Origin of the sequence: Tengunoibacter tsumagoiensis (genome assembly GCF_003967535.1) — a bacterium.
Taxonomy (GTDB): domain Bacteria; phylum Chloroflexota; class Ktedonobacteria; order Ktedonobacterales; family Ktedonobacteraceae; genus Tengunoibacter; species Tengunoibacter tsumagoiensis.
The window spans coordinates 4,480,118-4,537,788 of sequence record NZ_BIFR01000001.1 but is presented as its reverse complement, the minus strand read 5'-3'; the positions used below and the strand labels follow the sequence as shown (position 1 = coordinate 4,537,788).

The following is a 57,671-nucleotide window of genomic DNA, read 5'->3' as shown; positions in this document are numbered from 1 at the left end:
TAACCAGTTGCGAGCAACAAGCCATTGAGCAGCTTTCAGAGATTGTAGCAGAGCAGGCTGGCGATACCATTTTTGCCCTGGATCGTATCTCAGAAGAAGTTTTGATTGAGTATTTTACCCAGCTTGGAACTGAGCGCTCCTTTGTCTTGATTGCCGAAGGATTGGGTGAGGATGGTATGCGGGTGTTTCCTGAAGGAGCTGTTGCGAACGAAGTTGAGCTGCGCATTATCATCGATCCAATCGATGGGACACGTGGCATACTGTATCAAAAGAGGCCTGCCTGGATTCTGACAGGGGTTGCGCCTAATCGTGGCACTGAGACATCGCTTCAAGATATTGAGCTAGCCCTTCAGACAGAGATTCCTCTGATCAAACAGCATCTCAGCGATAGCTTCTGGTCGATTGCAGGCTATGGCGTGGAGGGAGAGCGCTACAATCGGATAACAGGTGAGCGACAGCCACTGCATGCCCAGCCTTCGCAAGCGACAACCATTGCCAATGGATATGGCAGCATCGCTCGCTTTTTTGCTGGAGGAAGAGCTGAACTAGCGGCCATTGAAGATGAGATGATTGATCAGATCTTAGGGCCGGGTCAGGCAGGGAAAGTGCGTACATTTGAGGATCAATATATCTGTTCTGGTGGACAGTTCTATGAACTGCTCATGGGGCATGATCGTTGGCTGGCCGATCTCCGTCCTCTGGTTGATCGTGTCATGCAACAAAAGGGGCAGATGTTAGGACTGAGCTGTCATCCCTATGATCTCTGTACAGCGCTTATCTGTCGCGAGGCTGGTCTGATGATGACAGATGCTACCGGTCAACCGCTCGATGGCCCTCTGGATGTTGAAACTCCATTGGCCTGGATTGGTTATGCGAACGAAGCCATTCAGACACAAGTGGCAGCTATTCTGCGTGAAACGCTCGAGCGACGAGGCCTATTGACTGCACATTCAGTCATAGAGCCACGCAATCAGGCATAGTGAAAGGGAGCAGATGAGATGTGGCGTTTTGCTGAGTTGTCTGTGGCGGAGCAGCAGCCCGATCAGGAGCGTTTTTTGGAGTCGCTCAACGCTCAGAGCTCCTATTTTACCGCATCCATGCCTCTCTGGGTCGCACGAGCACCTGGGCGGTTGGACCTCATGGGAGGGATTGCCGATTATTCGGGGTCATTGGTGCTCGAACTTCCTCTGGCCGCAGCGACCTGGGTGGCGGTACAGACGGATAATCGACCGGTTGTAACTATACGTAGCAGCGACATGGATGAGAGCCTTGGGAATGCAGAGGTGAGTCTTCCTCTGGAGCTATTGCCAGCTGATCTGGACTATACTACCGCTCATCAGGTGTTGACGGCTGATCCACAGAGCGCCTGGGCCGCCTATGTAGCTGGTGCTCTTATCGTATTGCAAAGGGAGCGTGGCCTACAATTGACCCGGGGACTCCGCATCTTTATCTATTCTGAGGTTCCTGCTGGAAAGGGAGTCAGTTCTTCAGCAGCCTTGGAGGTTGCGAGTATGCAAGCGATGAGTGATCTCTATGAGCTTGAGATTGCCGGGCATGAGCTGGCTCTTCTGTGCCAGCGTGTAGAGAACTACATTGTGGGGGCCCCATGTGGCATTATGGATCAGATGACCTCGGCCTGTGGGCAACAGGACAGCTTATTGGCATTGTTCTGTCAGCCAGCGCAATTGCAGACGGCAGTAACGCTGCCTGAAGAGCTTGAAGTCTGGGGTCTGGATTCAGGTATTCGTCACGCCGTCTCCGGGGCAGACTATGGCTCAGTGCGGGTGGGGGCCTTTATGGGATATCGCATTATTGCAGATCTGGCAGGGCTTCCCATTGAACAGCGACAAGAAGGATTAGTGAGTATCAAAGATTCCATCTGGCAGGGCTATCTGGCGAACATGGCACCTTCGGTCTGGGAGAGCCATTATCGGGATCGCCTGCCCATACAGATAGCAGGGAGAGCTTTTCTCGAGCAGTATGGAGGCTCAACTGATCCCGTCACAAAGATTGCCCCTGACCGCCTCTATGCTGTACGTCAGCCAGCGGCCCACCCCATCTACGAAAATCATCGCGTCCACCTCTTCCAGGCTCTACTGACACAGGCTCACACCAACGAGCATTTTGACCTCCTGGGAGAGTTGATGTATCAATCGCATGCCAGTTATAACGCCTGCGGCCTGGGTTCCAGTGGAACAGATCGAATCGTCGAAATGGTGCGCCAGGCAGGCTCACGGGCAGGTTTCTATGGTGCCAAAATTACTGGTGGTGGCAGTGGTGGTACAGTTGCTGTGCTTGCTCGTAAGGGATCGCGTAAACAGATCGAAGGCATTGCCGAACAATATAGTCGTGAGAGTGGTCATCCTGTAGCGATCCTGGGAGGTTCTTCAGCTGGCGCGGTAGCATGGGGCAAGCATCTTCTGATAGAATAGACAGAAGAAAGTGTATTATGGATATTGTGTCTGTGTTCGCAGTACAGAGCATCTTCCGAGAACGCGCATGAGCATGTTGAGCAATTCAGATGAAGCTCTCTCCTGATGTTTTGCGCTTGTAAGTCTGGCAAAAGGCACCAGATGGTACGAATATGGCTCCAATTGCGACCTTCCAACCGTATATAAGGAGAGCCTTTGTCTACGAGCTCTCCTGATAGAGCTTGTTTGCAGTATCCAAAAGGCTTAGTGAAGAGGTTATTTGAGCTCAAATGCTTGCGTCTGATGATACACTGTGTGTGAGCCCTACCAATGATTCTGATCGGTCATGACGAGAGAAGCCACATTTTTAGAGGAGCACCAGACTTTTAACAGAGGTGCAATACTTTCGTTACAAGAAAGAACCGTATTAATGACAGAGAGCATTAATGCCATAAACAATAGAGATGCGTAGGACAGGGAGGACGGACGGTCATGGGGATGTGTTTGGATTTCGAGGGGTGCGGATTTGACAATCGAGAGAACGCTCGTTTTTGTGCCCACTGCGGTATTCCGGTCCGAGGAGCCTTGTTAAAGGGCCGTTATGAGATCCAAAGTCTCCAGGGGAAGGATCGTGGAACGGTAACCTTGCAGGCCCGAGATCTACAATTCGCACAGTCGGTGATAATACGCGCTTTAATTCCGAAAGAGACGAGTCCGCTAGAGCGAGAAAGTTTTTTACAGGATGCGGAGCTAGCAGCCTCGCTCTCTGCCAATGTTTACGATCCTGGCAGTATTCGGGTAATTGATTATGGTCAGGATGGTCCAATGACCTTTCTGGTGAAAGCAGAGGTAAAAGCTCCCCAGGAGGCACAACCTTTGTTTGTGCAGAGGCAGGGTGCTCGTTTAAGAGATGATATATTTTTAGCATTGCCAGATGAGGAAGAGGAAGCGACCCAGATGCGGCTGGCTGTGCCGTCTGTTGCCACCGTACCTCCTCAGCCCCTGCCAACGGCGGAGCCTCCAGACTGGTTAGAGCAGGGGAATCAGGCGTACGAATATGGTCGGTATGAAAATGCTTTAGAAGCATATGAACTGGCGACCCAATATAATGTTGTCTCCATTGATGCCTGGAGTGGGAAAGGGGCAACCTTGTTACACCTTGGCCGGGCAGAGGAGGCATTGATTGCTTATGACCACGCGATCTCACTGAACCCCCATGATCCCGAGCTCTGGACCTCGCGCGCCAATGTGTTGCATGAACTCCATCAATACAATGAAGAGATGAAATGTTACGATCAAGCCTTATCGTTTGATCCAGATTATGTCTATGCCTGGAGTGGGCGTGGCATGGCTCTGGCCGAGCAGAATCAGCCCGAGGAGGCTCTGCTTGCGTTCGATAAAGCTCTTTTACTTGACCCCCGGCAGAGTACGGTCTGGCAGGCTATGGGTGACACCCTGTATAATCTAACGCGCTATGAAGAGGCTTTAATTGCCATCGATCGAGCCCTTGAGATAGATGATACCCATGCCTCACTCTGGGATACCAAAGGAAATATTTTACGTCGTCTAAAAAAGCCCGAGCAGGCCGTTCCTTATCATGAACGAGCTCTTCAGCTTGAGCCAGAGAACCCGACCCCCTGGTTCGATAAAGCCAATGACCTGCGAGATCTCCGTCGTTATGCGGAGGCCCTATCCGGGTATGATCATGCACTGGCATTAGATCCAACTCTAGCAGGGGCGTGGTATAATCGAGGGAATGTGCTGGCAGCACTGCGTATGTATGAAGATGCCCTTGAATCCTACAATCATGCTTTGAAGTACGATGACGGATTACTCTCTGCCTGGTATAATAGGGGCAGTTTATTGCATGAATTGAAACGACATCAAGAGGCGCTGGTGGCTTTTGATCGGGCTCTGGCACTCGATATTCATTATATTGCAGCCTGGAACAATAAAGGGTTGGCGCTATTCGCATTGGGGCGCTTAGATGAAGCCCTGGCTGCACTTGATCAGGCGACCTCATTTGCTCCAGAAGAGCCTGATGCCTGGTATAATAAAGCCGTCGTGCTTGAAAAACTGGGTCGTAAGCAGGAGGCCATCACCTGCCAGGAATGGGCACATTCGCTTGATCAGCAAGCGAGCCAGGCTGAAGCGTAATGTACAAGAACATAGACGTCATTTTATCATCATTGATGGGGAACCTCGGGTGAGGCTCCCCTTTATTCACCGGTACCCGTAAGGGAGCTTTCTATGCACTGATGTGTATAGGGGTCGATCTACCATTCGGAGGAGGCAATGCGACGCTGCGCCGACCAGACTGATTGTGGCTATGAAAACCGGGACAGCGATTTATTTTGTAGAGCATGTGCACTGCCGTTATTAAACACTGCGTTGGCTGGTCGATATGTAGTAGAGGCGTTGCTGAGTAAGGGGGGCTATGCGGCTGTATTTCGCGGTATTGATCGGAACCTTTCGCGACCGATCGCGATTAAAGTGCTTCTACCTAGCAAGACAACGCCTGCGGAACGAGATAATTTCTTGCGCGAGGCGCGAATTGCGGCTGCCCTGGATCATCCTAATATTGCACCAATTCTTGATTATGGCAAAGATGGACCCAGTGTTTTTCTGGTGATGCCATTGTATACCGTGGGCTCTTTGCGCACCCGGTTGGCTGAAGCCAATGGGCCGCTTCCAACTGCTGAAGCGGTGAAAAATTTTCACCAATTGGCTTCGGCTCTCTCCTATGCCCATACTCGTCCTCGTCCTGTGATTCATCGCGATATCAAGCCAGAGAATATCCTCCTGCACCAGGAAGATTATCGTCTGGTGATTACTGATTTTGGGATTGCACGCTCTTTGGAACCGGGTGCACGTGTGGGCAAAACGATTACCGTACGCGGCACCGTTGGGTATATGGCTCCTGAGCAGACGGCAGGTATCGTTGATCCACGTAGCGATGAATATGGCTGTGCTGTGGTCCTCTATGAGATGTTAACGGGGTATCATCCCCTTGATCCCTTTGGAGATGTGGTTCCTCCTGTCTCAAAGCTAAACCCTGATCTTCCCATTGCGCTGGATGGTGTTATGCAGAAAGCTCTGGCGAAGCAGCCACAGGATCGTTATGAGGATATGCTGGCATTCCAGCATGCCTTTGATCTTGCGCTACGGCCAGCGACACGCCAGCGGCCATTGGTGAATAATGATACCTTCTCATCTCATGCTTCAGAGGCTATGCGACCTGCATTACAGGCTACCAGCACGAAGAATCAAGGAAACCGCTCACAATCTGCTGCTTATACAGGAACAGGCCAGGCGGCGGCGCAGCCCTCTGTGCCAGTGAATACCACAAGTGTCCGTGAGAAATGTCGTGAGGGCGACCTGCATCTGCGGCAGCAGCACTATGCGCAGGCTTTGCAAGCGTATGAAGAGGCTTTGCAGATGGACCCTCTGAACTTTTATGCCTGGAATGGAAAAGGAACGGCCCTGTATAGTCAGGGCAATTATCGCAAAGCTTTAGAGTCGTATCAAAGAGCTACAGAGATTGATCCCTCAAATGCAGTTGTCTGGGTCAGTGCTGGACTGGCTCTTAATCGCTTGCAGAGACATCAGCAGGCCCTGGTCCATTTCGAGCGTGCTCTGTCGTTGGACCCTCGCTATGTGGCGGCCTGGAACGGCAAAGCCGATGCTCAGATGGATATGAATGCTCATGAAGCTGCGCTGCGTTCCTATGAACAGGCTCTCGTCATTGATCAGAGGAGCTTCTCCGCCTGGAACGGCCTTGGGAATGCACGCTCTTGTTTGAATGATTTTGCGAATGCAGTTGAAGCGTATAAGCAGGCTCTTCTCTTAAATCCGCGCAGCGCCGTAGCATGGTGTAATAAAGCAGAGGCTTTGATCCGTCTAGGACATAACAAGGCTGCGCTGGATGCTCTCAACGAGGCTACAGAGATGGATCGTAATTATGCTCGTGCCTGGAATCTCAAGGCCGAGGTTTATGAATCCCTGGGACATCCTCAAGACGCACAAAAAGCCAGGCGACGTGTACGGCCATGGGGCATAAAGAATTAGCCGGGCTTATTATACTGTCGGGCCATTTGTGCTATATAATAGAAGACAAAGCTAGCTGTTTGGAACTGTGTAGGTCTGACATGCGCACTGTAGGTGCGATCTCCCGTCCCCTACCAATAAACTAACGCCTAAAGGACATATTATGGCTACGTACACAGATGTATTTGGTGCGCGCGCTACTCTGGATGGTCTTCAGACTGGTGGCACTATTGCTTATTATCGCTTAGGTGCTCTGGCTGAACGTGGCGTTCAGGGTCTGGAGCGGCTCCCTTTTACGGTTAAAATCATTTTAGAGAATCTCTTGCGCCATGCAGGTGGTGAGCTTGTGAGTGAGGAAGATGTCCTCTCACTGGCTCGGTGGAAACCTGGTACAGCAGCTTCAAGTGAGGCTGAGTACCCATATATGCCGGCTCGTGTCTTGTTGCAGGATTTCACAGGAGTGCCTGCTGTCGCTGATCTCGCAGCAATGCGTTCAGCGGTTGCACGTATGCAAGGAGATCCACAAAAAATTAACCCATTGGTTCCAGCGGATCTGGTGATTGATCATTCTGTACAGGTGGACTCATTTGGTTCAACCCTTTCCGTAGGCAGGAACGTGGAGCGCGAATATGAGCGCAATAGCGAGCGTTATGCGCTTCTGCGCTGGGGGCAGCAGGCGTTTAGTAACTTCCGCGTGGTGCCACCAGGAACCGGTATTGTGCATCAGGTGAATCTGGAGTACCTGGCCTCAGTGGTCATGAGCAAACAAGATGGTGGAGAGACCGTTGTTTTCCCCGATACACTGGTTGGCACTGATTCGCACACAACCATGGTGAATGGCCTGGGGGTTCTGGGCTGGGGCGTGGGTGGAATCGAGGCGGAGGCTGTTCTTCTGGGTCAACCTCTTTATCTGCTTACTCCAGAGGTTATTGGCGTACGTTTGAGTGGAGCTCTACCTGAGGGCGCAACAGCGACTGATCTGGTCTTGACCGTGACGCAATTACTGCGTAAACGTGGCGTTGTTGGAAAATTTGTCGAATTTACTGGATCGGGTCTTAGTCAGTTGCCTTTAGCTGACCGGGCAACCATCTCGAATATGTCGCCTGAATTTGGGGCCACAGCCACGATCTTCCCGATTGATGCCGAGACAGTGCGCTATCTGCGCGATACTGGTCGTGATGAGCAACTGGTTGAACTGGTTGAGCAGTATAGTAAGGCGCAGGGCCTTTTCCGGACCGATGATCAGGTCGAGCCACTTTTTGATGATCTCTTAGATCTGGATCTGAGCACCATTGAGCCAAGTCTGGCAGGACCACGTCGCCCGCAGGATCGCGTCCCTTTGCAGAAAGTGAGAGAGACCTTCCGCACCGTTTATGCGGATCGTTTTGCATCCAATGGGAATGGGAACAGTGAAAATGCGCTGATCCGCCTGGGCTCTGAGAGCAATAATACCAATCCTGATCCAGTAGAGCAGCAGGAGACCAATGTACTGGTGGAGATTGGTGACACCCAGGTCAAGATGGCACATGGCTCAGTCGCCATTGCTGCCATTACCAGTTGTACCAATACTTCGAATCCATCGGTGATGGTTGCCGCTGGCCTTGTGGCGAAGCATGCTGTTGAGCGAGGCCTCTCTGTAAGACCATCAGTGAAGACAAGTCTGGCACCTGGTTCACGCGCTGTGACAGAGTATCTGCAAAATGCTGAACTGCTCCCCTATCTGGAGGCCCTACGCTTCCATCTAGTGGGCTATGGGTGTACGACCTGTATCGGCAATAGCGGCCCCCTGGCCGAGCCAGTTGCAGAGGCTGTGCAGCAGAATGATCTGGTTGTAGCAGCGGTCTTGAGTGGCAATCGCAATTTTGAGGGCCGCATTCACCCACAAGTGCGAGCCAGTTTTCTGGCCTCCCCTCCTCTAGTGGTTGCTTATGCTCTCGCAGGCACGGTAGATATCGATCTTGTCAACGATCCCATCGGTACAGACAGTAATGGGGAAGCTGTCTATCTCCGCGACCTCTGGCCTACTCAGGAAGAGGTGCGTACAGTAGTTGCCCAATCGGTGACGCCAGAGATCTTTGCCCGGAACTATGCCCACGTCTTTGACGGAGATGAGCATTGGCAGGCGCTCTCCAACTCGACCGGTCCACTGTTTGATTGGGACCCCACTTCAACCTATATTCAAGAGCCTCCCTTCTTCAAAGATATGTCTTCTGACCCGGCACCTATCAAAGACATCAAAGGAGCGCGGGTGCTGGTAATGGTCGATGACTCCATTACAACTGACCATATCTCGCCCGCAGGGAGCTTCTCAGATAAAAGTCCAGCGGGCCGCTATCTGTTGGAGCATGGTGTGCAGAAGCGAGACTTCAACACCTATGGAGCGCGTCGTGGCAACCATGAGGTTATGGTGCGTGGAACGTTTGGTAATATCCGCCTGCGCAATCATCTGGTTGGCGGCAAAGAGGGTTTCTATACCACGCATCTGCCAGATGGAGTCGAGACGACGATCTATGAGGCATCCGAGAGCTATCAGCGAGAAGGTGTCCCTCTGCTGGTGATTGCGGGAAAAGAGTATGGCTCGGGAAGTTCACGCGACTGGGCTGCAAAGGGTCCATTATTGTTGGGGATCCGCGCCGCTATCGCCGAGAGCTTTGAACGTATTCATCGCAGCAATCTGGTTGGAATGGGCATCCTTCCTTTACAATTCCAGCATGGTGAGAGCAAAGAGTCATTGGGGCTGACGGGCCGCGAGACGTATGATATTCTTGGGCTGGAGGAAGGCCTCAAGCCTCGCCAGGAAGTCAACGTCAAAGTGACACGCGAAGATGGCTCAACCTTTACCATTCAGACACTGGCACGATTAGACAGCAGCATAGACGTTACCTATTATGAGAATGGTGGCATCTTGCCAACCGTCTTGCGCCGTCTGATAAAAGAATAAGAGCCTGGGTCCTTGAGAGGAGGATATCGATAATCCTCTCAAGGACCCGGATGGATCAAGACCGAGAGATTGCCTGCGTAGCCCCCTGTTCGGTCACAGGAATGGGGAGCGCAACAAAAAAGATCGTCCCACCTCCCTCACGGGCCTCTAACCAGATTCTTCCACCATGGGCCTCCACCAGACCTTTGCAGACAGCCAACCCCAGCCCTGAACCGGTGCGACTACCAATGTTGGGGCGTGTATTGGTAACGCGAAAGAACTTATCGAATACGCGTTCGCGATCGGCGGGTGGAATACCCGGGCCACGGTCTGCCACTTGAATCAGCGCCTCATGGCCCACCTGTTCTGCGCGGATATCGATAGGCGAGCCAGGGGGTGTATAACGTACAGCATTCTCAATAAGATTGGTGAGCACCTGATCCATTTGAAGGTAATCTAGCTCAACGGGTGGTAGATCTTCCGCATAGTTTTTGTTAATGGTGCGACCTTGCAACAGCGTGTGCAGACGTTCCAGCACATCATCGAGCAGATCAGGAAGAGGATACAACTCTTTCTCTGGCTTGAGAGCCCCCTCTTCAATCCGAGACATATCCAGCAGGTTCCCCACCAGACGATTTAAGCGATCGGCCTCTCGTTCAATAGTGCGAGCAAAGCTCCGTTTGGTCTCTTCATCCCACTGGATATCCTCTTGTTGTAGCGAGCTGGCCGCAGCCTTAATAGAAGAGAGCGGTGTGCGTAGATCATGAGAGACCGAGGAGAGCAAAGCCGAGCGTAGAGCATCGGTGCGCTGTAAGATCTCGATGCGAAGATTTTCGCGCTGGAGTCGGACGCGTTCAATCACAGACGTTGCCTGATCGATAAAGGTCCAGAAGAATGCAGTGCGTGTACTGGGAACATGCTCCTCTTCAGGACGGGTCTCCCCTGGAAAACGATGCAGGCCACCTTGAATACGGAGGCGCATCACACCTAGCACATGGTGACCGGTGCTCAGCGGCAAGAGAAGAAGGCGTGAATGGGAACTGGTTGTTGCATTATGAATGATCACACGTTGAGCCGAGCGCCAGGTTTCTTGCGGAACCAGAGCCGTATCGTGTATCCCTTGAATCTCTCCACGGCGCATCACATCGGAGGCAAGGGCATATTCATCGGACGAGAGAGCCAGAGAATCAAGGGTATGGGGAGCATTTGCCTGAATGGTGAGCTTACCTTGAGCATCAGGTAAGAGAATCGCACATTCTCGTACACCCCAGGAGGAGAAGACCATGACAACCGATTGAGCAATCGTTGCAAGCATCTGCTCTGCATTCTCAACATTGTTTGTCGCCTGGACTAATTCATAAAGAATCCGTGTCTCGCGTTCGCGGCGACGGGCCTCTTGCACGCGGAGGCGTAAAGCAGCCGCTAATTGACCCGTCAGGAGAGCATCGACCAGGAAGACCACAAGAGCAATCCATTCCTCAGTTCGATAGATAGTAAGCACAAAGAGAGGAGGAACCAGAAAAAAATCAAAGGTCAAGAAAGCAATAATTGAGGCCATCACCGCAGCATAGCGGCCTCGTGTGCTGGCCAGAGGAAGAACCACCAGGAGATAGATAATAGAGATATTTGGGATGCGTGGATAGAGTTGGAAGGCATAAATCAACACCGTAACCAGCGAGGTACCAGCCACCGCTAGAAGCGTATCGATGAGATAATGATGCCAGAAAGACTCAATATTCGTCTCAACAGTTGGCTGGTTGATCTGTTTGGATGGCCTTAAGACGGACATGGATACGTTTCTCTCTTTTTCATCTAAATCTCGTGGCGCGGGTACCCCTGCATGGGAAGGAAGCGCCACCCCTCCCTTTCTTTGTAATCGGCGACCAGAGAGTGAGACACATAAGTGCAATTCACTGTCTCATACTGTAAAGGGAAAGATGTCAAAAACTTCTCAAGAAAAGTTTAAAAGGGCTCAAAAAGCCCCGGGTGATCTGTGGACGGCTCACAACGTTTCCATTATTGGTGAACCATCGTTATGCAGCGTTCACGGCTTTAATGAAACGCATTTGTCTCTGAGCGCCGCAATCCGAAGGCAAGAGACACGCGATATTAAGTGTTTGAATGGCAGCGTTATCGCCTGTATCCAGGCGTGAGAGTGGTGGGAAGAAATCTCAGAACATGATACAATAGTTAGATAACAGGCATTGGTCAGACCGATGGCAATAAGATCAGGAAGCGTAGTGTAGCATGTATATTTCTCCCCAGTCAATACGGCGTTTACAGCAGGTGCATGGAGTGCTAAGCCGGCTCAACCCGGAGGCGGAGCCAGAGGCTCGTACGCTTCCAGGGAGAATGCAGCCGCAGGCTAACGTCATTGTGTTAACGGGCTCATTTAATCCACCCACTACAGCCCATATTGCGCTTTTAAAAGAAGCCCAATTGTATGCACGTGCACATCAGCCAATGTATCTCTATGCAGCAATCAGTAAGAAGATAGTCAATAAAGAGCATGTAGAACGCCCTTTATTAATAGATCGTATCATCTTACTGGAAGACGTATTGAGGAGACGTATTCCCCATGCAGGCTTGCTTCTCTTCAATCGTGGATTATATGTAGAGCAGGCGCAGGCGTTGAGGAGGTCATTTCCTCATGTACAGAAGATCTATTTTCTGATGGGCTTTGATAAGATCCTGCAAATCTTAGATCCCAGATACTATGAAGATCGGAATGAAGCATTGCAGGCGCTGTTTCAGCAAGCTGAGTTGCTGGTAGCGCCGCGTGGGAGTGCGAGCCACAATGACCTGACGGCCTTGCTTCAGCAGACAGAGAATCAGCCCTATGCCCGTTATATTCATGCGCTTCCGTTTGGGCCACAATATCGAGAAGTCTCCTCGACCCATGTGCGTAAAGATGAGTACCTTTATGGGGACAATACGCTTCAGGAGGTGCGTGCTTTTATGCGGCATACTCGAGCGTACAAGCCGCCCCTCCTTTTGCCCGATGGAACAGAATTAAATGAATATGAAAATCGCGTCAAGTATCTTACGCAGCTTTTTGCTCCTAAGAACGAGATGAGCGAAACGTAAACTCATTCACTCCGATCTGAACGACATCACCCTCTTGTAATTGAGCGCGTTTAATCGGTTTTCCATTAATGAAGGTGCCAGTAGCGGAGCGGTTATCGATGATCTCGAATGAGCCATGGTAGATCTCCGCAATTGTTGCATGATGGCGGCTAACAGTAACATCTTCCAGAAAGATATCGCACTCGCGGCTGCGGCCAATCGTCATTTGTGGGAGGAGCTCGATGCTTTGGACAGAGCTACTCGGATTAGCAAGATGGAGTCGAGCGATCACTGTTGCTTGAGGATCGAGCGTTTTTCCAATATGGAGCTCTTTCCCTCGTGAAGAGGCTAATTGAAATGGTCGCGTCCCTTCATTGGCATAGAAGGTCATCTGGGTATTGCCGAAGAGGATCTGATCCCCGCTGTTGAGCACTTGTTCAGTGATGGAATGACCATTTACAAAGCTATCATTGCTTCCATGGTCATCATGAAGAAGATAGCCAGCGTGTGTTAAGAGAATGCGAGCTTGTTTGCGATGGACAGAAATATCCTCTAAAAAGATATCGCTATCGCGGCTGCGGCCAATGGTGGTACATTCTTTCCATAACTCGATGCGCTTACCAACCAGAGAGCCTTTCTGGATGACAAGATACGCGGTTGAATTCTGTTCCTGTGTCATAGGGCTCCCACTCTATCTGCTACCCAAACAATTGTGATGGATGAGGAGGAATTAGCGGAGGTATTTAATCCATCTCGCCTGAAAGAGTATAACGAATTAGATAGAGATGTGTCAAGGTTTTAAGAGGCTTGTGGGCGAGAGTCTTTGATCTTTCTGGTTCAGCGTGTGACCTGACGGATCGAAGCCTGGATAATCCAGATTATCACATCTATTCCTGATAAGAACAGCGTGGAGAATACCTGTTCGTGGCTCTACTGCGGTTGAATTGAGTATTCTCCAACAATGCACAATTTCCTCAATTAGTGTCCAAACCAGAGAATCAGGAGGACCGCTACAATCCCAATTGCCAGGAGCAAAAGGATAACCAGTCCCACCAGGAGAATAGCCATAGTTGGTGAGAGCCGAAGAAACTGCTGATAGATACTCTTATACAGTGGAAGAGCAGGAGGAACCCGGTCAACCTGATGCTCTTGAAAGAAGATATGTTCGGTTGTAACTTTCCCTTTCGCTGGTTGTTGTGGTTTAACCTCAACAGGGCGCTCGCGCGTCGCAACCTGGACAGCTGCTGCATAAGCGGTACTCTGTCGTGCGCCACGAGCCACTGCCTTTTCCGTTGGTGCCAACGGCAGCGTCGTGGCCTCGCGTGGCCTGTTAATTGAAAAAGTGCGCGTCTCTCGGTTTAACGTCGTGCGCGTCTGTTCACTACTGGCGGGCCGTGAACGTTGAGCGTTCAGGAGAGCCGACTCATAGGATTGGGCAAACGTGAGAATGCTGGGATAACGCTGTTCAGGTTTCTTGGCAAGTGCCCTCAAAAAGACTTCGTCCAATTCGTGAGGAATGGTAGGATTATAAAAGCTGGGGGGCTCAGGGGGAGTATGGTGATGATGATGGAGCAGTTGAGCTGCCGTTCCTTCAAAGACCGCCCGGCCCGTCATCAATTGATAGATCATGACAGCCAATGCATACTGATCGGCTGATGGTCCAACATGGACAGAAGTAGAGAGGGACGGGTCATCAAACTGTTCTGGTGCCATATAGAGTGGGGTGCCAACCGAGCGATGGAGTGAGCGCCCCATGCGATAAAAAGCGGCCAGTCCAAAATCGGCCAGGAGCAGATGAGGGCGACCATGAGGAAAAATATGTGCCAGAGCGGCATAGGGCCCATTCCTCAAAGGGCCTCGCTCCACACGGATAAGGAAGTTTGTGGGCTTGATATCGCGGTGAATAATGCCATGATCATGGGCATGCTGAAGAGCAGTAGCGGCTTGCATGAGATAGTATCCGGCCTCCTCAGCCGAGATAGGCCAGCCAAAGCCAAATTGTTGTGTGCGCCGCTGGAGCCAGTTCCAGAGCGATCCTTCAGAGATATAAGGCATCACCAGATAGGTAATGGGACCACTTGTGGCATCGAGCGTCTCTTCTCCAAAATGATAGAGCGGAAGAATATGTTCATGCTCTAACTCAGCAACTGCTTTAGCCTCACGCTCAAAGCGGTCTGCGGCCTGCTTTCCTTCGGGGGTATTGGGAACGGCTCGTAAATCACCACAGATGACCTTAATAGCGACTTTGCGCCCGATTCGTGCATGTTGAGCTAAATAAATATCACCCATACCACCACTCTCGACAAGACGTGCAAGACGATACCCGCCGAGCATTTTCCCCACCAACATATTCATCAAAACTTCCCTCAAGTTTAAAAGCGGGAGGATAGCTGTAAGAAAGCCCCTCTTCCCCTTCAACACTCTTCTCTAATAATAGTATACCTGCACTCACGAAAGATGCTGGCAGAACATAAGACAAAAGTGCTATATAAGATGATTTTATGATATTAACGTACATAAAAATGCATATAGAGATAATTTGATAATATGCTTAAATATTTTCAGACAAAAATAAGGGGGTGGAGAGCTACCCCCTTGTTCTTGCGCATCTTGCCGCATGTTTTAGTTACCCCTCTAAAAGGCGCAGGGCTTCACAGGCTGGTGTATAGAGCTCTGGCCTGGTCTCCATCAGTGTACGGAGATCGGTGCTGGCAGCATGCAGACGATAGTCGACAACAAGTTGACAGGCAAAACGGACAATGGAAGCGCGTGGGTCATTGAGTGCTTCGCGCGCAATCTGCTGACTCTGCTCCGATCGGCCCTGCGGGTCCATGCGACGCAATGCCTCTAACGCCTGTGCGCGCACATACGGATCGAGATCGTTAGCGGCCTGTTGAATGGTCGGTAAGGCGATTGGATTGCCAATCTGACCACAGGTTCGGACGATGGCTGCATAGGCAATACTTTCAGGAATAGCAGGATGGCCAGATGGCAGATTTTCTGGTTGTTTCGCCTGCTTTAAGCGTTCAGTGAGATGAATCGTGCGTTGAAGAAACTGGAGAAGAGGTTCAATCGCAGCAGGGTCTCTTAGATTTCCCAGGGTATGGCACAGGCTCTCTACGGCAAGCGCCTGTTGTAGATCATTGACATCAGTGATCTGCGAGAGGAGCGTAAGGAGAGAGGGCAATGCGCGCACCTCACGAAGTTCTCCTAGCGCTCTACTAATCGCAAGGCTCTGCCTCCAATCAGTAGTGGATAGAGCAGCAATCAGCGTGTCCCGGCCAGTATTCCCCATCCACCGCTCCAGCTCTCTCATCAGTGGTAGACAGGGAGAGACTACATCAACTATACGTGGCTCATTCATCTCTCCACGTGAGATCTCGCCCCAATAGCGCCCAAGGAGCATGCCCAGGCGATGGAGCGCGAGCGCTTGCTGCCAGGAGATATGGATGCGCACACTTTCAATTAATGCTCGGGCGCGATCTGGAAATGACCGTTCAAACAGAAGTGGCAGGGGGCGCTCAGGCCCTGGCGAGGGATGTGTCAGCGTATCGAGAAGTACCTGATGAAAGATCAGGGCTGCATTTTCCAGCAGAAGGGGATGCTCAGCAGGCTCTTGAGCCTGAACTGGTCCCTGGAGATAGAGCTCCAATGGTAAGGCGTAGTAGAGCGCACTTGCCAGATAGCTTTCTAAGCCTGGAGCATTGTCAAGGCCACTGGCGATTAAGAGAGGTGCAAAGCGCTCTTGTTTGAGTTCCAGGCATCGTTCGACCACATCAACTTTTGCCCACCCTCTGGCCATGCGTAGAGCATTCATCAATGCCTCCATCGCTGGAAGGGTTCCCTGCCTTGCCAGGGCTTGTGTCGCGTAATAAGAGGTTGTTGGATCGATGGCTAATTGTTGAAGTTTTGTGGGGATATCACTGGCCGTAGCTGTGTTTCCCGCCCCTGTAATCCCAAGCATACGATAGTAGCCCAACATCAGAATGGCAAAACGGCGAGCCCTTCCAGGCAGAGTCTCACCCGGATTTGCGTCAGCCGGGAGATCAGGTGGATCTCCTCGATCAATAATCTGGAGCCAGACTGGCAGTAGCGTTCCAGCTCGATCGATCTCATAGAGGAGTGGCATAAGGGTAGATTGCCATTGTGGTACGGAACCAACATTCAAGAGAGGGATAAGCTGATCCGCAGTCTCAACGATCGAGCGTTCCTTCCAGCGCAGAGCCGTAAGAAGCCTCGTTACAGCCGTACGTAAAGAGCTCAAGCGCTGTTTTATGTCTGGATTGTCAGTATTGAGGGGAGGGATCGGACGGCGAACCGCAAGGTGTTCAACCGTTCCCAGGCGTTCAAACATCTGAGTGTCAGGAATGATGGATGTGGACGAAAGGAGAGGCGGAACTGGCCGGGCAGACTCAGCTTGTGTATCTGTCTCTTCGATAACGAGGAAGCCAGATTCGTGAAGTTCAGATGGAGCCGGGGATGTCGCTTCTAGTTGTTTGTTATCTTTCTCACTCATAGACTAGCACGCCCTTTCATTTCAACCATCGTAACCGACCAGCCAGCGGTAAGCTCTTGAGAGAGCATGACCCTCTTTCTATGATAGCATCCCGGCCTAATAGCGGCTTCCTTTTGATAGGTCTTGTTTATAGGCCTTGCGAAATATAGAGCAGTTTGTTATAGTGAGCGTGTCTATTTACAAAGCCTACTAACAGTTAAAGGGAAGAGACATGCGCGTTGGCCTACTCGAAGATGATATTGCAATACAAGAAATGCTTCGTCTCGTCCTACAGGATGAAGGCTACACCGTAATTAATTTTGCGGATGCTACAGCCTGTCTCGAGGCTTTTCATATCAACCAGCCTGTGGAGGAGCCGATACCAGTTGACCTGATGATTGTGGATTGGCGTCTGAGTGATACCACCACAGGAACAGAAGTTATTCAGCAATTGCGCCAGGACCCGCGCCTTCGCACATTACCTATCATCCTAACGACCGCAGCCACCTTTAGTAATTTTGAACAGATCGAGCATTTACAGATCTCCTTCCTCGAGAAACCATTTTCAGTTGATGAAATGACAGACCTGATTAAAGAGATCACCACCAATGGGCAGGGCGAATAAGGCCCTTATTTTCTGAGTCCGGTTGCCCACAGCAGACCTGTACAAGCCAAAAGTCCTACCTTTTCTTCTGAGATAGCAGCAGCAAACCCACCATTCCTGAGAAAAAAGCCCATAAATTTTTTTTAAGTATGCTCACAAGAAGCGTCAGACTCATCCATTCCTTAGAAATTGCTGAGTATGCCTTAGAGAATCCTGAAAGTTTTTCTGTTCCTCTTGTCCCTGATAGACTCTTCCTGTTATTCTGTCTTTAGCGAGAGTCTCATACCCGATCATGAAAAAGCCGTAAGAGATTTGTAAGGGCCAGGCAACGACAAAAAGCTTTAGCTCCTTAAGTGCCGACTGAAAGAGAGTTCAGAGTGAAAAAGATTTGCATAGAGTACAGCAGGCATTCTGGAATCTGGAAAAAGAATGAGCTTGAAAAAGCACAGTAGCTCTGAAATCCGAAGAAAAACTGGTGCTCTCATGTCTAGTAAGCTGTATCTAAATTACCACATGAGTCGTGTTGTAGGTAGAGAGACAACAATATCCTCTCTATCTCAAAGCGAGTACCAGGAAGAAAGCACGCGTAAGGAGTAGAAGCAGGCAAACATCCGATGCGACCTGTGCTTGGATGTTCTGAATGGAACAAAGGTGTGCCGTCAAGCACTCTTTTTAGAAGGAGAATGATAATGCAATCACAAAAAGGACGTGGCCGCGGTTTTGCTTCAATGAGCCAGGAGAAGAAGCGAGAGATCGCTAGCAAAGGTGGAAAAGCTGCTCACGCTCAGGGTACTGCTCATAAGTGGACCAGTGAAGAGGCCCAGGCAGCCGGGCGCAAAGGTGGATCGATCAGCCGCCGGCGCTCAAAGTATAATGTCCAGGCATAATCAAGAATATACAAGAAGAAGAGGTTGATGTAAAAGCCGCCTCTTCTTCTTGTATTATGTTTGTCAGAAATTTTGCCCTGCTAGAGGGTCGTAACTGGTTCAAAATAGTGAAGATGCAAAACAGAGGGCCGGATGGCCCTTTTTTCTATGCCCCTGACAGGACTATTTGCATAGCTGGCTCTGAACAGCGGTACAGATTGGTATAATAATAGCAATAGATTTTTGAGACTCAATTTCGTTCCCTAAGTAGACGTTCATAAAAGGGTTTTACCACCTGGTATGAAACCTTTATGTTCAGAAGAGATATATGCTGAAGAATTGATGCTGTAGAGTCAGGTGTGAACAGCTTTTTGGGAGATAGACGTCATGAAAAACATAGAGCTTAAGGTCGATGGCAACAAATTGGTGATTGAGGTAGATTTGGACCAGGAGTTTGGCCTCTCTTCTAGTGGAAAGTCGATTACAGTAGCCAGCACTGAAGGGAATATCGCAGTGCCAGGGCGTGAAGAGATCAAGATTGGTTTAAATATTTATAAGCCGCGACCTAAGAATTAGCTAGCGTCGATAGCATGTATTGTTGCGTGTACAGGTGGGCACCTCCTTAAAAGAAAGTGTCCACCTGTATTTCAGTTTGGGACTTTTTGACAGAGAAACACGTGCCAAAACTCTCTATAGGTGATCAGGAAACTTGGTTATGCTTTTGTTGGGTGATGAGAGTATGCCGGGAGTGAGGCTGTGGTGGGTGGAAATGGAATGGTTTGGATTGTAGTTATTGGTTGGTGGTGAGGGAACCCGACCACTGCTCTCTTCATTCAGTGTTCTGAGGAGGATCGGAGCCATACAAGTAGCAAAACAAGAGGCAGGAGGCAAGCGATGATGAAAATACAAAAAATAGAGAGGCAGCGCCAGATGATCCAGACACCCCAACAGCCCTCTCTTGAGCAGAGCGTTGAAGCAGTGCCAAATGAGGCCCCCTTGAACGCGCAGATCCTGGCTCGTACAGATAGTGCGGAGCGGATTGCGCGGATTGAACTACTGAAACAGCAGGTCGAGGCTGGTGCCTATCTGATTGATAGCCAGACGCTTGCACAGACTCTGCAAGCGTCCTGGAATGCACATGATCTTCTAGGAATAGGAGATCGCGACCTGTTAACCGAGGCAGGATCAGAAGAACCATCCTAGGAGCGGTCGGGAGTAAAGATCTGGTGGTGCACACTCTGTGTAGGTTGGCTATATGGATAAGAGCCAACTGGCTGGAGTGTGCCTTCTTGCTGTAAGCGTACCAGTTGGAGAGCAGTCTGTGGTGCCTGTTCGGGTGCTACAGAGAGTTGAGCTGCTAAACGAACGAGCTCTGAGACCTCATCGATATCAAAGAGGGGATCGAGCGTCTCTATGTTGAGTCCTTGTTGTTTGGCCAGTATTATTGTTTGTTCAAGAACAACCTCGGTACTCATTGGGATGCCGCTAAAGACATCAAAAGGTTTCTTCATAGCAATGAGATAATACCCCCCATCTTCAGCAGGACCCAGGACTATATCTGCCTCCTGCAGTTTTTTGTGTGCAGTAATAATGCAATCCAGACTGATCTGTGGAGAGTCGGACCCAATCAGGATAATCTGCTTATAGCCCTGTGAGTGGAGCCATTGAAATGCATGAAGTAAGCGAGCGGCAAAATCAGCGCCTTCTTGTGGAAAGCAGCGTGCCACGATCCCAGGCACTAGAGTCTGGAGGAAGGCTGCATAATCGACTTCAGCAGGAGTATAAGCCCAATGGAGATCCAATGCAGGTATCTGAGCAAAGCGTTGTGCGAGATCCTGAAGAAAGGCCTGATAGAGTGTAAGAGTAGCGGTCTCTCCAATGGATCGAGCCAGACGTGTTTTGGTCTGACCAGATTGTGGATACCTTGCCATAATCACAAGAGCAGTATCTGACATTTCTACCTCTTTATCAGAAAGCTATCGAAGAGCTCTTTTGTGACTTCAGATAGCGGAGTATTTTTACTATATCACGTCTGTGTATCAATCTATTTGCATACGAAAGCTACTTTTATTACGATCATTCAATCGTGTATAATCTGGAATGAAGAACCAGGCAGCGTCGTAAAGAGAGCCTCAAGCCAACGAAGGCAATAAGAAAGAGGGGCTCTTATTCATTTTTGAGATGAAAAGGTAACAACTGGTTTCAACTATTGCAAGAGAAAGAACAAGAGAAGAGATAATAAGGGAGTGTATGGATTTGGAACCTGATGAGATGTCTATGCAGGGGTCTTCCCAATCATTGGGCTCGAGCTCGAATGAGAGTGACATTATTCCAGTTGAAAATGATATAGTTATCCGCACAGAGAAGCTGAATAAGTCCTTTGGCGATAAGCAAGTGTTAAAAAACATCGATTTTAAGGTTCGTCGACGCGAAGTAGTAGCCTTAATTGGACCAAGTGGTTCTGGCAAGAGCACGCTTATTCGCTGCTTAAACGCCTTAGAGAAGGCCGATAGCGGAGAGATTTATATCCAGGGAGAGAGACTCGACCCCAACCTTCCCGTGAAGCAGCTCAGTCCTATGCGACGTGAATTAGGCATGGTTTTTCAAAATTTCAACCTTTTCCCCCACATGTCCGTGTTACAAAATGTAATCGAAGCGCCTTTACTTGTGCGAAAGATGTCCAGAGACCAGGCCGTTGCTCTTGGTGAGAGCCTGCTCAAAAAAGTAGGGCTATTAGAGAAACGAGATGCCTTCCCCAATCGTCTATCAGGAGGACAGAAACAACGGGTCGCGATAGCACGTGCCCTGGCGATGCAGCCTCGTGCCTTATTATTTGATGAGCCAACGTCGGCTTTAGATCCCGAGCTTGTCGGGGAAGTCCTGAAAGTCATGAAGGATCTTGCTTATGAAGGAAGCACAATGGTTGTAGTTACGCACGAGATGCAATTTGCTCGTGATGTCTCTGATCGTGTGGTCTTTATGTCAGATGGATCAATCGTGGAAGAGGGAGATCCCGAGGAACTTTTCCGAGCTCCAAAAGAGCGGCGTACGCAACTCTTTTTAGAGCGTGTGCTCTCAGTGTTGCCATAAAGCTCGATTGCCAACACTCTCTTATGTTAAAAGCGGGGTGCCCCATAGTGTGAGCAAGTGGGAGCAACCACAAAAGAATGAACGGAAGTGGCTGTATCATGACAAACGAATTGAATCGACGATCTTTTTTGAAGCGTACTGGACAAACAGGCAGTCTGGTACTGGCAGGAAGCCTGCTACCAACAGTATTGGCGGCCTGTGGAGGGAATATCTCTAACGCACCTGCGGCAGGAGCAAAAATTGAAAGTAAAGGGCTCAAGACTGCTGGCGTCTTGCAGTGGGGAGCGACAGCAGAGAATGGAGCCCCCTATGTGTACCAGAATCCAGACGGTTCGGGGCTTATTGGCTTTGAGCAAGAGATCGCTGATGCTATCGCAAAGTTAATGGGAATCAGCCAGAAGCATGTCGAGACAGATTACGCCCAGATGGAGCAGGCGTTGCAGGCTGGTAACTTTGATGTGGTTATTAATGGTTGGGAGGCAACCGAGGATCGACAGAAGACCGAGATCTTTACCCAGTCCTATTACCATTATGGTCAGCAGATTGTTGTGCGGACCAATGACCCTCGTTTTGCCAACAAAACACAGGATGATACCCTTTCACTTACCGATCTTCATGGCTATAAAGTTGGAACAGGTGCAGGGTTTAAGGCCGAGACGCTCCTGGCCGACGATAAAGCGATCACCTTACAATCGTATGACCCTGACCTCCCCTTTAATGATCTGGCGCTGGGCCGTATCGATGCGGTTCTGATCGACCTGCCAACGGTAGCCTATTTTGTGCAGGGGGCAGGACCTGGCGGTCAAAAGAACAAAGATTTGAAATTAATTGGCAAACCCTTTGCCCTGGGTGATTATGTGATCGGTTTAAACAAGAGCAACCCTAACGCGGAGACCCTGCGTAAAGAGCTTGATCAGGCGCTTACCGAGCTAAAAAGCAATGGGACGTTACGCCAGATCTATCAGAAATGGAACCTCTGGAACGATCAGCAGGCTGCAATTGGCATCAAGTAACCATGGAGTGTGATATATGGGTCTAGCCTTGCAGGCATTGCCAGCTTTTCTTGTAGGAGCCAGGAATACAATTATCTACTGTGTGCTCTCATTTATTCTGGCCCTTCTGTTTGGTCTTATCCTGGCTTTAATGCAGAGCTCGCGTTTTCATTGGTTGAGTGGTCCTGCGCGAATCTTTGTAGAGATTGTTCGTGGAACGCCGATTATTGCCCAGATCTTTATTGTGTATTATGGGCTAGGAGCGCTTCTGGTACAGGCTTTTCCGATTCCTGTGGATCATCCTGGTGCCTGGAGCATTGCCAACCTGATCAATCCCTGGACTGCTGGCATTGGGACACTGGCCTTCAACTATGCTGCCTACGAGGCTGAGATCTATCGAGCGGGATTTCTTTCCGTAGAGAGAGGGCAGACAGAAGCTGCCCTTTCCCTCGGTCTGACGCCGAGGCAGAACTTTGTTCACATTGTTCTGCCGCAGTCGATCCCTTTGATGATTCCGCCTTTTGTCAATGATTTTATCTATCTGTTAAAAGATTCCGCCATCGTCAGTGTGATCTCTGGGACGGATCTGACCTCTGTCCTGAATTTCTGGGTTGTACGTAATGGTAGCAATACCCTGCCGTTCTATCTATTGGCAATCGTTTTCTACCTTGTCCTGAGCCTTCCAGTCTCCTATGTGGCAAGAGTATGTGAGCGTCGTGTTCGGGCAGCGCTCTAGATGCAATCCTCTGAGAGCTGTTGCAGGGCAACAGCTATGAAGAGAAGGGGCATTGTATTGTGAAGGAGAATCATGTCGCAATCTCAACTCCATGAAGAGCTCGATAAGGTGTTAGCAAACAGAAAAAGGACATTGCAGCCTCGCGATGCGCTTGTGGGTCTAAACTATCTCTTCTATCTTGGATTAGCCGCCGCTATTGGTGGAGGACTCTTTTATTTTTATGCCTATCGGCAGCTAGCATTGATGGTTCTGCCAACATTGCTCATGGGAGCGCTGGCAACCATGATCATCTCCGTTGCCAGTATTGTCTTTGCGGTCTGTCTGGGAGTTCTCGGTGCCTTAGGACGCCTGTCGAAGTTTGCGCCGCTGCGCTGGCTGGCGAGTCTCTATGTTGAAGTTGTTCGGGGCACGCCATTGCTGGTCCAACTATTGTTATGGTATTTTGGAATCGGGACGCTGCTGTCGAATCTGGGATTTGATCCCTATAATCTTGTTTTTCAGCTCATGACGGCTCTCCAAAGCAATAGCCTGGTTCCCAATGCTTTTAATGGGTATTTTTATGGTATTCTTGGTCTGAGTGTTAACTATGGGGCCTATCTGACAGAGGTATTTCGAACAGGGATTCTGTCAGTTGATAAGGGCCAGACAGAAGCGGCGTTGAGCCTGGGCCTGGACTCCCGGCAATTGTTGCGTCATATCATTTTGCCACAGGCCTTTCGGCTGACTATTCCGCCTCTGACCAATAACTTTATTACCTTGATTCAAGATAGTGCCTTCCTCTCAGTGTTGTCGGTACTGGAGCTAGAATATCGAACCTTAGGATTGGCTCTGCCACAGCTTCAACCTGGCAACAAGATGTTTATCTTTATCCTGGGTGCGTTGCTCTATCTACTCATCTGCTATCCTCTGTCCATCTACGCACGCTATCTGGAGCGAAAATTAATTCTGCCAGTAAAATAGCCTCTTTTCCAGCAGTGAAAACGAAGGAACTGGTTCAGTCTGCAAACGTTTACAGACTGAACCAGTTCCTTCATCATCGTGATCATCATCGTGATCATCCTGATGATATCTTCCAGATGTGCTATTTGATAATGATAACGATGGGTAGAGGTGTATAGGGATCGATCGTCACCTTGTGGTTTCCACTATTTACATAAAGACTGGTTGATGATCCACCATCCAGATTCAGCGCTGTCTGGATAGAAAGGTCTGAGTTCAGGAGAAGATCGGCCATCTCGTCTAACGAGAAGGCCATGGCCGGACTGACAATCAAGAGGAGCCGCCCCTGTTTATCTATCGCAATCACACTGCGCCGTTGAGAAGCAGCGTTAGCATTGAATTGGAAGCGCTGTCCGTTTGTAATAAACATGGGAGCGCCTTCCGTTGCCTGTTGAAGTTGCTCAGTATCGGGATCATAGCCCTGGCCCTTCAGTGCACGTAAGATCACATTCCCAGCTTGATCGACAGCTAGAAGCCCACCATCGCCGGTGGAAGAGTAGGAGGACCCCACATAGGTCTGTCCATCGGCAATCAAGAGCGCGGTGGCTGTCTGTTTCTCATCGAAGTAGCCGCCATTGATAATCGCCGTTGCGCCAGTCTGTTTCATCCAATCGCTGGTGGAAAGAGGTTTATCTGGCTGATAGCCAACGCTAAGATGGACCTGTTTGAGATCAAAGCGGGCAATAGTGACGATATCCTCGTTATTGCCGGGGCTTTTCCAATGTTCCTGACGGATCTCAACACCTGTTTTTGCTTTGATCCAGGTATTGAGAGGGATGCCATTGCCACTTTGATCTCCAACCGTTGCCTGACTGGTAGCGGTGGCGCTATTGCTATCCAGGCTGGGGAGGAGATCACAGGAGGCCAGCAAAAAACTGACCAAAAGACAAAGAACAAACACAGGTTTCAGGTCTAATTTTGCTGGCATTGCAGTGATTTCCTTGCTAGCTAGGCGTGATTTAACGGCTCCAGGGTGTTGCCTCAATGGCAGACATTGTGCCCTTAAATTCCATCGCCAGTTTGAGGGCGGCATCATGAGCTGCATTTTCCGTCGTATCATCCAGGGGAAGCAGATCAAATTTGCCGTAGCGGCGCTCGAGAGCGCGCTGAATCAAGAGATCGGTTAGCCAGGGATTTTTGGGTAGGACAGGGCCATGGATATAGGTGCCAAAGACATTTTTGTAGATGGCGCCCTCACCGCTATCCTTGCCATTATTACCCCAGCCGGCCAGGACCTTGCCCAGGGGCTGTGCTTTGGGACCAAGGAAGGTTCGGCCACTATGATTCTCATACCCAACCAGAACTTTTGTTCCGATATCAGGGAACGTGCACTCTAAAGCCACATGGGTCATAAAGCGCTGGCTTCCCCCTTCAGTATACAAATCAAGGATACTGGCTCCCTTGAACTCAGGTCCCTGATACGGTTTATAATAGTGTCCCAGGAGCTGATAGCCCGCACAGACGCTTAAGAACGTCACATTCGCCTCAGCGGCTTCCCGAAGAGACTCTGCCTTGAATTGAAGATCCTTTGAAGCGATCTCCATCTCGCGATCGGCAGCGCCATGAATGAGAATCAGATCATATTTTGTGAAATCGGGCGTCTGTTTTACATAAATGGGATCGACCTCAGTACTGATGCCACGCCATTTGCAGCGCTTCTCAATAGAAAACAGATTTCCACGGTCAGCCGCTACGCTCATCAGCGTAGGGTAGAGATGACCGATTTTCAGGACCATACCTGTATCTTTGATATCCTTGCTCATTGCTTGCCTACTCCTCCCAGAAGTGTTTGACCCAACCACGTTTCTGCATGATTTTGCGGAGCTCCTGGGTTGGGGTATAGCCACTCATGATATATAATGTGCCACCGGGTTCGACCTGCTTGAGCGCGGCATCCAGGGCTTCTTCACGATCAGTGATAATTTTAATTTTATCGATGGGAATCTCAGCATATTTGAGACGCATCGCCAGCTCTTCGGGTTTATTGCCGCTACAGATCGCATCCAGAATCTCATCAGCGACCTCTTCCAGATCGACATCCCAGAGCCAGGCGAAATCTTCGCCATCGACCACCGTATGGCTCATTGCCAGCAACAGATGTTTCTTGCCGGCATGTTGATTAATCAGGCGCAGCATCAGGTTAAACGAAGTTGGGTTTTTGACAAACGAGAGATAGATCGTTTTATCGCCAGCCTGAATCTTCTCCAGGCGACCAAAGGCGGTTTTCAGATTATTAAAGCCATTCTGGGCCTTCTCCATCGGGAAACCAGCGGCCATTGCGGCACCAATAGCAGCGGTGGCATTGTAGACATTATGGAGACCAGGCAGCGAAAGCTCTAGCTTCATCTCGCCCTGTGGGGTACGAATCTTCATATGGGAGGGGCCCTCGCCATCGGTGGCCAGAGCGACAGAAGTCACAGCAATATCCAGCTTGGGAAGAGTGTAGCCACACTCTGGGCAGCGATAGAGTCCCAGATGGGAAAGGTAGGCCACCTCGTACACAAAATCGCTATTGCAATGAATGCAGCGAATAATATCGGCAGATTGTTCTGGTACTGGCGTGCCGACTTCCGTAGTCTCGAGCCCAAAGTAGAGCCGTCTGGCCTTGGAGTTCAGACCAAAGTTGGCAACCTGTGGATCATTGCCATTGAGCAGGATCGTGGCCGTCTCAGGCAGGTCTTCCAGCATCTTATTGAGCGCGCGGCCAACCGAATAGAGCTCGCCATAGCGATCTAACTGGTCGCGGAAGATATTTGTAATCACAACGACATCAGGCTGGATTTCTGGCACAGCCAGAGGAATCGTCCCCTCATCGATCTCAAAGAGCAGAACATCGCTATCCAGACGGCCAAAGACGTCCGCAAAATTGACGGCGACCGATGTTACGCCTTGAAGGAGATTCGAGCCGGTGCGGTTCTGTGAGACGCGATGGCCATTGGCGTCAGCGATAGCAGCGGTCATGCGTGCAGTCGTTGTCTTTCCATTGCTGCCAGTAATGACAATTTTTTTCGCTTTACTACTGCCAACGACCGATTTAAGGACATTGGGATCAATGCGGCGAGCAATCATCCCGGGCAGACTGGTGCCGCCTCCAATGTGAAATAAGCGGCCTGAAGCGCCAACTAGTTTGCCAGCCGAAATTGCAAAGGCCAGGCGAGCTTTATGTAATCCTGTTGGTGCTGTGCTGTCATTGTTTGAATTCTCTGTTTGCATAGAAACCCATACCCTGACTAAAAATTGTGCAAGGCGTCCCTGGAGGCCTTGCCTCTATGGTTTAACGCCACAAACAAACGAAAAGAAGCACTCTGTCACGTGGTGCATCTGCTTTCTAGCTCGTTGGGCAACTGTGTCGGTGGCATCAAAGAAATGCCAGCTGTACAGGTACGCCGTTTGCAGTATAACAAAACATGATGAGAGCGGGCAAGTGAATTAGGCACATTGTCCATTTGTACAACGCAGGAACAGCAAATTTTCCACTTGCTCTGTAAAAGTGCTGGATATTTAGTCGATTGTTTGGATTGAATCAAGGCACTCTGTCCAATCATGTGTTTTGTGCTACGTATTTTTGTTGATCTTATTGATCGTCATGAATGGACACTGGCTATACTTTGGTACACTGTTTCGTGGTGAGATCACACTGAATGCTCCCATGGTCAAAGCGTTGTTTGAGTATATTTGTAGCAGGCGATTGTGGTTGCGACTGCGGGTAGCCAAATTGATCGAGTCCATTGTTCTTATCAAAGAAATCGAGAATTGGTCCCGAGATACTATACCCACTATAAATATAGTAGCGACCTGAACTGGCTGTTGGAATAGTATTCTCTTTCTTATCGCGAGTAAAGTGGTTCCAATCGACCCCAAAAGGGATGGGACTTTTTGCATCGGCATCCTTAGGTGAGGTCCAGGTAAAATTATTGTAGCCCCAATTCATGAGATCGCGCATATCGGTCCACCAGTTGTTGGTATGAAGAGTGACGCCGATGAGATGATGATTGTTGCGATTGCATTCAACAACCTGAATGAAGTTTGTGCCTGCATCCCAGCCAGTTTTGCCAGCATCAGCGCCAGGATACCACCAGAGAAATTGATTGCCATTATCCAGATCATGGGCTGGATGTTTGTCTGTCTGAGGAATCTGATAGTGTCTGGTTGCGCTAATCTCGTGGATAAAGGCATTTCCCAGGCTGGCGCGCCCTAGAACGGCCAGATCGTGAGCGCTTGAGAAATGTCCGGTCATAAGCAGTCCATGAGGATTAAGAAAATGGGTATCGTGCATACCAAGCTGGTCTGCGCGAGCATTCATTTTGGCGATAAAAGCCTGCTGACTACCGCCGATGGCATCGGCGATGACCACCGCTGCATCGTTGCCAGAGACCAGGAGCAGCCCATAGAGAAGTTCCCGTAAGGTATATGTCTCTCCTTTCTTGATGCCCATTAACGCGCTATCGGCAGAGAGCTGATTGATATCGTTCTGAATTGAATCGGTGATAGTGATACTGCGATCGGGATCTCCCTGTTCAGCGGCCAGGAGTGCTGTCATCAGTTTGGTTGTGCTGAGCATGGGGAGATGCATAAAGGGATTACTGGCATACAGTGTCGCCCCCGTATCGGCGTCAAGGAGATAGGCGGCTGTGGCATTCACAGGTGGGGCAGGGTGATCCGTATCTGTAGGAGTAATCACCAGTTCATGTGTGTCAGCTTCGTTATTGCTTGAGGTTGGCTGGTTCCCAGGGAACGGAAGATGAAGCTGCCCTCCTGGTGCGTATGTTGTAAGAAAATTGGATGCGATCGGAATGAACAGAAGCAGTGCAATGCAGCTTATCAGGACAATGAGAAAGGCTGGTGTAAGCTTGAGGCGCCGCCAGGGAGAGCGTCGAGGATAGAGAAGCTCCTGCCCACGTGGTTGATAATAGGTAGCTGGAAGAACATCGGAGACCTGAGAGCGTTTGCGCTGTGAGACCATAATTTTGTTTGTTGTCCCGGGCTGTTCCGGGCCAGCCTGTGCTGCGAGATCTTGTTCGGGCAGGCGTTGCGTGCGGAGTCTGGTCGTACCGCGTGGCGCTTGAGCTGTCTGAACACCTTCTTCTAAGAGATGGGCTGGTAGTCGCCGTGTCTGATAGCCATCATCTTCCAGCAGATAGGCTGGGAGGCGGCGTGTCTGGTACTCATCTTCTGCAAGATCTGCTTCAAGTGCTGGACGACGAGTGCGTGAATGTCTGTACTGAGGGTCCAGTCCTACATCTTCTGCGGCTGGTGGACGGACCACGCGATTGGTGCTGGTATTGGTTCCCAGGTCTAATGCATGATCCCTGGTCTGCCGGAGCTCGCGTAAGCGTAAAGAAGAAGTTGTGCTTGTGTCGCGCTCATCGTATTGCAGCGAGCGTTGTGTGCGTGGAGCCTTTGGTAGAGTCCTCTCATTGAGAGCACTCTCGCTCTGCTGAGAGGCGCGTGATGAACGTGGGCGTCTGGTTGCGGGAGCAGGGCGTTCATGTTCATCGGTATGAGGCGTTTGTGGAATGTTAGATGGTCGTGAGGAACGTGGACGGCTCGTTGCAGCGGTACGATCTGGTGAGGCCGGTGTCGGGCGAGCTGATTGTGTCCGGGTGGGGGCACCATCCTCTGGGAGAGACTGTGGCCGTACGGCTCTGGCTGGAGTCTGTGACGAGCGTGATGAGGATGTTCGGGGCTTGCTGGTACGTGGCGTGATGCCAGTGTTTTGTTCTGGTTCTCCTGGTGAGGGATCGGCCCAACCAGTATCGAGATTGAGCGTCTGATCTCTGGCCTGTCGTGGGGGACGAGATTGATTGGCTTTAGCGATTGAATTGCGAGTACTGTTTTGTGTTGGAGAGAACGTGCGTTCGGTGGGAGCACTCTCGTCGTTCTCATAATTCAGTGAGCGGCGTTTGAGCTTTGGTAGAGCCTCAGAAGATTCGACGTTGGTAGCCTGTGGGCGTCTTGTTCTGGGTCTGGACGTAGCAGGTCCTGGTATCTCTCTTTGATCGTCATCGTTGGACGGCAACTTTGGCATACGCCGACTCCCTCCGTTATACCACCATTCACTCTACATAAGGCAGTATATGCATTTGATTTATTGAGAAGTTTTTAGTACACATTTATGATATCTATCTTACTCATCCTTCACCCCTGTTGTCAACTCTCTACCCTTATCTACTGAAAAATAGGAATCAGCCGTCCACAGGAGAAATTGTTAAATTTTTTACAATTCATTGAAGCTTTCCTGAAAGGTTTATGTTAGATTTTTTGTAGAACACCCACAGAAGAGATAGACCCACAGCTTTGAATATTCTTGATGAGTAACATCTGACTGTTCATTTGATTTTTTCACTTTTTTTAGACAAAAGAGAAAAGAAATGGCACCATCGGTACTTTCTTTATAGTGCTTGTATATGGTACTATGAGCAGTATAAAGGAAGATGAACGTGGAATAGGCCATCTTTATAGCAAAAAAACGTCAATGGGGACAGAAACGGGCGGAAAACAGGATATATTCTTATGAAGATGCAAAATACTCTATCGCCGTCAGTTGCCAGTAGTGCGAAGTACTCTTACAATGATCTGCCCGAGCGGGCATTGATTGAACTTGTATTGGCAGGGGATCAGCGTGGTTTTGAGGGGCTTGTGCAGCGGTATCATGCTCCTTTATATAATTTCATTGGCCGTTGTTTGCATGATTACGAACTGGCATGTGACGTCTTGCAATTTGTCTTTCTACAGTTGTACATCTCCCTTCCTAAATTGTCATTGAATCTTTCCTCGCAGCATGCGAAGAATCCGTTGAAGTCCTGGTTGTTCCAGGTGGCCTGGAATCGGTGTATGGATGAGTTGCGGAAGAGGAAGCAGCGCCCTCTGCTGTTTTCCGAGATTGAGCCGATGGAAGATGATGAGGAGGTCTCCATTCTTCAGGTCCTTCCCGATCCGAGTCGCTTGCCAGAAGAGATTTTAGAGCTACAAGACCTTCAATGGACGCTCTGGCAGGCTATTCAAGACCTGCCGCCAAAATTTCGGGCGGTAGTCCTTTTGCGCTATCGAAGCGATATGAGTTTTGGCGAGATAGGAAGGCTACTCCACATGCCAGAAAACACAGCCAAGACCTACTTTCAGCGTGCCAGGCCGCTGTTGCGCGTTGCTCTTGCCCCTTATATGCAGGCATCTCAAGTATCTCGCATGTATACAAATGCATCGGGAGATCTCAACGCCCTTGAGGCGATTGGCAGTCGATGAGATAGAGAGTGTGCATGTGGACAGAGATGCTTGACGAGTGCTCTCTGTCCATGCTACTCTGCCAACGGTTAGCCTCTCGTTTTGGTGCGATGGGAGAAGTGATCTAAGCAAGAGCCAGGTGCATCCACGAGTCACAAGAAAGGAACATCCTGATGGATTTCGCTGAAGTCAAGAGTCTGATTGAAGAGAGAAAGGTTGAATATATTAAGATAGGCGTCCCCGATATGGAGGGCGTTTTTCGTGGCAAGCGTGTTGCTGCACGTTTCTTTCTTGATTCGTTATCTGATGGTTTTGCCCAATCGGATGTCTTATTTGGATGGGATATTGCTGAGAACGTCCTGCCAAATCTCAAAATTAGCAACTGGGAGCGTGGCTTTGGCGATTTTGTGATGGTGCCTGATCTGACTACTTTTGCCGTTGTGCCGTGGGAGCAGAACGTTGCTACCTGTATTTGTGATCTGTGGACGGAGCAGGGCCAGCCCATTCATATTGCTCCTCGTTCGGTTTTACAGACGTTGGTGGAGCGGGCGCGCAGTCTGGGCTATGAGCCAATGGCCGCCTCTGAATTAGAGATGCGTTTCTTTCGAGAGAATCAAGTGACGCTCCGCGACAAAGATTTTGGTCCTGATCTGACTCCGTTGAATCCCGGGACAAATTGTTATGTCATTAGTCATGCCAGTGCTGATGAGCATCTGATTGGCACTATTGCCCGCAATATGCGCGATTATGGTGTCGAGCTGGAAGGATATAATCGCGAGCATGGGCCGGGTATGTATGAGCTCAATATGCGCTATACCGATGCATTGACCGCTGCCGATCGCACCCTGCTCTTTAAAAATGGGACCAAGGAGCTCTGTCATCAGGGAGGGTATACCGTCTCATTTATGGCCAAATGGAATGATCAGGAGGATGGCAGTAGCGGCCACTCGCACCTCAGTCTCTGGGATCGCACGAAGGAGCGGAACGTTTTCTGGGATGATGCGGCGGAAGGACATATGTCAGAGACGATGCGCTGGTTCCTGGCAGGTGTATTGCAGAAGATGCCTGAGCTAATGGTCCTCTATGCGCCGATCATTAATTCGTATAAACGGTATATGGAAGGGACCTGGGCACCGCTCAACACCTCCTGGGGGATGGATAACCGTACCTGTGCTGTTCGTGTGATTAACAGTGGACGTAAGGCGATTCGGATTGAGAATCGTGTTCCGGGCTCAGATGCAAACTTTTATCTGGTCTTTTCCGCTATGCTGGCCAGCGGTCTGTATGGGATTGAGCAGAAATTGGAGCTTCCGCCACGCCTGGATGGCAATGCATATAATCCAGCGAACCTGGCTCGAGCGATCTCAGCTGGAGAGCTGCACGTATTACCACGCAATCTAACGACCGCTACTGATCTCTTTGGACAGAGCGCATTCGCTAAAGAGTACCTGGGAGCAGACTTTGTCGAACATTTTGTGGCGACCCGCCGCTGGGAGGTCAAAGAGTTTGAGAAGGCTGTCACGAACTGGGAGCGCCGCCGCTATCTTGAGTTAATTTAGGAACGTTTAAAGCGCTGGCGGCATCGTATACATCATCGCTGCATGCTGAGTATGCTAAAAAGGACTGAACAGGCGACTTCTTTGCCATCATCAGAAAAATTCACCTGTTCAGTCCCTGTACTGATCCGCTTGCCTTAAGTTTATGAGATCTTCTTTTCCTCTTCTTCAACCCAGCCATGCTCTTCACGGAAATGGAGCCCTTGTTGTTGCGCCTCCTCAGCGCTGAGATAGGGAAGTAGATGCCCTACCAGTGGCTGGCCCTGTTTATAGAGATTAAGATTTCTCCAGGCTGCATCATGCATTAAAGTAAGTGCGCGAGCGGGATCGCCCAGGGTCTCTTCAAGATAGCGGAGAGCATTGCGAGCCCGGGCCTCTTCCAGTGCTGATTGATGCTGCTGACCTAACAGGCGCGAGAGAGCCAGTAGTTCTTCTGTATGCACAATGCCCAGATGCTCTCCTTGCAGCATGAGACGGAGTCCGCGCGTTGCTGTAGGATCAAGAGTGGCGACATTAATCTCTGTATCATCGCGCATGCCACGATTATTGAGATTCCCTGATCCCACGGTTGACCAGAGATCATCAACAACAGCGACCTTGGCATGCACATAGATGGGCCGATAGTGGGTGCGGCCACCTTCCTGAGTCGAGGTCGCCAGACAAAAAGCTTCAAAGCGGCCTTCATCGTTCGCTTGAGGAGCACCTTCACGAATGCGCATCAGACCAGCATCGCTAAAGCCTCGACCGACATTGGGATGATCGGGCAGAATAATCGAGGCAAACGCACCTCTTTGGAGCGCCTTGATCAGAGCCTGCACATTCTGTTGCATCTCATAACTCTCGGTCCCCGCAAAAGGAATATCGATCCCATAGAAGGCTCGCAGCCAGAAATATTGATTCTCGAGATAGACAAAGCGTTGAATGTTATTTAAAGCATGGTGATAGAGCTGAGCAATACCTTGAGTCGTAATAAATTTGTAGGTATGTTCAGGAATCGTACGTGCGACCTGGACCAGGCTCTGACTTTTTAGAGGTGGAGCAATGGGATGCTCAGGAACGAGCAGATCTTCAGACAGATGATGGCGTGTCACAACATCGTTCCAGCGCTGGCGAAAATTGAGCTCGACATCGCTGGCTGCTGGTCCTTCGATAAGACTATGGGCATCATGCCAGGGATGAGGGGTTGCCCCCTTTGCCGTCTGACGCAGCGGTGTCGTAAAAGGGTGATCGGGCAGATCCCAGCGGTCAAACTCTCCTTCTTTCTCAATCAAAGGATCGACCCCACCCACAAAGGCCGCCTGCCCATCAATCACAGAGAGCTTTTGATGGAGCGATTCGATTGGGTGGTGGAGCACTCCCTGTGCACTATCATCGAGCAAGCATGTTACACCAGCGGACGTGAGCTGTTCATGAGCCTCTTTAGGGCTATAGTGTGATAGCACATCACTACATTTCCAGAGCAGCACCTTTACCTCAACCCCTTTGCTGCGCGCATAGGCAAGGACATTGCGAACAGAGAGAGCGTTTTGTTGCCAGAAAGCAATATCGGCCTCTTGTAACCCCTCTGCTCGGAGCTCAGCCAGAAGCTCTTCCTGCTCAGGACTCCCATCGGGGCCACGGCGATGATCCTTGCCTCGGACAAGCTCTAATAAAGGAGTCATCCCCCAATTTGCCAGATAAATATACTTTTGTGCTTTGAGACAATGGCGACAGATCTCCAGCATCGCGCTTCGTCCATCTACCAGATAGAGTACACGAGAATCAGTGCGGACAGGCGTATCGCCTTCTGCCCACCAATTTTGGTGGACTTGTTCATGTGAGAGCTGCATAAAATATCTCCTCTATTCATAGGATCTTATTCATAGGATCTGGATTAAACCCATCAACATAAAAACTCTTCCCTTGTATTACTGATTAAACGTATGGAAAGAGCCATCATGAAAAATCTGATCCCCATCACGACGCAGGGGAGATTGAGCTGCGTCAGATGGCAAAATGTATGAGAGATTCCCCTTTTTTCTAGCGTACATACTATACCTTCTTTTTTCAATGTAATGCATTATTGCGTTGTGTAGATGAGAAGGGGGAAATAATTCGTTTAAGCCTGGAAAATAGTACGAGTCAAGCTTATTTTTATTGCGCTTATTCCTGGAAGCAGCTGTAAGTTGTAGAGGAGAAGACGACCTTATGAAGCCTGGTAAGAGATTAACAGTACCGATTCTCTCAAGTTTTCTTTGTGCTTTAGCCCTGATCTTATCCGCCTGTGGTTCAACTACCAGCACGCCGACGAGCGTCACGAAGGCCGATGATAGCAAACAGATTTTTCGCTATCCCGTCGTTGGTGATGTGGCAACACTTGATCCAGCTCTGGTCGAAGATACCGATTCAAATTTCCCCATTCAGAGTATTTATACCGGTCTGGTAACCTTAGATTCTAAATTGCAGGTTAAACCCCAGCTGGCAGAAAGCTACAATGTCTCATCTGATCAGATGACCTATACCTTTAAGCTGCGCTCTGGATTGAAGTTTAGCGATGGGTCACCTCTGACCGCCAAAGATGTGATTTATAGCATCAACCGCACCGTCTTGCCAGCAACCAAATCGGACGTCAGTTATTATCTTCAACTTCTGAAAGATTTTGATAAAGTAAATGCGGGAACTCTCCCCACTTTGATTGACGATAGCCTCTCTGCTCCTGATGACAACACTGTTGTGATCAAGATCAGCCAGCCAGCTGCCTATTTCCTCCAGGCTCTCTCCTATCCGACCTCCTATGTCGTCAACCAGAAACTGGTTGAGCGCTACGGTCCTCAGTGGACCGACCATCTGGACGAAGGTGCTGGTTCTGGACCCTTCAAGGTAGCGAGCTATTCGCATTCTAAGGGTATTGAATTGGTAGCGAACGATACCTACTATGGCAAAAAGCCAGGCTTGAAGAAGCTTTCGATCCCCTTCTTTACCGATCAGGCTGCCATGTATCGTGCCTATCAGTCGAAGCAGTTGGATTATACACCAGTTCCGCCAGAGAACCTGGAGACTGAGCGCAGCAATAAGCAGTTTCGTGAGCTTTCGCAGCTCTCAATCAGCTATCTTGCGATGAACTATTTGGCGAAGCCATTTGATAATATCAAGATTCGTCAGGCGTTTGCGCTGGCTCTGAACAAAGATATTATCGTCAAAACTGCTGTTCGCGGAGCTTACACGGCAACGAATCATATGATCCCTCAGGGAATGCCTGGATATGATCTGGAGCTGAAGGGACCAGATGGTACTACCAGCACCAAAGGGAATCCTGATAAAGCCAAAACGTTGCTGGCTGAAGGCCTGAAGGAAGAGGGTCTGAGCTCCTTACCTCCAATTACTCTGACCTACTATGCAAAGAATCCTGGCTTCAAAAAAGCGATTGATCAGGCTCAGCAGCAATGGCAGGACAACCTGGGTGTCACCGTTACCGTGAACAGTGTTGCACGTGCCGAACTGTTGAAGTTGGAGAGCGCTACCAAGAATAATGCGGGACCTTTGCAGATGTGGCAGGCTAACTGGACAGCCGACTATCCCGATCCCCAGGACTGGCTCTCAACCTTCTATCAGAAGGGAACCGATTACAACCAGTTCAATTATGGTCAGAACAATTCAACTGCAGCGACTGAACAGCAGGCGGTACAGGATGAGCTGGTCAAGGCAGATGTTGAGTCCGATAACGCAGCCCGCCTCAAACTGTACAACGATGCTGAGCAGAAGACCATCAACGATGTGGGCTGGTTGCCACTATGGCAGCTCAAAGCTCAGTCTTTGACACAGAGCAATGTTCATGGCTTTAATCTGAACTCACAGCAGCAGCTTCCGCCCGATGATTGGAGCGATGTCTACATCACCCAATAGATGGAGCCTCTGCTGAAAAGCAGCTAAAAATGCAGAGCGGTAAGCATCATCTCACCGTCCGTGGTCTACAAAGGCTACGGACGGTTTCCCCATCTCTTGGACTTCAAACAAAGACTGTAGAAAGAGTGAGGAGCTTAATATGGTACAGTTCCTGATCAAACGACTGATCGGACTCCTCTTTGTGATTCTAGTTGTCACATTTTTAACGTTTATCATTGGTTATGCAGCCCCTGGTAACCCCATTCAAGTCTTACTTGGCGATCACCCCAATAAAGCCCTGGAAGCGAAGCTGATGCATGACTACGGGTTGGATCTACCCTGGTATCAGCAATACGCGAACTTTTTAATTCGTCTGCTTCATTTTGATCTGGGGACCTCCTTCAAGACCATTAATCGGCCGGTCTGGGCGATTCTGAGCGATGGAGTTCCGATCTCAGCCGAACTGGGCTTCTGGGCCCTTCTCTTGCAGATTGTGATCGGGGTTCCTCTTGGCGTTATTTCGGCAATACGTGCTAATACCTGGGTTGATACCCTCAATATGGGTGTGGCATTAATTGTGTATGCCGTTCCACTCTTTGTCCTGGGAATTCTCGCACAGTTTGTCATTATCTGGATTGACAAGAACACAGGTCTGACCTGGCCGAGTGCACAGTGGGGAAACCCCTGGCAGTATAGCTGGAACGATATTCAGTACAAACTGGTCCCCATCCTGGTCTATGCCGCTGCGGGTATGGCTTATTTCTCACGCATAGCCCGTACAAGCATGCTAGAAGTCTTGCGGCAGGATTATGTACGCACCGCTCGTGCCAAGGGGTTGAGTGAGCGCCTTGTCAATTATCGGCATGCATTTCGCAATGCCTTGATCCCTCTCATCACTGTTCTGGGTACTTCAATTGGTTTTCTGGTTGGGGGAGCCTTCTTTGTGGAATACGTTTTCTCCATCCCAGGCATTGCACGCATTACCATTGATTCCATTAACAATCTTGACTACCCTGTAGTGCAGGGCACGACCATTATTCTTGCAGTTGGTGTAGTGCTTGGGAATCTTATCTCAGATCTGCTCTATACTGTCGTTGATCCACGTATTAAAGCTGAATAAAGAGGGAGCAGAGCATATGAGTCAACATGATGCTGAACAAGAGCGTACTGAGGTTCTGCCGCCCGCCGAGACAGAGATCGAGAATGCACTAGCTGTAGAGTCGCTGGTGGTTTTAGAGGGTCAGGATGGCAAGGAGCCGAAGGTTGGTTCAAAAAAAGATGCTGGAACACCATTTCGTGATTCGCTGCGTCGCCTCCGTAAAGACAAACGTGCGATGGTTAGCCTGAGCATCATTGTTTTGTATATTTTGATTGCACTGTTTGGACCATGGATCTACCAGCATATTGGGAGTGATTATACAAGTAATGTGAATGGAAGAATTATCCATTCGGAGGTCTATCATAACTTCTCGCATCAAGAGCCAGATCGGCAGGACGAGGGCCCGTCGGGGCAATACTGGTTGGGGACCGATGCTATTGGTCGTGATCTGTTTGCCCGATTGATGCAAGGAATGTTGATCTCAATCTGTGTTGCCTTTGCAGTTGAGGTTGTAGATGTCGTCCTTGGAATCACCATTGGCGTACTTGCTGGCTATTATGGTGGCTGGATCGATCAGCTTCTGGCACGGTTTGCGGATGTAATTTTTGCTTTTCCAGGACTCCTCTTTGCCATTCTGCTGGTTGGCATCCTGGGAACACGCGCCAATGATACCCTGGGGAAGATTCCAGTTATTGGTCCCAATGGCAACGCTCGCCTTTTACTGGTCTCGATTGCCCTTGCCTTTACCGTCTGGCCATTGATGGCACGTTACGTACGTGGTCAGACCCTACAGCTTAAAGAGCAGCAATTTGTAGAAGCTGCGCGTACCTCAGGGACCAGCGATATTCGCATCCTGCTGAGACATATTATTCCTAATCTCTTTAGCATTGTGGTCATCTCTTCCACCCTCAATATTGTGAATACGATTGTCGGTGAGGCTGGATTGAGCCTGCTGGGTCTGGGCGTTCAGACCCCCGGGGCCAGTCTGGGTCTGATGATCTCAGATGGAGCTGTTGAGCTTAGCGTCCATCCATGGGAGGCATTATTGCCCGCTGGCGTCCTGGTTCTCATCGTTCTGGCCCTCTCCTATTTAAGCGATGGCCTGCGAGATGCATTTGATCCACGTGCGAAAGATTGAGGACCGAGTACTCATCAAAGAGGTCTGTTCGGGGTAAAAAAGGCCTCTTTGAGTAGCTGTTATCCCATGCTATTCAGCCAGCTTTTTGCAAGAAGTGAGAAAGAAACCAGGAAAAAAGAGAAATTTGCCAGGAAAATGAAAATTGCCCGCAAAAAGCCTTGACTTTTTGGCTGACCTTATGGTACCTTTAATTTCGTAAAGATAAGAAAAGATTGTTATTATTTTACCGCCGTATCTAGATAGAAATAATTGGAGGTGCCAACATGCTGCAATGTAACATGTATAATGCGGCACGTCTGTTTTTCTGGATAGGTGGTACCGAACGCCTCCAATGCAGAAAAGACGGTACTGCATTCCTCTAACGAAAAACCTCTACCCAGGATGATTGATCGTCTGTGCCAATCAAACGCACACTGTCGGCGTTGCCCATGAGAAAGCAATGAGCCGATCGCGGTATTGGAAAAGACCCTCTCCAGGACTGAATGTTTCCATCTATCGGCGTTGCCTGTGAGAAAGCAATGAGCCGACATGCAGATTCCCAGACCAGACCAGTACATTAAACGCTTGTAAGCCCTTTTGTGTGGCGAAAAGATGCCTGCTTGCTCTATGCAGGTAGTTTTTCTATGGCCTTTAGCACAGATGAGCGTTTGTACTGATGTGCGTACGCGAGCGAGAAGAAGAGAATCGCCCATGAAAGAGCTGTTGTGGTATAGCGCAAGAGAGCCCATTCATCTGAATGTTTTGTCTCGACGAGCCATAAACCTGTTTAGGAGCCGTCGAGAGCAGTTCAAAATACAAGAAAAGGAGCAGACGATGATGACAACTCAGAAGAACAAGAATGTGACCATGAAGGCCCGCCAGAATGAGAACTTGAAAGTCCAGCGGGTCCCTCAGATCAGCCGGAACGCAAACAATGCAGTCATGCTCCAGGCTCCGCGCGTGACCCGTGTGCGCCGCTTCCGCCGTGGAATGATGATCTGGGTTGAGGAGACCGAAGCATAAACGTTGCCCATGAGAGAGAGGACGAGCGGCTCGAGACGCTCGTCCTTTTTTTGCGCCTCTCATTTTTGCGTCTCTAAAAGGAGGCATTCTTCTCCGTTCAGCGCAATACATAGCTGTTCATGCCCCTTTTTGAAGGGACTGTAATGGTATACTTTTTAACGGACGCATTTTTGAAGAGAACACGAAACAGTCTGCATTGAGGCAGAGGAGGTATATTGATGAGTATCGATGATCAGGCTTTGCTAGAAAAGTTCAATGAATCCGCCAGGAAAATCCTGGACCATGCACAAGAAGAGGCCAACTATTTTTACCATAATTATATTGGCACAGAGCACCTCTTACTTGGAATCTTGCATGAGGTTGAGACAGTAGCAAGTGTAGTGCTTAAATCCTTTGGCGTGCAATTGGAGACTGTGCGTAAAGCGCTCGAATATATTGTTGGGCGGGGTGAAACAGTTGTTAGTGGACCATCGAGCATTACTCCACGCACAAGAGAAGTGATCAGGTTGGCAATAGAAGAAGCACAGCGACTGAATGCTCCGTTTGTTGGCACAGAGCATCTTCTGCTCGGACTTGTGCGCGAAGGCGAGGGGATTGGTGCAAGCATTCTTAAAAATCTGGCAGGCAATCTCAATCGCATTAGTGACAAAACCCTGGAAGCGATTGCTCAACAAAAGAGTGAATAACAGTCAATCAAGGCATCTTTGTTACTACGGGGAGGGCTTGATGAATGAGATTGGCGGCTAACTCGAATGAGAAGAGACTGGTATTAATCAAAAGATGATAGAGTCCAGGTTGATGACCATCATTTCCATAGTAGCGGCGCAGATAGCTCTCTTGTTCGTAGTCACGTTGTTCTAATAAACGGGTTGCATCGGGTCGTGAGAGTTGGTACTGACGCATCACATGTTCCAGGCGATAGGGGAGGGGCGCAAAGATAGAGATATGTAATGTACGTGGGGCGTTACGGAGCAGGAACTGAGAGCCACGTCCTACAATGACCGTATTGCCCTGACTGGCGAGATTAAGAATCACCTTTTGCGTGAGATGGAAATAGGCCAATTCACGTGAATTACTCATTGTTGACGTGGTTGGATCTGCAAGCGTATTGTAATTGACTGTAAAAGGCGTGCTGGCCTGAATTGCCTTAAGAATATGCCCAACTACATTTGTCGTGGGTGTAGTGCGTAGAGATGGTGGTGGAGGCTCCAGGCCTAATCGCTGCCCAACCTCGCGAATAATTGTGTGATCAACATAACTGAGTCCGGCAGCGCGGGCTACAAGGCGCGCAACCTCTGAACCACCACTGCCAAACTGGCGTGCAATCGTAACGACCACCATCTTTTCAGGTGGCACGCCTGAGGGCATCGGGTCAGCGGCCAGTGTCGTCTCAGGAAGAACTTGCGTTGCTCCCTTTTCCTGGCGTTGTGGTCTTTTTGCTGTCTGGGGCTGAAATAACGGTTCCATCTTGCCTGATCCTTATTATTTAGCGCACGATCCATTACTTCTTGCTTGTATCGTACAACGTGTATAGTTCAGGATGCAAGCAAGGAGACACTAGAATTAACTAGAGGTCAAGCAGTTCAGCTTTCTGTAAGATAGTACTCAGGCTACGGACGATAGCTGCATCCACCATTTTGCCATCGAGAGCAATGGCCCCCTGACCCTGCGACAGCGCCTCTTGATAGGCAGTAGTGATACGGCGGGCGTCAGCGATCGCTTCTGGCGTTGGAGAGAAGACCAGATTGGCAATAGGAAGTTGATTGGGGTGGATGGCCCATTTCCCAACAAAGCCAAGTGTCCGGGCATGTAGACATTGTTGTTGATAGCCGAGATCATTTTTAAAGTCGGCATAAGCACCATCGATAGCATCGATCCCAGCAGCTCGTGCAGCAATAGCGATCTTATTGCGCGCATAATGCCAGAGGTCGCCGGGATAGCCCTCAACCGAGCCTTCGATGCCCCGGCTATCCATCCCTTGAGAGGCGCTATAGTCTCCTGGACCAAAGATTAAAGCTTCCAGGCGTGAGCTAGAGCGGGCAATCTCCTCGATACAGATCATTGCCTCCACCTCTTCAATCAGCACCTCCAGCCCGATCCGCCTGGTTAATCGAAGGCGTTTTTCAATGAGCGTCAGGAGCCGATCGACCCACAGAACATCGAACGCAGTCTTCACCTTGGGCACAATGAGCAGCTCCAGGGCAGAGCCAGCCTCCTCTACAATCGTAATAATATCCTGATAAGCATACTCACTTTCAAGATCATTGATACGTACTGCTCGCGTTTTTCTGCCCCAATCCAAATTTTTCAAAGCCCAGATAGCTTTGCCCCGAGCAGCCACCTTCTCATTGGGGGCTACACCATCCTCTAAATCCAACAGAACGAGATCAGCCGTACTGGCGGCGGCCTTTTCCATCATTCGCGTATTGCTGGCAGGCGTTGATAGCTCAGTTCTTCGTAAACGCATACATGCTCTCCTCTCTTTAGAGAGCATATCACATACGTATCTTGCGTTGAAATAGTTGATGCAAAGAGCGCAAAAGTTCTTAGTGCAAAAAAGCTCGCCTTCTAGAAAGAAGGCCTCTTTTTCTTTCTAGAAGGCGAGCGTAGAGCGAAGATCAGAGATTAGCCAATCACCTGTACATAGAGTTCACAGATTGCCATCGTCGCATCTTGCTCTCCGACGTGCTGAGAAAGCTGGTTATGATAGCCATCGACACGTTTCATGCGGGCATCGATAAAGGCGTGTTTGGCTGATCCCAGCTTTAGTCCAGACAAGCCTCGTTTCATTGCTTCATACTCTTCTACAATCTGTTGGCGTAACTGTGCGACCTCGCTTTGTGCCATGCTGAACTCCTTTTAATTGTTAAAAACAATGATGCCAGATGTTAAATGGTAAGAGTGTTCGCAATAAAATGATAGATTTATATGCTTAAACGGAGCTTCTCGCCTTTTTCGTTGAGAATATGAACGTGTTTGTTCGTACATACATGGCTATACTCATTACTATATATAATAATGTCAGATTCTTCAACATTTTTTGTCACACAAATGCCTATCAATACCGAATAATGTCAGATTCTTCAACATTTTTTGTCACACAAATGTCTATCAATACCGAATAATGTCAGATTCTTCAGCCTTTTTGTCGCACAAATGTCTATCACTATAGTGGACAAAGTCATACACTTGCAATGTGTTTGTCTTTCTTTATCGGCCTTTTTAATGGCTCTGGTCAGTGAAAGCGAAAAGAGAGCTTTACCATATTCGTGGGTAAAGCTCTCTCTTCTGATGCTAGGGTTGATGTCCTATGCTCTGACCTATCAGGCGGCCTGTGCTTTGGGTTGACCTCGCCTGAAATTTACTATGCGTAATCGGGGTCGAGCGAGGAGTAGCGAAAGCGCGAAGAACACCACAGCCAGAGCAAGGCTTATCAGGTCATAAACATGCCATGGAGCAACCTGCCAACTGCCTAATTGAAAGAGCGGTGGAGAAGCGATATAGCCAATAGAGCCTTTGCCATAACTAACAACCATCCCGGGGTTAACAACGTAGGGAGTGAAGCGAAAGAATGGTAGCGCATTAGAGGGAAGGATACTCGAGAGAGCATACAGAGGATTCCAGATATACAGAAGTTGTGTTCGATGGGGATACATCTGAAGATAGCGCCAGTTTCCAGTATTGATGAAGAGATAGTTGAAGGCAATAGGAATCAGGAGCCAGAGCAGACCGGTAATATAGGTAATTGCCGTAGAGATTGCTGGTCGCTTAAACAGAAGTGAGCAGAGGAGCCCATAGCTACCGAGAAGGAGCGTCGTACTCAGGAAAATAGTGAGTGCACTGCCAATCTGAGAAGGAGAGACCCCGCCAAAGAAAAAGACCAGGCTAAAGAGAGGGATAGAGGCTGCAATAAGGAGAAAAGCATTAATCAGGCCAGCGACCAGTTTCCCCATTACCAGAGAGAAAGTTGAGAGGCGAGAGCAGAGCAGCATATCATAGGTCTGACGTTCCTTCTCGCTATTGATCGCGGTAGATGTGAATGAGGGAGTAATAAACACAATAAGGAGAAGTTGTATATTGGCGAGAAACGAATACAGCGAGAGCCCGAGATCACTTGGCGAATTCAGGCTGTAAGGACCTTGCGATACATTGGAGCGATTGGCATTAAGCATGAGCCAGCCCAGCACTCCCATAAAAGTGATATAGCCAACAATCACCCAGATTGTACGTTCGCGGCGCAAGCGCATCCGCATCTCAAGCGTAAGAAGCGTTAAGAACTGCATGCTTCAGCCCAATCCCTTTCAATTATATATGGCTGTAACTTTGATCCTGCTTTATTTATAGCATATTATCTGGCATGTTGTCCTAAAACCCCATCTATATGAGACAAAAGCGTTTTATTGGGCAAAGAAGGCAATGAGTCACCTCATTGCCTTCTCGAAATGTAGCGCTATTGTCCTTATGCACGCTCAAGGAGGTCTTCGTATTCGAAGTTTAGCGCTATTATACTTATGCACGCTCCAGGAGGTCTTCATATTTTGGATCATAATGAAGAACCTTACCTTCAGGCATTAGTAGGATCATCGTTGGTTTTAAGAGTCGGACAAACTCGACATCGTGAGTAACAGTTACAATCGTGCCATGGAAATTGCCGAGGGCTTCACCTATAATATTTTTCGAGATCACATCCAGGTGGCTTGTAGGTTCGTCGAGCATGAGCAGATTGGGGCCATCGAGCACCATCTTTGCCATCGCCAGACGTGTCTTTTCACCGCCGCTGAGCGTTCCAATCTTCTGAAAGACCCGATCGCCCTGGAAGAGGAAGCGGCCCAGAACACCTCGAACATGTTTTGTATCAGTAGGGAAGACAGCAGTTGCCTCATTGATTACAGTATTCTCATAGTCGAGACCTTCATTCTCTTGAGCATAGTAGCCCACGTGAACGCGGTCGCCCATTAAGATTTTTCCAGAATTGATGGGGGTGAGATTAAGAATAGTGCGCATCAATGTCGTCTTACCTACACCGTTCAGCCCGACAATGACCAGCCGCTGTCCTCGTTCAATTTCGAAGCTAATATCCTTAAAGATCTGTTTCGTCCCATAGCTTTTATTGAGCTTCTCAGCTTTAATTACGAGCTGGCCACTCTGCGTACGCAATGGAAATTCAATCTTCATCTTGCGGCTCTGCTGTGGCAGTTGTGGCTTGCTTTCTTCCAGAGTAGCGATACGCTTATCCATGGCAATACGTTGTTTTACACGTGTTGCACCGAAGCCACGCAGGCGATCAGAGGTCTTTTTTAAGCGTTCAATATCGCGCTCCTGCTGTTTCTTTGTGCGCTCCATCAGAGCCAGAGCATCCCCGACAGCCGTCAAGTAGTTGGAATAGGTTCCACGATACTCCTCTAGCTTATGGGTAAACTCATTTAAGCGGAGAACCTTATTGATACTGCGGTCGATGAGATCGAGATCATGCGAGATGATCAGCAATGCTCCCTGATACGACTCCAGGAAGTCCATCAGCCAGAGAGTGGCTTCAACGTCCAGGAAGTTTGTCGGCTCGTCAAGCATGAGGAGCTCAGGCGACTGAAAGAGAAGACGTACGAGCGCGAGCTTTGTTTTTTGTCCACCGCTCAGAGTACTGACCTCACGATCGAGAGGGACACCACCGATCTTCAGACCATCAATTAATTGCTCGCAGCGAGCATCGGCATCATAATAGCCGAGAGCATCGAGGCGAGATTGTGCCTGTTCGAAATCTTCCAGCACCTTTTCCAGCTCATCACCTTCAACGGATGCAATCTTATGAGAGAGAGCTTCATATTCCAGGATCGCCTTATCCAGTCCAGTGGCACTAAAGATAAAATCGCGAGCTGTGCCGCCATCTGCAACGGGAGCCTCGTGAGCGATATCCTGTGAGAGATAGCCATGGGTGCGAGGGAGAACGACCGATCCGGCATCAGCCTCTTGATAGCCAGCCACAATTTTTAAGAGAGAGCTTTTCCCCGCGCCATTGATTCCAATCAGCCCGGCCTTCTCACCAGGAGCGACCGTAAATGAGACATCATCCAGGATCCTGCGGGCACCATAAGAGAGTTTAAGATGGTTCACTTGTAACATATGTTTATTCTGTTTCCTTTGTTTGCTTCCTGCTCATTGGACTATTTGAAAAACCTTGGTTGGTCTGCGCTTATCAGACACCGATGAAGGGCGCCGCGCACGCTACAGTTCTGGTGGGCTGGACTCCTTTTTCGGCGCTCGCACATGGAAAAGTGGCGGGAAGCAAGAGTGGTGAGCCACGGTGCCGCAAAGCAAGCAACGAAGAGGATCGATGCCCGGCGACACACGCCTTGAAAAGAGAGAAGGGAGGAATGGAAAAGAGAAGATGCAATGCAAGTGAAGACGTGCTCACTTCAGCGATGAAGGTGTGGTGAGCATGCATCAAAAAGTACCATTTCCTGCCGCACAAGCCCTGGCGTGGTCGCTCATGCGGCGGTATTGACCGCGAGTGGTAACGCTCTTTTCATAAAAAATCCTGGAAAAAACCCTTCCATGAAGGTTAATACAAGCTCCTAAAGACGTATAGGAGCCCTATAAAGGATAGCAGCACAGGTGCAGCTTGTCAAGAGCGCAGCAGTTGCGAGCAGCAACTGAAAGAAAGGGACTCCACTTGATAGCTGCGGTTTTTCGTTCAAGTGGAGTATAGCTTGTTAGGAAGTCTGATGAACAGGCGTTGACAGTGAGATCCATGATGACCAGGGGCCAGAGAGAGATGATTGTGTCATGAGATAGAGATCACTTTGTTGTTGCCGTACATTCTCACCAACTGCAAAAACGGTCAGCGTACCGTTGGTGGAAGCGGTCACGGCGAGGGTCCCTTCCAATGTTGTTCCTGCTGGCTGTCCATGACAGGTCCAATCAGACCATGTGGCTTGCGGTCTGGTCTGCCAGACGTGGTAGAGGCGAAAGTTTGTGCCCAGGACAAAGACTTCAAGCGCTCCACTGCTATTGCAGACGATCTGAGCATTATTAAAGACAAGAGCATTCTGTGGGTGTCCATGCTCTTGCCATTCTGACCATTCGCCAGAGGGAGATTGTTGAGAGAGTTGATGCAGATCGCCATCAGCGATAAAGAGCGTCAGTTGCCCCTGTGCATTCATGTGGAGCGTTGGCTGGAGGTTGTCGGTAAGTGGGGTCAGAAGCGGACCTGTGGGAGGATGTCCATGGGAGCGCCAGGTGCTCCATGGTCCCTGTGGAGTTGTCTGTTGAAGATGATAAAGATCTCCATCCTCGCCTACAGCAAATAGCTCCAGGCACCCTACGCTATTGAACGCCAGGGTAGGGATATTGGCGAGGCTCCCATTCGCTGGATGGCCAAAACAGTGCCACTCTGACCAGATAGTTGTCAAAGGATCTTGTGAACAATGATAGAGATTGCCATCCGCTGCAATCACAAAGAGCTCCAATTGTCCACTTGTCGAGATTGCCAGCGCGGGAATCTTATTTAAACGGAGCGTTGGTGAGGGGAGCTGCAAGCGTAGCCATGGGCTCCAATCCTCTCTTCCACCTCGTTGAGAGCGCTGCCAGAGCTGCTGCCCATCGTGTGTAATGGCACAGAGCTCGATACGCCCGTCTGAATGGGCTGCAATGGCGGGTCTTGCTGCGAGCTCACCACTGCCTTCGGTGTCTTGCGGCTGCCCATGTTCATGCCAGATGGTGTCCACGCCAGTAGAGCAGATTTGCCAGAGAGAACCACTGGTTGTCACTACAAAAAGAGTCATCAGCTCGTCGCTATGAGAGATTAAGACAGGTCCAGAGCGAAAATTCATGCCACCCTCACTTCCTATTTTTGTCGCACAAGATACGTGCTATCTTTCTTTGAAAGAATAAATAGATGAAAAGTTCAACCACTATATTTTAGTTTATTGATCTGATAATAAAGCTAAAACAGACTAAATGTCAATACATGTTTAAATCATTTAATGCATTTTTAATATGGAAATAAATAGTTCGTTTTTGCGATCGAAGAAACAGGAGTTCATCATTCTGAAGCGATTGTCGTATGAGAAAGTCGCCAATACGGTTCTGAGGGAAAGAATATGAAGGGATGGCGCCTCGCTCTCAAGAAGTAGTGAGACGCTATATGAGATGCTAGAGAGCTGTTATTCAGGAATGGGAACGGCTATTTCATCCAGATCGGCATCTCTTCATGACCCATACCAAAGTGATGGGCAACCTCATGGAGAACAGTGGCCCTTACCTGGTGGCGGATGCGTTCATGATCGTAGCCACAGAGCCGCTCAATTGTCTGTTGATAGATCGTAATGCGTTCTGGTAGGAGGGCATGTTGATGGCCCCAGGTAGTCAATGGGACTCCTTGATAGAGCCCCAGGAGTGTCTCACCATTGTGGAGACCTGCCTCTTGCAGACTCTCACTGGCTGGCTCATCCTCGACAATAACGATAAGATTGCGCATCTGTTCATAGAACTCGGCTGGAATTGAATCCAGCGCCTCCTGCACGAGTTGTTCAAACGTCTCCTGAGCCAGAGAAGCCCCCATAGTAATCTCCTCATCTTGAGCATACCGGATCTGTGGCAAGGTCGGTAGCTTGCTATTTTGTGGTGGTAGACTGCGAAAAAGAAGAAAGCCAGTGAGAAACAAAGCACAGCATAAGAAAAGAGTCTTGAGATCAGTAGGAAGTGGCAGATAGAGGAACAAACAGAGCAGGATGATGGTGATGACCACCCCGACAAAAGCATGAAAAGAGCGAGCGTTTTGCGCTGCTACTTCTGGAGGAATATCATCTGCATCAGGTTCAACGTCTGACTGTAGCTCCTGCCAGGAGGATGATGTTTCAAGTGTATCTGGATCAGACATAGCTGGCTCCCTCTTTACATATCTCCTGCACTTTCCTGAGAAAATGTTCCTTCTTCATTATACGAGATTGTCTGCTGGAAAGCTTGTACAAAGTTGTCTGGAAGGTAGCTATAACGATACAAATCTTAAGAATAGTATACAATGTTTCTACGTTTTTTTGTTCTTATACGTTGCCATATTGTAGCGGTAAGTAGTTATCTTCGTGATCACCACTGGCATTCATAGTGTATCTTGATCGAGAGGTGAATAGAAAGCCGGATCATCATAAGGGAATTGAGATTGAAACGGTGCATTGTCGGGCGGGATTGCAGGCTGATCCTCTGGTGGTATTGGTCGCGCGGGTTGTAGAGCCGTGGGTAGTTGATAAACGATGCTCAGTTCCCGGATTTTCCGTGGCCGTAGCAGGATCGTCCCATTTAAGATAAAGAAGGCACAGAAGACCCCATTGACGATAAGCGCTTCAGTTAAAGGAACGCTTTGTACAAGTTTAGGGTTCGTAGAGAGCAAGATCAGGCCGCCTACATCGCGAATGGCATGCAGGAGAATCCCTGGCCAGATCGATGTGGTTCTTAAACGGAGAGCAGCCAGCAGGATCCCCGTTCCAAAGGCAAGTAAGAGTTGCCCTACAACATAATTCAAGGTAAAGCCAGCCGAGAGATTAACGAGATGCACGCAGGCAAAGAGGAGCGAAGAGACAAGCGTCGCAAGCCAGATTCCTTTTGGCAGTAAAGCACTTAAGAGTATACCCCGAAAAAAGCCTTCCTCCGCAAAGCCCACCAGCAACGCCAGTGCAGTGCTCATCAAGATAACTGTAAAGGGAGCCTTATTCGTTACTGTTGGGAGTCCACATAAGACTGGCAGTGCCAGGAGCGCTATAGGAGCAATGCAGAGTACAACTTGCTGGTTCGTACTCAGTCCACGGGTGAAACCTGTGGTGGTCCACCAGCCGAGGAGTGAAATCATTATGGCCACAAACGCTGCATAGAGAGCTTCAGCCAATAGATTAGCTGGTAAGAAAGGGATATGCAGTGTATGGACCACAGGCCCAAGCACAAACCCCAGTCCTCGCATAAAGGCAAGTTGGAGCAGGAAGAGCGACCCCGCACTGAGATAAGGATGGTGCTCCGCCCATCGTCCCAGACGCGTAAATCTCTGACGATGAAGAAGATCGATAGAGGTGGGTGAAAAACTGCTGACTGGCTCTTGCATACCAGGGTGTCCCTTCTACAGCTTTTTAAATAATCTGCGTATCCACATAGAGTAACTATATCATAGGATGCTTGTGTTTGCCTAGAAAAGTCCGACTGGACCAAAAAGAGAAGATTGGCAAAATTCGTTGTCAGAACTGTCGAAATGGTCAGATCTCGTTCGTCATCTCTATGAAAGAACTCTTAAACGAGTTTTTCTGATGAGATCTATTGTTTGCGATAGCGACGATAAAGAAGGAGCTAACAATGCGCTACTTAGCATTAATTTATGGGAACGAAGCTGAGGCTGCAAAAATGACCCAGGCTGAGCAAGAGGCAGAATTCAACGCGTATGGAGAATTTGCGCAGGCGGCTGGCGAGAGTGGCGTCTTACTTGGTGGTGAGGCCCTCCATCCAACGAGTGCAGCCACCACCATTCGTGTGCAAAACGGAAAAGTCTTGACCACCGATGGCCCTTTTGCTGAGACCAAAGAACAGCTTGGTGGCTATTATCTGATCAAGACCGACAATCTCGACGAGGCAATCAAAGTGGCTTCTCAGATTCCAGGCGCGAAGGTTGGTTCCATCGAGATTCGCCCCGTTATGGAATGGGAATAGTTCGCGTCTTCTGATTGGTAGAACAGGATCTTGCGCCCACCAAAAAGGGGGCTACACTTCGGCGTGGCCCCTTTTTGGTGGGAAAACCCTCCCTTTCTTCTTTTTAACTGTACAACTGATAAGCTTCTATCTATAATGAACAAATAGGTTGAGGCTTTTTTTTATGCGGAAAATTGGACAGAGAAAAAGAGAAATTGCATGAGTGATCGCTGGCTACTGATAGTGACTGACGATATCAGGAATGCCTTTGAAAAAATATATGGTTCAGCGAATAATAAAACGAATGATGAACAGTATGAAGCATTTGCCAGTCGTTGGGGAGGTCTGAGTCTTAGCACTTTCCAGCGCGTCTTGCAGGAGGACGAGGGTGATGATCGTCTCTGCGCCATGTTTATGCTGGCTGATAACTTTTCTCCGACTATTCTCGATCCTTTCTTAACCAGTCAATGTGCGTCAGAACGCTTGATAAGCGCAATTATTTTAGGCACCAGGAAAGACGCACGCGCCTATCCTTATTTAGAAGCGTTACTATTGGAAGGTCTCTCTCTTGAGGAGCGTTCTCAAGCACAACAGAGCCAGCAGAAAGAGCCGCTTAAGCGTATTCGTTATGCGGATCGATTTCGTAGCCGGATCGTAAAGTTGCTTGCGGGTTGGGAGTCGCCGACCCTGGGAGAGAGATTGGTAGAATTGCTACAGGCTTTATGGCAAGTTGAGACGTCTGCCTTACCAGTCTACAGCGATGATGAATTGTATGGAACTATCTGGTATGCATTGGGGCAGCATGGAATGTTTGGAGCTCTCGAGAAGATTGATCTTCCTCAACCACTGTATTATATTGCTCAAGTTTACCTGGCATTAGGACATCAGAATGCCCAGGCCGATCCAACATTTATACGTACGATACTCCGAAATCCCGCCGTAGAGCATACGATTCGCTGCTTTCTCACTGATCATTTTCAGTACGGAGAAGAAGAGCAACAACTCTGCCTGCAAGCATTTCAACAAGAGCAGGCACATTTTCTCCAGTATAGAAAACAAAAAGAGAGCAGTACAGATAACGCAAAAGGGTCATTATCGTCTGGCTTAGCTTTCCAATCTACTTCAGTGCAATCAACTACAGACCAATCAACTAAAGACCAGTTGCCTCCCGAGAAGGTTATCCAGGTCAAACGCAGCTATCAATGTGTCTACAAAGGGCATTTTTTCCCTATTCTCAGCCTTTCCTGGTCGCCAGATAGTCAGAGACTGGCCTCTGGTGGAGCGGATGCGACAGTGCGGATCTGGGATAGTTGGACGGGATCGACCCGGACAGTCTTTCGAGAACACAGTGGCAGTGTCACAGCCGTTGCCTGGTCTCCTCGGGCTTCGTTGGTCGCCTCGAGCGGGGGGGACCAGCGTATTCTGGTCTGGGAGGCTGAATCAGGAGCACTGGTTACCAGCTATGAGCAGCACACCTCACTGATTGCGCATGCCCTGGCCTGGTCTCCTAATGGAGAACTGATTGCATCTGGCTCGTGGGATGGAAGCGTTCATATCTGGGAGGCGCGTACAGGGAAGACGCACTTCATTTATCGTGGACACCAGGGGATAGTCACAGCTTTAGCCTGGTCGCCGGATGGTAAAAAGATTGTGTCAGGTGGTGGTTATCCTGAATGCGCCGTTCACGTCTGGAATAGCACGACTGGCCGACACTCCGTCAACTATGCTGCCCACCGAGCAGATGGAAAAAAGAAACGGAACCAGTCCATCAGAGAACTTGAGAGCGAAGAGTGGCAGAGGGGGCCAAGTAGCGTGCGTAGTCTTGTCTGGTCGCCAAATGGATCGACCATCGCATCTGCGGGCCTGAGTTCGGTCCTGCGCGTCTGGAATGCCAGGAACGGTAAAGAAGTAGCATCAGGCATACTAGATTATGCGGACGGCCCATTAGCCTGGTCACGGGATAGCCGCGCGCTCCTGATTGCCAATAACACCAGTGTAGATGTCTGGAGCCTGGCTCAAGGGCGGATAGTCCAGAACTATGTCCTCCCAGGTCTGGCAAAGATCTATGCTCTGGCCTGTGCGCCTGATAATCAGTTGTTGGCCGCTGGTGATCAGCGGGGATTAGTAAGCGTCTGGCTGCGCTAAAAAAGGGAAGGGTGTGCGATCTATCCATAGGAAAGGAAGAGGGACTGTGAAGAGTATCACCTCTTTCTTTCCTTGATCAAATTAGCTTGATAAGCGCTTGACATTGTCAGGATAGCATGTTATAACTCTAAACGTACCCGAACAAATGAATAACAAAAAGCTTTGACAGGACGAGTAGTGGTTGCTCGATCGGACAGAGAGTAGATAACGGCTGAGAAGTCTACACGTTTACGGACCACGAAAAAGAACCTGAAGCTGCGAGAAGAAATCGTTCGAGAGCAAAAATGCTTTTAAGCAAAATGCTTTCACGAAAGTAGAACTACGCCGGAGACCTCCGTAAAAGGGTGCGAGTAGCAGGACTGTGGTCCTTATACTCCCTGAGGTTGTCTGCCGTGAGGCGGCAACGAATGAAGGTGGCAACACGAGAGTTTAACGCTCTTCGTCCTTATAGAGAAGGATGAAGGGCTTTTTTGTTTAGCCTTGAACTTGCCGGTATCGCGAACAGACACACGAGACAAACGCGAACATACACAATAGAATAGCACAAAGGCTTCGATGGGACGAGTAATGGAAGCTAGAGACCAGACAGAGAGCGAGCAGTTGGTGAGAAGCTCGTGTGGACTCCTCCATGAAAAAGACCCCTGATGCTGCGAGAAGAAATCGTTATACGCGAAAGTAAAGCTCTGCCGGTTCGCCCCCGTAAGCGGGCGCGTACAGTCAATGTCCTGTACACAGAGGCCCGGACCGAGAGGAAAGGGTAAATGAGGGTGGTACCACGAGAACGTTTCCGTTCTTCGTCCTTACAAAAGGAGGAAGAACGTTTTTTTTCAGCAAAAAACACGCGGTATTTACGGAATTATTGCTGCTTAGCTTTGAAATAATGGAGGAATAGACAGATGGCACAGCCAGCAAATTGTCCAGATTGCGATGCAGAAGTTGTTTTTGCGCCAAATACTATGGTTGGTGAGATCATTTTCTGTCCTGATTGCAACGCGGAGCTAGAAGTCACTAATGTAGAGCATCCTGAAGTAGCTCCTGCACCGCAGGTGGAGGAAGATTGGGGGGAGTAACCCTATGCGCCTGGCTATCCTGACCTCCCGCATTCGCGTGGAAGAAAAATTGTTGGTCGAAGCGTTACGACAACGCTCAATTGAGTTCGATATTATCGATGATGGTGAACTGCTGTTTGATCTGGCTCGGCCTGCTGCACGCTGGCAGAGCTACGATGCGGTCCTTTGCCGCAGCGTAAGCCAGTCCCGTGGTCTGGCAGTCTTGCAGGTATTAGAGCACTGGGGTGTTCCAGTCTTTAACTCAGCCGCTACGACTGCCACATGCAATGATAAGCTGATCACTACGCTGGCTCTGCTGCGAGCGGGTGTTCCTGTGCCACGCACAATGCTGGCCTTTGATGCTCCCCATGCTTTAGAGGGCATCGAAGAACTGGGGTATCCCGCAGTTCTCAAACCAGTTACCGGTTCCTGGGGACGTCTGCTGGCACGTGTCAATGATCGCGATGCCGCCGAGGCAATTCTTGAACATCAGGAGACGCTCGGATCGTACCAGCACCACATTCACTATATTCAGGAACACATCGAGAAGCCTCAGCGCGATATTCGTGCCTTCGTCATCGGAGGTCGTACCGCCTGCGCCATTTATCGAACGAGTGAGCATTGGGTAACAAATACGGCTCGCGGAGCCGTCACCAGCAATTGTCCTGTCACGCCGGAACTGGATAGTCTCTGTGTGCGCGCTGCCCAGGCCGTGGGTGGTGGCATCCTTGCAGTGGATGTGTTTGAAGATCCCGAACAGGGTCTGCTGGTCAATGAGATCAACGCCACGATGGAGTTCCGCAACAGCATTGCTCCCACAGGTGTTGATATCCCCCAATGCATGATTGATTATGTGCTGAGTCAGGTACGAGAAGAGGTCGCGATATGAGTCGGGTGAGAGTTTCCATTGTTGGAGGTTCCGGATATACAGGAGGAGAGCTGGCGAGAATCCTGCTCTTTCATCCACAGGTGGAACTGACACAGGTGGCATCGGGTGGTCATGCCGGACAGTTTCTACACAGCACTCACCCCAATCTGCGTAAGCTAACGACACTGCGTTATTGTCATCCAGATGACCTTACCTCTTGTGATGTCCTGTTTCTCTGCCTGCCACATGGAGCTTCGGCTGGCGCGATTGAACGGTATCGCGGTCTGGCTCCTCGTATCATTGATCTCTCGGCAGATTTTCGGTTGCGCTCACCTGAACTGTATGCACGCTGGTATGGACATGAACATAGTGTGCCCGCGCTACTGAGCGAAGCAGTGTACGGCCTCCCCGAACTGCATCGAGCTGAACTGGCAGAGGCAACGCTTGTGAGTGGGACGGGCTGTTCCGCCACAACAGCGATTCTGGGTCTGGCCCCTCTCTATCGAGCGGGCATTGTGAATCAGCAGTTGCCACTGGTCGTAGAGGCCAAATTCGGCTCATCTGCCGCTGGAGCGACGCCGGGCGCTGGCAGTCATCACCCCGATCGCAGTGGAGCGGTTCGCTCCTTTGAGCCAACAGGTCATCGCCACAGTGCTGAACTGATTCAAGAGCTCGGATTGCTCAGTCACGGTGCAAACTTACAGCAGACAGTGGCCTTTTCAGCCACAGCAATTGAGCTCGTTCGTGGAATCCTGGTGACGGCCCATGTCTTTACTTCCGAACGCATCGAAGAGAAAGCATTGTGGAAGATCTATCGCGAGGCCTATGGCCGTGAGCCCTTTATTCGTCTGGTGAAAGAGAAGACTGGAGTCTATCGCTATCCAGAGCCCAAGATTCTCGCTGGCAGCAACTTCTGTGATATTGGCTTTGAAGTTGATGCTGATCAGCAGCGCATCGTCGTCATTGCAGCCCTGGATAATCTGATGAAAGGGGCAGCTGGAAACGGCGTGCAGGTACTGAATAGTATGTTTGGTTGGGATGAGACAGTGGGTCTGAGCTTCCCCGGCCTGCATCCCGTCTAAGCCCAGTTTATTCAAGAAGAGCACTGTAAAGAAGCTATTTACGATAGAGAGGAACGGAGCACACTATGACACTGGTAGTGAAAATTGGCGGCGGCGCAGGGGTCGCTACAGAGAATATCGTGCGAGAGATTGCCCAGTTAGTAGCTAATGGCGAGCGAGTCGTCCTGGTTCATGGTGGCTCTGATCTCACCAATACACTCTCCGAGCAGTTGAACCATCCAATGAAGATGATTACCTCTCCCAGTGGGATGACCAGCCGCTATACGGATGCTGAGACGCTACGCATTTTCTCGATGGCTGTTGCGGGCCAGATCAATACCGATCTGGTGGCTCAACTTCAGCGCCAGGGTGTCAATGCCTTTGGCATGGCTGGTGTCGATGGCCGCCTCCTGGTCGCTCGTCGCAAAGCAGTCGTCCGTTCGGTAACACCTGAAGGGCGGGTCCAGATCCTCCGCGACGACTATACAGGACAGATCGAACAGGTAAATAGCACGCTCCTTGAGACGCTCTTAGATGCTGGCTATACACCAGTGATTGCCCCTCTCGCCTTGAGCCATGAGGGAGAGCGACTGAACGTGGATGGTGATCGAGCCGCTGCGGCGATTGCCTCCGCTCTGCACGCTGAATCTCTGGTCATTATGACAAATGTGGTTGGACTGCTTGCTGATCCGCAGGACGCCAGCACATTGATCCCTCGCATTCCTGCCGCAGAGCTTGAAAGCTATATGCAGTATGCCAAAGGGCGGATGCGCAAAAAATTATTAGGTGCCCAGGAAGCGCTGCAAGGTGGCGTCACCCGTGTCTGCATCGGCAGTCAGTCGTTACAAGAAGTTTTGAACGGGGCTGGCACAGCGATTGGTCAGAATACGCCATCTACGGCCCCGATAAGCGCGCCTGCTGAGCTACAGGCAGTTCCGTTTCGCGAGATGGTCTCGTTGTAGAGCGAGGAGCAGGAAGGAGTATCCCAAAGATGAGCACAATTATAGATGTGGAGAATACGTATACGAGTGGTGTGTACGGTAAGCGCCCGGTAGCTATCGTACGAGGAAAGGGTGCTTTACTGTGGGATGCCGAGGGGCGCGAATATATCGATTGCGCAGCTGGTCATGGTGTCGCCAATATTGGACACGGACGACCGGAGATTGCCGCCGCGCTGGCAGCTCAGGCTCAGCGCCTGATCACCTGCCCTGAGATTGTGTATAACGATGTGCGTGCTCAATTACTGCAACGTTTAATTGAGATCACACCTGAAGGCCTGACGCATGCCTTCCTCTGCAATAGTGGAACGGAAGCCGTTGAAGGGGCACTTAAATTTGCTCGCCTGGCGACGGGACGTACAGGGATTGTCGCGACCCTGCGAGGTTTTCATGGTCGCAGTATGGGTGCTCTCTCAACCACCTGGGAAAAGAGCTATCGCGAGCCCTTTGCTCCACTTATTCCTGACGTCAAGCATATTCGCTACAACGATCTTGCCGCCGCTGAAGCCGCGATCACAGAGCAGACTGCAGCCATTATCATCGAACTTGTGCAGGCCGAGGGCGGCGTCCATGTGCCTCAGGCGGACTACCTGGCTGGTCTGGCTGCCCTTTGTCGCGAGCGGGGAGCGCTCTTGATTGTTGATGAGATTCAGACGGGCTTTGGTCGTACAGGAGCTCTCTTCGCCTGTAATCACTATAATCTTCAGCCAGATATCCTCTGTCTGGCTAAATCCCTTGCTGGTGGAGTCCCGATGGGAGCGATCTGTCTGGGCCAGCGCGTCATGGAG

The 57,671-nt window shown here is 49.7% G+C and carries 47 protein-coding genes (2 of these 47 running past the window's edge); 28 read left to right on the top strand and 19 right to left on the bottom strand.

All coding sequences use genetic code 11. From position 1 onward, the window contains the following. The 5 genes from EL628_RS17790 to acnA all read left to right on the top strand — a co-directional run. Positions 1-980, top strand: partial view of an inositol monophosphatase gene (locus EL628_RS17790; RefSeq protein WP_126581258.1) — the 3' portion only. Its footprint begins 70 nt before the window's first position; only the last 980 of its 1,050 coding nucleotides appear in the window; the start codon falls outside the window, past its left edge; the stop codon is at positions 978-980. An 18-nt stretch (positions 981-998) separates the two neighbouring features. Next, entirely contained in the window at positions 999-2,432 is a 1,434-nt protein-coding gene (locus EL628_RS17785) for a galactokinase (protein WP_126581257.1), read from the top strand. 471 nt (positions 2,433-2,903) lie between these two features. Continuing rightward, positions 2,904-4,568 carry a tetratricopeptide repeat protein gene (locus EL628_RS17780; protein ID WP_126581256.1) on the top strand — a complete coding sequence of 555 codons (1,665 nt, stop codon included), beginning with the start codon at positions 2,904-2,906 and terminating at the stop codon, positions 4,566-4,568. Positions 4,569-4,706: 138 nt separating this feature from the next. Continuing rightward, on the top strand, positions 4,707-6,479 hold the full coding sequence (locus tag EL628_RS17775; protein WP_126581255.1) for a serine/threonine-protein kinase: 1,773 nt from the start codon (positions 4,707-4,709) through the stop codon (positions 6,477-6,479). A gap of 142 nt (positions 6,480-6,621) precedes the next feature. After that, the gene (gene acnA, locus EL628_RS17770; RefSeq protein ID WP_126581254.1) at positions 6,622-9,399 is read left to right on the top strand and encodes an aconitate hydratase AcnA; all 2,778 of its coding nucleotides are present in this window, start codon (positions 6,622-6,624) and stop codon (positions 9,397-9,399) included. A gap of 55 nt (positions 9,400-9,454) precedes the next feature. Here the strand turns inward: acnA and EL628_RS17765 are convergent, their stop codons facing one another. Further along, positions 9,455-11,167 (bottom strand): ATP-binding protein, encoded by a 1,713-nt coding sequence (locus EL628_RS17765; RefSeq protein WP_126581253.1) that lies wholly within the window; start codon positions 11,165-11,167, stop codon positions 9,455-9,457. 458 nt (positions 11,168-11,625) lie between these two features. Here EL628_RS17765 and EL628_RS17760 point away from each other — a divergent pair, with 458 nt between their 5' ends. Further along, positions 11,626-12,465, top strand: a complete 840-nt coding sequence (locus EL628_RS17760; protein WP_126581252.1) for a nucleotidyl transferase family protein — start codon at positions 11,626-11,628, stop codon at positions 12,463-12,465. Here EL628_RS17760 and EL628_RS17755 read toward each other — a convergent pair. The 3 genes from EL628_RS17755 to EL628_RS17745 all read right to left on the bottom strand — a co-directional run bounded on the left by EL628_RS17755 (position 12,440) and on the right by EL628_RS17745 (position 16,960). Beyond that, positions 12,440-13,123, bottom strand: a complete 684-nt coding sequence (locus EL628_RS17755) for an FHA domain-containing protein (RefSeq protein WP_126581251.1) — start codon at positions 13,121-13,123, stop codon at positions 12,440-12,442. The genes EL628_RS17760 and EL628_RS17755 overlap by 26 nt on opposite strands. 299 nt (positions 13,124-13,422) lie before the next feature. Continuing rightward, positions 13,423-14,799, bottom strand: a complete 1,377-nt coding sequence (locus EL628_RS17750) for a serine/threonine protein kinase (protein ID WP_126581250.1) — start codon at positions 14,797-14,799, stop codon at positions 13,423-13,425. A gap of 271 nt (positions 14,800-15,070) precedes the next feature. Beyond that, positions 15,071-16,960, bottom strand: coding sequence for a HEAT repeat domain-containing protein (locus tag EL628_RS17745; protein WP_126581249.1), 1,890 nt, complete (start codon positions 16,958-16,960; stop codon positions 15,071-15,073). Between the two features lie 211 nt (positions 16,961-17,171). On the opposite strand from EL628_RS17745, the gene EL628_RS17740 reads away from it, so the two are divergent. The 4 genes from EL628_RS17740 (at position 17,172) to EL628_RS17725 (ending at position 19,612) form a co-directional block, all read left to right on the top strand. Then, positions 17,172-17,564 carry a response regulator gene (locus EL628_RS17740; RefSeq protein WP_126581248.1) on the top strand — a complete coding sequence of 131 codons (393 nt, stop codon included), beginning with the start codon at positions 17,172-17,174 and terminating at the stop codon, positions 17,562-17,564. A gap of 668 nt (positions 17,565-18,232) precedes the next feature. After that, entirely contained in the window at positions 18,233-18,430 is a 198-nt protein-coding gene (locus tag EL628_RS17735; protein WP_126581247.1) for a KGG domain-containing protein, read from the top strand. Positions 18,431-18,796: 366 nt separating this feature from the next. Then, complete coding sequence (locus EL628_RS17730; protein WP_126581246.1) at positions 18,797-18,985, top strand: hypothetical protein; 189 nt, start codon at positions 18,797-18,799, stop codon at positions 18,983-18,985. 318 nt (positions 18,986-19,303) lie between these two features. After that, positions 19,304-19,612, top strand: coding sequence for a flagellar biosynthesis anti-sigma factor FlgM (locus EL628_RS17725; protein WP_126581245.1), 309 nt, complete (start codon positions 19,304-19,306; stop codon positions 19,610-19,612). Here EL628_RS17725 and EL628_RS17720 read toward each other — a convergent pair. Continuing rightward, the gene (locus tag EL628_RS17720) at positions 19,609-20,364 is read right to left on the bottom strand and encodes a TIGR04282 family arsenosugar biosynthesis glycosyltransferase (RefSeq protein WP_126581244.1); all 756 of its coding nucleotides are present in this window, start codon (positions 20,362-20,364) and stop codon (positions 19,609-19,611) included. The genes EL628_RS17725 and EL628_RS17720 overlap by 4 nt on opposite strands. 295 nt (positions 20,365-20,659) lie before the next feature. Here EL628_RS17720 and EL628_RS17715 point away from each other — a divergent pair, with 295 nt between their 5' ends. The 4 genes from EL628_RS17715 to EL628_RS17700 all read left to right on the top strand — a co-directional run bounded on the left by EL628_RS17715 (position 20,660) and on the right by EL628_RS17700 (position 24,187). After that, complete coding sequence (locus EL628_RS17715; protein ID WP_245994137.1) at positions 20,660-21,499, top strand: amino acid ABC transporter ATP-binding protein; 840 nt, start codon at positions 20,660-20,662, stop codon at positions 21,497-21,499. A gap of 98 nt (positions 21,500-21,597) precedes the next feature. Next, positions 21,598-22,512, top strand: a complete 915-nt coding sequence (locus tag EL628_RS17710; RefSeq protein ID WP_126581243.1) for an ABC transporter substrate-binding protein — start codon at positions 21,598-21,600, stop codon at positions 22,510-22,512. 16 nt (positions 22,513-22,528) lie between these two features. After that, a complete protein-coding gene (locus tag EL628_RS17705) occupies positions 22,529-23,227 on the top strand; it encodes an amino acid ABC transporter permease (protein WP_126581242.1) in 699 nt (232 codons plus the stop codon). A 72-nt stretch (positions 23,228-23,299) separates the two neighbouring features. Beyond that, a complete protein-coding gene (locus EL628_RS17700; RefSeq protein WP_126581241.1) occupies positions 23,300-24,187 on the top strand; it encodes an amino acid ABC transporter permease in 888 nt (295 codons plus the stop codon). A gap of 121 nt (positions 24,188-24,308) precedes the next feature. Here the strand turns inward: EL628_RS17700 and EL628_RS17695 are convergent, their stop codons facing one another. From EL628_RS17695 to EL628_RS17680, 4 genes are all read right to left on the bottom strand, one after another. After that, positions 24,309-25,154 (bottom strand): phosphodiester glycosidase family protein, encoded by an 846-nt coding sequence (locus EL628_RS17695; RefSeq protein ID WP_161975576.1) that lies wholly within the window; start codon positions 25,152-25,154, stop codon positions 24,309-24,311. A 31-nt stretch (positions 25,155-25,185) separates the two neighbouring features. Next, a complete protein-coding gene (locus EL628_RS17690; RefSeq protein ID WP_218028943.1) occupies positions 25,186-25,989 on the bottom strand; it encodes a type 1 glutamine amidotransferase in 804 nt (267 codons plus the stop codon). A 7-nt stretch (positions 25,990-25,996) separates the two neighbouring features. Beyond that, on the bottom strand, positions 25,997-27,439 hold the full coding sequence (locus EL628_RS17685) for a MurT ligase domain-containing protein (RefSeq protein WP_126581239.1): 1,443 nt from the start codon (positions 27,437-27,439) through the stop codon (positions 25,997-25,999). A gap of 388 nt (positions 27,440-27,827) precedes the next feature. Further along, positions 27,828-30,254 (bottom strand): D-alanyl-D-alanine carboxypeptidase family protein, encoded by a 2,427-nt coding sequence (locus tag EL628_RS17680; RefSeq protein ID WP_126581238.1) that lies wholly within the window; start codon positions 30,252-30,254, stop codon positions 27,828-27,830. 485 nt (positions 30,255-30,739) lie between these two features. On the opposite strand from EL628_RS17680, the gene EL628_RS17675 reads away from it, so the two are divergent. After that, positions 30,740-31,468 (top strand): RNA polymerase sigma factor, encoded by a 729-nt coding sequence (locus EL628_RS17675; RefSeq protein WP_245994135.1) that lies wholly within the window; start codon positions 30,740-30,742, stop codon positions 31,466-31,468. Positions 31,469-31,620: 152 nt separating this feature from the next. Continuing rightward, on the top strand, positions 31,621-33,006 hold the full coding sequence (locus EL628_RS17670; protein ID WP_126581237.1) for a glutamine synthetase family protein: 1,386 nt from the start codon (positions 31,621-31,623) through the stop codon (positions 33,004-33,006). Positions 33,007-33,146: 140 nt separating this feature from the next. Here the strand turns inward: EL628_RS17670 and EL628_RS17665 are convergent, their stop codons facing one another. Continuing rightward, positions 33,147-34,832, bottom strand: coding sequence for a phospholipase D-like domain-containing protein (locus tag EL628_RS17665; protein ID WP_126581236.1), 1,686 nt, complete (start codon positions 34,830-34,832; stop codon positions 33,147-33,149). Between the two features lie 358 nt (positions 34,833-35,190). Here EL628_RS17665 and EL628_RS17660 point away from each other — a divergent pair, with 358 nt between their 5' ends. The 3 genes from EL628_RS17660 to EL628_RS17650 all read left to right on the top strand — a co-directional run bounded on the left by EL628_RS17660 (position 35,191) and on the right by EL628_RS17650 (position 39,101). Next, complete coding sequence (locus EL628_RS17660; RefSeq protein WP_126581235.1) at positions 35,191-36,885, top strand: peptide ABC transporter substrate-binding protein; 1,695 nt, start codon at positions 35,191-35,193, stop codon at positions 36,883-36,885. 139 nt (positions 36,886-37,024) lie between these two features. After that, positions 37,025-37,984, top strand: a complete 960-nt coding sequence (locus tag EL628_RS17655) for an ABC transporter permease (RefSeq protein WP_126581234.1) — start codon at positions 37,025-37,027, stop codon at positions 37,982-37,984. Positions 37,985-38,000: 16 nt separating this feature from the next. After that, positions 38,001-39,101 (top strand): ABC transporter permease, encoded by a 1,101-nt coding sequence (locus EL628_RS17650; RefSeq protein WP_126581233.1) that lies wholly within the window; start codon positions 38,001-38,003, stop codon positions 39,099-39,101. A gap of 218 nt (positions 39,102-39,319) precedes the next feature. Here the strand turns inward: EL628_RS17650 and EL628_RS17645 are convergent, their stop codons facing one another. After that, positions 39,320-39,631, bottom strand: a complete 312-nt coding sequence (locus EL628_RS17645; RefSeq protein ID WP_126581232.1) for a hypothetical protein — start codon at positions 39,629-39,631, stop codon at positions 39,320-39,322. A gap of 283 nt (positions 39,632-39,914) precedes the next feature. Between EL628_RS17645 and EL628_RS17640 the strand changes: the two genes are divergently transcribed. Both EL628_RS17640 and EL628_RS17635 read left to right on the top strand, forming a co-directional pair. Beyond that, on the top strand, positions 39,915-40,103 hold the full coding sequence (locus EL628_RS17640; RefSeq protein WP_126581231.1) for a hypothetical protein: 189 nt from the start codon (positions 39,915-39,917) through the stop codon (positions 40,101-40,103). Between the two features lie 218 nt (positions 40,104-40,321). Next, on the top strand, positions 40,322-40,789 hold the full coding sequence (locus EL628_RS17635; protein ID WP_126581230.1) for a Clp protease N-terminal domain-containing protein: 468 nt from the start codon (positions 40,322-40,324) through the stop codon (positions 40,787-40,789). A 7-nt stretch (positions 40,790-40,796) separates the two neighbouring features. On the opposite strand, the gene EL628_RS17630 is transcribed toward EL628_RS17635, so the two are convergent. The 8 genes from EL628_RS17630 to EL628_RS17595 form a co-directional block, all read right to left on the bottom strand. Further along, on the bottom strand, positions 40,797-41,570 hold the full coding sequence (locus EL628_RS17630) for a cytidylate kinase-like family protein (RefSeq protein WP_126581229.1): 774 nt from the start codon (positions 41,568-41,570) through the stop codon (positions 40,797-40,799). Between the two features lie 100 nt (positions 41,571-41,670). After that, positions 41,671-42,570 (bottom strand): HpcH/HpaI aldolase/citrate lyase family protein, encoded by a 900-nt coding sequence (locus EL628_RS17625; protein WP_126581228.1) that lies wholly within the window; start codon positions 42,568-42,570, stop codon positions 41,671-41,673. A gap of 158 nt (positions 42,571-42,728) precedes the next feature. Continuing rightward, positions 42,729-42,950: a hypothetical protein gene (locus EL628_RS17620; protein ID WP_126581227.1), complete on the bottom strand. Its 222-nt coding sequence runs from the start codon at positions 42,948-42,950 to the stop codon at positions 42,729-42,731. A gap of 476 nt (positions 42,951-43,426) precedes the next feature. Beyond that, a complete protein-coding gene (locus EL628_RS17615) occupies positions 43,427-44,386 on the bottom strand; it encodes an ABC transporter permease (RefSeq protein ID WP_126581226.1) in 960 nt (319 codons plus the stop codon). A 226-nt stretch (positions 44,387-44,612) separates the two neighbouring features. Beyond that, a complete protein-coding gene (locus EL628_RS17610) occupies positions 44,613-46,220 on the bottom strand; it encodes an ABC-F family ATP-binding cassette domain-containing protein (protein ID WP_126581225.1) in 1,608 nt (535 codons plus the stop codon). Between the two features lie 590 nt (positions 46,221-46,810). Then, a complete protein-coding gene (locus tag EL628_RS17605) occupies positions 46,811-47,929 on the bottom strand; it encodes a PLL family lectin (protein WP_126581224.1) in 1,119 nt (372 codons plus the stop codon). A gap of 353 nt (positions 47,930-48,282) precedes the next feature. After that, complete coding sequence (locus EL628_RS30365) at positions 48,283-48,978, bottom strand: metallopeptidase family protein (protein WP_218028942.1); 696 nt, start codon at positions 48,976-48,978, stop codon at positions 48,283-48,285. 219 nt (positions 48,979-49,197) lie between these two features. Then, a complete protein-coding gene (locus tag EL628_RS17595) occupies positions 49,198-50,187 on the bottom strand; it encodes a CPBP family intramembrane glutamic endopeptidase (protein WP_126581223.1) in 990 nt (329 codons plus the stop codon). Positions 50,188-50,432: 245 nt separating this feature from the next. Between EL628_RS17595 and EL628_RS17590 the strand changes: the two genes are divergently transcribed. From EL628_RS17590 to EL628_RS30360, 7 genes are all read left to right on the top strand, one after another. Then, complete coding sequence (locus EL628_RS17590) at positions 50,433-50,783, top strand: YciI family protein (protein ID WP_126581222.1); 351 nt, start codon at positions 50,433-50,435, stop codon at positions 50,781-50,783. A gap of 198 nt (positions 50,784-50,981) precedes the next feature. Continuing rightward, on the top strand, positions 50,982-52,907 hold the full coding sequence (locus EL628_RS17585) for a WD40 repeat domain-containing protein (protein ID WP_126581221.1): 1,926 nt from the start codon (positions 50,982-50,984) through the stop codon (positions 52,905-52,907). A gap of 896 nt (positions 52,908-53,803) precedes the next feature. Further along, positions 53,804-53,977 carry a lysine biosynthesis protein LysW gene (locus EL628_RS17580; protein WP_126581220.1) on the top strand — a complete coding sequence of 58 codons (174 nt, stop codon included), beginning with the start codon at positions 53,804-53,806 and terminating at the stop codon, positions 53,975-53,977. Positions 53,978-53,981: 4 nt separating this feature from the next. Beyond that, positions 53,982-54,845 carry a lysine biosynthesis protein LysX gene (gene lysX, locus EL628_RS17575; protein ID WP_126581219.1) on the top strand — a complete coding sequence of 288 codons (864 nt, stop codon included), beginning with the start codon at positions 53,982-53,984 and terminating at the stop codon, positions 54,843-54,845. Further along, positions 54,842-55,906 (top strand): N-acetyl-gamma-glutamyl-phosphate reductase, encoded by a 1,065-nt coding sequence (argC, locus tag EL628_RS17570; protein ID WP_126581218.1) that lies wholly within the window; start codon positions 54,842-54,844, stop codon positions 55,904-55,906. Before lysX ends, argC begins: the two co-directional genes overlap by 4 nt. A gap of 65 nt (positions 55,907-55,971) precedes the next feature. Further along, on the top strand, positions 55,972-56,847 hold the full coding sequence (locus tag EL628_RS17565; protein WP_126581217.1) for a [LysW]-aminoadipate kinase: 876 nt from the start codon (positions 55,972-55,974) through the stop codon (positions 56,845-56,847). Positions 56,848-56,876: 29 nt separating this feature from the next. Further along, a protein-coding gene (locus tag EL628_RS30360; protein ID WP_126581216.1) for a [LysW]-lysine hydrolase crosses the window boundary here: on the top strand, positions 56,877-57,671 show its start. It continues 1,509 nt past the right edge of the window; 795 of the gene's 2,304 nt are visible here — the first part of the coding sequence; it begins with the start codon at positions 56,877-56,879; the stop codon falls past the right edge of the window.

Excerpts from the sequence above, each read along its gene's own strand:
- EL628_RS17655 (WP_126581234.1), top strand. The coding sequence starts at position 37,025 with ATGGTACAGTTCCTGATCAAACGACTGATCGGACTCCTCTTTGTGATT.
- EL628_RS17735 (WP_126581247.1), top strand. The coding sequence starts at position 18,233 with ATGCAATCACAAAAAGGACGTGGCCGCGGTTTTGCTTCAATGAGCCAG.
- EL628_RS17610 (WP_126581225.1), bottom strand. The coding sequence starts at position 46,220 with ATGTTACAAGTGAACCATCTTAAACTCTCTTATGGTGCCCGCAGGATC.
- EL628_RS17700 (WP_126581241.1), top strand. The coding sequence starts at position 23,300 with ATGTCGCAATCTCAACTCCATGAAGAGCTCGATAAGGTGTTAGCAAAC.
- EL628_RS17645 (WP_126581232.1), bottom strand. The coding sequence starts at position 39,631 with ATGTCGGCTCATTGCTTTCTCACAGGCAACGCCGATAGATGGAAACAT.
- EL628_RS17725 (WP_126581245.1), top strand. The coding sequence starts at position 19,304 with ATGATGAAAATACAAAAAATAGAGAGGCAGCGCCAGATGATCCAGACA.
- EL628_RS17625 (WP_126581228.1), bottom strand. The coding sequence starts at position 42,570 with ATGCGTTTACGAAGAACTGAGCTATCAACGCCTGCCAGCAATACGCGA.
- EL628_RS17755 (WP_126581251.1), bottom strand. The coding sequence starts at position 13,123 with ATGACACAGGAACAGAATTCAACCGCGTATCTTGTCATCCAGAAAGGC.
- acnA (WP_126581254.1), top strand. The coding sequence starts at position 6,622 with ATGGCTACGTACACAGATGTATTTGGTGCGCGCGCTACTCTGGATGGT.
- EL628_RS17750 (WP_126581250.1), bottom strand. The coding sequence starts at position 14,799 with ATGAATATGTTGGTGGGGAAAATGCTCGGCGGGTATCGTCTTGCACGT.
- EL628_RS17635 (WP_126581230.1), top strand. The coding sequence starts at position 40,322 with ATGAGTATCGATGATCAGGCTTTGCTAGAAAAGTTCAATGAATCCGCC.
- EL628_RS17675 (WP_245994135.1), top strand. The coding sequence starts at position 30,740 with ATGAAGATGCAAAATACTCTATCGCCGTCAGTTGCCAGTAGTGCGAAG.
- EL628_RS17785 (WP_126581257.1), top strand. The coding sequence starts at position 999 with ATGTGGCGTTTTGCTGAGTTGTCTGTGGCGGAGCAGCAGCCCGATCAG.
- EL628_RS17630 (WP_126581229.1), bottom strand. The coding sequence starts at position 41,570 with ATGGAACCGTTATTTCAGCCCCAGACAGCAAAAAGACCACAACGCCAG.
- EL628_RS17760 (WP_126581252.1), top strand. The coding sequence starts at position 11,626 with ATGTATATTTCTCCCCAGTCAATACGGCGTTTACAGCAGGTGCATGGA.
- EL628_RS17740 (WP_126581248.1), top strand. The coding sequence starts at position 17,172 with ATGCGCGTTGGCCTACTCGAAGATGATATTGCAATACAAGAAATGCTT.
- EL628_RS17580 (WP_126581220.1), top strand. The coding sequence starts at position 53,804 with ATGGCACAGCCAGCAAATTGTCCAGATTGCGATGCAGAAGTTGTTTTT.
- lysX (WP_126581219.1), top strand. The coding sequence starts at position 53,982 with ATGCGCCTGGCTATCCTGACCTCCCGCATTCGCGTGGAAGAAAAATTG.
- EL628_RS17705 (WP_126581242.1), top strand. The coding sequence starts at position 22,529 with ATGGGTCTAGCCTTGCAGGCATTGCCAGCTTTTCTTGTAGGAGCCAGG.
- EL628_RS17690 (WP_218028943.1), bottom strand. The coding sequence starts at position 25,989 with ATGAGCAAGGATATCAAAGATACAGGTATGGTCCTGAAAATCGGTCAT.
- EL628_RS17680 (WP_126581238.1), bottom strand. The coding sequence starts at position 30,254 with ATGCCAAAGTTGCCGTCCAACGATGACGATCAAAGAGAGATACCAGGA.
- EL628_RS17780 (WP_126581256.1), top strand. The coding sequence starts at position 2,904 with ATGGGGATGTGTTTGGATTTCGAGGGGTGCGGATTTGACAATCGAGAG.
- EL628_RS17730 (WP_126581246.1), top strand. The coding sequence starts at position 18,797 with ATGAAAAACATAGAGCTTAAGGTCGATGGCAACAAATTGGTGATTGAG.
- EL628_RS17640 (WP_126581231.1), top strand. The coding sequence starts at position 39,915 with ATGATGACAACTCAGAAGAACAAGAATGTGACCATGAAGGCCCGCCAG.
- EL628_RS17715 (WP_245994137.1), top strand. The coding sequence starts at position 20,660 with ATGGATTTGGAACCTGATGAGATGTCTATGCAGGGGTCTTCCCAATCA.
- EL628_RS17685 (WP_126581239.1), bottom strand. The coding sequence starts at position 27,439 with ATGCAAACAGAGAATTCAAACAATGACAGCACAGCACCAACAGGATTA.
- EL628_RS17670 (WP_126581237.1), top strand. The coding sequence starts at position 31,621 with ATGGATTTCGCTGAAGTCAAGAGTCTGATTGAAGAGAGAAAGGTTGAA.
- argC (WP_126581218.1), top strand. The coding sequence starts at position 54,842 with ATGAGTCGGGTGAGAGTTTCCATTGTTGGAGGTTCCGGATATACAGGA.
- EL628_RS17765 (WP_126581253.1), bottom strand. The coding sequence starts at position 11,167 with ATGTCCGTCTTAAGGCCATCCAAACAGATCAACCAGCCAACTGTTGAG.
- EL628_RS17595 (WP_126581223.1), bottom strand. The coding sequence starts at position 50,187 with ATGCAAGAGCCAGTCAGCAGTTTTTCACCCACCTCTATCGATCTTCTT.
- EL628_RS17660 (WP_126581235.1), top strand. The coding sequence starts at position 35,191 with ATGAAGCCTGGTAAGAGATTAACAGTACCGATTCTCTCAAGTTTTCTT.
- EL628_RS17620 (WP_126581227.1), bottom strand. The coding sequence starts at position 42,950 with ATGGCACAAAGCGAGGTCGCACAGTTACGCCAACAGATTGTAGAAGAG.
- EL628_RS17710 (WP_126581243.1), top strand. The coding sequence starts at position 21,598 with ATGACAAACGAATTGAATCGACGATCTTTTTTGAAGCGTACTGGACAA.
- EL628_RS17775 (WP_126581255.1), top strand. The coding sequence starts at position 4,707 with ATGCGACGCTGCGCCGACCAGACTGATTGTGGCTATGAAAACCGGGAC.
- EL628_RS17650 (WP_126581233.1), top strand. The coding sequence starts at position 38,001 with ATGAGTCAACATGATGCTGAACAAGAGCGTACTGAGGTTCTGCCGCCC.
- EL628_RS30365 (WP_218028942.1), bottom strand. The coding sequence starts at position 48,978 with ATGTCTGATCCAGATACACTTGAAACATCATCCTCCTGGCAGGAGCTA.
- EL628_RS17695 (WP_161975576.1), bottom strand. The coding sequence starts at position 25,154 with ATGCCAGCAAAATTAGACCTGAAACCTGTGTTTGTTCTTTGTCTTTTG.
- EL628_RS17720 (WP_126581244.1), bottom strand. The coding sequence starts at position 20,364 with ATGTCAGATACTGCTCTTGTGATTATGGCAAGGTATCCACAATCTGGT.
- EL628_RS17665 (WP_126581236.1), bottom strand. The coding sequence starts at position 34,832 with ATGCAGCTCTCACATGAACAAGTCCACCAAAATTGGTGGGCAGAAGGC.
- EL628_RS17585 (WP_126581221.1), top strand. The coding sequence starts at position 50,982 with ATGAGTGATCGCTGGCTACTGATAGTGACTGACGATATCAGGAATGCC.
- EL628_RS17615 (WP_126581226.1), bottom strand. The coding sequence starts at position 44,386 with ATGCAGTTCTTAACGCTTCTTACGCTTGAGATGCGGATGCGCTTGCGC.
- EL628_RS17605 (WP_126581224.1), bottom strand. The coding sequence starts at position 47,929 with ATGAATTTTCGCTCTGGACCTGTCTTAATCTCTCATAGCGACGAGCTG.
- EL628_RS17590 (WP_126581222.1), top strand. The coding sequence starts at position 50,433 with ATGCGCTACTTAGCATTAATTTATGGGAACGAAGCTGAGGCTGCAAAA.
- EL628_RS17565 (WP_126581217.1), top strand. The coding sequence starts at position 55,972 with ATGACACTGGTAGTGAAAATTGGCGGCGGCGCAGGGGTCGCTACAGAG.
- EL628_RS17745 (WP_126581249.1), bottom strand. The coding sequence starts at position 16,960 with ATGAGTGAGAAAGATAACAAACAACTAGAAGCGACATCCCCGGCTCCA.